This window comes from Mucilaginibacter gynuensis (genome assembly GCF_039541195.1).
Taxonomy (GTDB): domain Bacteria; phylum Bacteroidota; class Bacteroidia; order Sphingobacteriales; family Sphingobacteriaceae; genus Mucilaginibacter; species Mucilaginibacter gynuensis.
Genome location: NZ_BAABFT010000024.1, coordinates 1 through 57,671, shown reverse-complemented (window position 1 = coordinate 57,671; position 57,671 = coordinate 1). Strand labels below are relative to the sequence as shown.

Sequence of the window (57,671 nt, the reverse complement as noted above, 5' to 3'; positions counted from 1 at the left end):
CGCTGTATTTGACAAACTGGTTGACAAGATAAAAACCGATGGCTTCAAAGCCGATGAAGTTGCCGACATGAAAGTTACCTACGTTACCGGTTTCTATTACAAAAATGAAACCAACAGCGCGCAGGCATCATCAATTGCAGCTAACGAAGTATTACACAGCAACTGGAAACGCTCTTTAACCATGGCCAGCGATGTTAAAAAACTAACGCTCGACCAGGTGAACACCGCTTTCCGCAGCTATATCGGCAATATCATCTGGGTATACCAGGGCGATCCTAAAAAGGTTAACCCAACCCTGTTCATCAATGGTACTTTGAATAAGGCAGATAACCCGGTTGGGCATTAAGAATGACGATGGCTCACACCACTCTCCACTGTCATGCTGAGGAACGAAGCATCTATCGCTGATAAGCATAGCGAAGAAGATTCTTCAAACGTTCGCAATGACAATTCTTATAAAACAAAGGCCCGGACAGCAATACGCTATCCGGGCCTTGTTATTTATGCTACCTCAATTACTATTCGGCGGGTTTGGGTTTGGCCCGGTTCCACTTAATGCCTTTATGCTGCATAGGCACGGTATCGCCAAGCAGTTTACCCCATGGTTTCAATCCGTCAATATGATCGAAAATGATCTTTATTACGGCTATAAACGGAATAGACAGGAACATTCCCGACACTCCCCACAAAGCATTTCCCAGTAATACTACCACTATCGACATCAGGGCGTTGATCTGTACTTTTGAGGATACTATCCTCGGCACAAGTATATTATTATCGATAAACTGGATGATGATATACGCAGCAATTACCCCCAACTGTGTACTGTAACCGTCTTTAGTAACGGTAGCCATCAGCACAGGTAAAGCTATAGCGATAATGCCGCCCAGGTAAGGGATCAGGTTTAAAATAGCACCTATCACGCCTATCAGCAAGCCATATTTCACGCCTAAAATAATAAGCGCGGTGGCATTTAAAATGGCTACTAACAGCATCTCTATCAGTAAGCCAACAATATAACTTTGTATGGCGGCTTTGGTCTGTTTTAGTATTTCGCCTACCTGCTTAGAGTTCTCTTCGCTGAACGATTCGTACAGGAAATTTAAGATAAGCGGCTTGTAGAACAGTATCAGGAAAACATACACCGGCAGCAGGAAGATCACGCTCAAGACACCGAGCACGGTGCCTACCGTTTTACCTACCATTGATTGGCTGCTGTTGATGAGATCCTGTATCATTTTGGTTTGCTTTTCAATAGCTACACCAAAGGTGTTTTGCACCCAGTTTTGCAGTTCTACCGATATTTCAGCAAACTTTTTCTTCAGCATGGGCAACGATTCGCCGAACTGGATCATCTGTGTTGACAGGAAATAGAACACCGCCAATACTATAATAATGGCTATCAGCATGGCCAGTATGATAGATAGCAACCGGGGCACTTTAGCGTTTTGCAAACGGGTGCAAAGCGGGTTTAAAAGTACCGCAATAAAGCCGGCAAACGCCAGCGGAACCAGTATATCTGCCAGTTGCGCAAACACGTAAACCAGCAGTATAATACCAAATAATATGACCGTGCTTTTAAGGTAAAAAGGGTAATCTTTAGTGACCATGATGCGTGTGGATGAGTGTATATAATGGCAATTTAAGTTAATTGTTTTGGGCGGCATAGTTTTAATATTACAACCCGCAAAATTTTCACCGCCAAAAAGCACCCGCTTACCGATTTGTTTAAAGCTATTGCCAGTTTAGTGTTGGCATACCTCAAATGTTAATGTAGTTTTATACCATTAATAATTTTGAATATAAAAGTCATGAACAACTATATAGATAAATCAAAAGAGCCGCGCAATGGCAAAACCATTGCAGGGGTAATACTTTTGGTGGTGGGTGCGGTTCTGCTGATAAATCAACTCAACATCGTGTTCTTTCCGGGCTGGCTTATCAGCTGGCCAATGTGGTTAATTATACCGGGTTTATACATAGGCGCTAAAAGCAATTTTAAAAAGAACGCCTGGTTTATACTGGTACTTTTAGGCGTGGTTTTTTTAATTGACGAAGCCACTCCGCATGTAAACACAGGTCGTGTAGTTTGGCCGCTGGCATTCATCGCCTTTGGTATATGGATAATACTTAAACGCAGCCAACGCAGCGATAACGAAAAATGGAAACGTTTTGAGGAAAGCGGCAAACAACCGGTTGATTTTAATACACCTGACCCACTGGTTGATTATACGGTGAACGATAGCAGCAATGCAACTACCGGCAGCAGCAACTTCAGCACCGGCGAACCGCAGCAACCTAAAAACCCCTTTGCCGGTTTTACCGGTACATACAATGATGATCATTTAGATACTGTAGCCGTATTTGCAGGGGTAGATAAGATCATTCTGTCGAAAGATTTTAAGGGCGGCGAGGTGGTTAACATATTTGGCGGTACCGAACTTAACCTTACCAAGGCCGATATTAATGGTCGTGTAGTGATTGAACTTACACAGGTATTTGGCAGCACCAAGCTTATTGTGCCTCCGCACTGGCATGTAATATCAGATATGGCGGCAGTATTTGCCGGGGTTGATGATAAGCGAATGCGTCATGCGGGCGCCATCAGCAGCGAAAAGGTGTTGATACTTAAAGGCATATCCATATTCGCGGGGGTTGATATCCGCAGCTACTAAAACTTAAACAAGAAGATCTATTAACTGCAATATTTTTTAACATGAACTGGTACGTAACAAAACTCATTTTCAGGATCATCAGCGGCGATGGCAACCACCCTGCCCAATTTGATGAGCAACTAAGATTGATAAATGCCGAAAACGACCTTAAAGCTTTTGAAAAAGCCAATAAGATAGGCGCCGAACTGCAAGACAGCTTTACCCAGGCTCAAAAGCAGGCCGTGCAATGGCAATTTGTTGATGTAACCGAAGTAAACCAGCTTAATGGCCTTACCGATGGTACCGAGCTGCACTACCAGATACACGAGGCCAAAGATGCCGACCTGTATATTGCATGGGCGCACCATAAAGCGGCCTTGTTGACTGTTAAAAATTAATTAAAAGAAAAAGGCTTTGGCTATTCCACAAATACACTTAACACGATTATACCTGGCATTCGCGGTTTGCGGGCTGGCATGGGCCATGCTGCAAACGTATATTGTGCATAGCTTCGGCTTTGACCTGTATATGTCGGTTATTGATGGTGTGGCAAGCTCGGCCCTGTTAACCGGCGCCTGTTGGCTTATTAACAACAACCTGCGTTATTACCTGCCGGGCAAAGGCAGTTATATCAACCTGTTTATTTGGTGCGTGGCGCTGGCTGCTATTTGCGCTGCCGGTGGCCGTTACCTGCTGCCGCTGATAAAACCGGGCGAAGTATATATCAACTTCTTACAGCAATCGCTGGTAATACGCTTTTTTACCAACTTTTTAGCTATCGGGTGGATGGCCATGCTTAGCGCCATGTATTTTTCGCAGCTCGATCAGAAAGAGACGGAGAAACGCCGTACCGAAGCCGAAGCACTGGCCCGCGATGCCGAACTTTATAATCTGCGCCAGCAACTGCAACCGCACTTTTTATTTAACAGCCTTAACTCTATCAACGCGCTTATCGGTTTTAAGCCTGATGAAGCCCGTAAGATGATCCACCAACTGTCGGACTTTTTACGTGGCACGCTGCGTAAGGACGACCAGCAACGGGTAAGCCTGAGCGAAGAGCTGCAACACCTCAACCTGTATCTCGAAATTGAGAAAGTACGTTTCGGCCACCGCCTGCAAACCGAGGTAAGCTGTGATAAAACATGCGGCGAAGCCATTATGCCTGCCATGCTGCTGCAGCCACTGGTTGAGAATGCAATAAAATTTGGTTTATACGATACCATTGGCGAAGTAACCGTAAGTATTCGCGGCGAAATGGATGGCGGTTATTTGGTGCTGATGGTGCAAAATCCGTACGATCCTTTAACGTCGCGGCCGAAGCGGGGTACCGGTTTTGGCCTCCGCGGGGTACAAAGAAGGCTGTATTTGTTATTTGCCCGTAATGATTTGATGGAAACTCATGCAAATGATAATATATTTACAACCATAATTAAAGTACCACAGGCATGAAACGCGCACTGATAATAGATGATGAACCATTGGCACGTATGGTTGTAATGGAGTATCTGCAAAATTTTAAAGACCAGATAGAACTGATACAAGAATGCGGCGATGGCTTTGAAGGGCTTAAAGCTATAATGCAATACCAGCCCGATCTGATATTTTTGGATGTGCAGATGCCTAAAATAACCGGCTTTGAAATGCTGGAGCTGGTAGAGCAGCCGCCATCGGTAATATTCACCACCGCGTTCGACGAATACGCCATTAAAGCCTTTGAGGCCCACGCGGTAGACTACCTTTTAAAACCCTTCAGTAAAGACCGCTTTAATAAGGCCATCGACAAATATCTTGCCCTTAGCGCCGTAGATGCCAAGCCCGTTAAACAAACCGAAAAACTGCTTGATGAGGTATCATTATCCCCTGCCCAGCACGAGCGTATTGTGGTAAAAACCGGTACCAAGGTAAAGATCATCCCGGTACGTGATATATTGTATTTGCAAGCCGATGACGATTATGTAAGCATCATCACTCCCGAAGGCTCATTCCTGAAAAATAAGACCATGAGCTTTTTTGAGCAAACGCTGGATACCAATCAATTTGTACGCGTACACCGCTCTTATATACTTAGCGTATCAGAAATTACCCGTATAGATCCTTACGAAAAAGATTCGCACCTGGCCATCCTTAAATCGGGCGCCAAAATACCGGTAAGTAAAACAGGGTATGTTAAGCTGAAGCAGGTATTGGGGATATAGCAGACAAAGTGATCAACTCTGTTTTATAGCAAAACAAAAGGAATACTAGGGAAAAGAAGATTAAACGTATTATTCTTTATTTCCCTTTTCTTTTACCACCACAAAAACATCTTCGTTATCCTTTTTCATCAGGTATTTTTCGCGGGCGAATTTTTCGAGCTTTCGGGGGTTGGAAGTAAGTTCGTCGAGGTCTTTGGTTACCTTGTTGGTTTCCTTTTCGTAGAAATCGCGCTCTTGCTTTAATTTTTCTACCTGTTGATGGTACTCATAGCGCGACAGCAGGTCGTTCTTATCAAAAAATATCATCCATACCACAAATGCTACTGTAACCAAAAAGAACTTGTTACCGAAGAGGGCTATAAGGCGTTTCATTTTAGCTGGATCTATAAATTTCATTTAAAGCTATTTAAAATTTTTGAGGGATGCAAATATGCTTATTAACTTATTAACATCAAATGCAGTTAAACCATTAATAAATAACAAAGGGATTAACTTATTGTAAGTTAATCCCTTAAAATTATTGTGTAAAAACTATTATCAATGAGGTACCAAGCAATCAACTTAGGTTGTGCTTGTGCCGTAATTAACGGTAGTCTGCTCTTGGGCGCAGGCCCCATTACTTTTGAGGGCAAAAGTAACAAAACCCTTGTCCAGCAAAAGGCTTCTTGCCGCACAAGGCCTCTGCCCTGCAAACGTCCAGAACTTAGGGCTGGAACTTTTGCCCCATGCTTCGCCACTCATTTCCTGCCCACATGCAACAAGTTCGCTATGCCCGCCTTTGCGCACCACCCCACCACAGTTCTGCCCGCTTTCGCCCGAAGCTGTTTGCTGACGGGGAACGAGACTTATCTTCTTCTTAAGAAGCGCGTTTGTTACCACCACTGGTACGGGCTTTGCCGCTCATGCCGCTACCTTCGCTGCGGTTGCCGCCGTTGCCCTTGTTGCGGTTACCACCAAAGCGTTTGTTACCACCCGATGATTGACCTGCACCGGCAGGTTTAGCGCCACGATGACCGGCACCGCCACGGTTTCCGCCTTTTTTCTCCTGCTTTTTAAGCTCCTGCAATATGCGCTGCTGGCTGGTAAGCTGTGGCAGCGGATAAGGGTGCTCCTCATTTACAGGGATAGCCTTGGCAATCAGTTTATGAATATCTTTCAGAAATTCCTTTTCCTCTTCATCGCAAAACGATATGGCTATACCATTTGCGCCCGCCCTGCCTGTACGGCCAATACGGTGCACATAGGTTTCGGGAATGTTAGGTAATTCAAAGTTGATTACGTGTGTAAGTTCATCAATATCGATACCACGTGCGGCAATATCGGTAGCTACCAATATGCGTGTGCTGCGGTTTTTGAAGTTGGTTAACGCACGCTGACGTGCGTTTTGTGATTTATTACCGTGTATGGCTTCGGCAGTGATGCCAACCTTGTTAAGGTCTTTAACTACTTTATCGGCTCCGTGTTTGGTACGGGTAAATACCAGCGCGGTAAGTATGGTTTTATCTTTCAGCAGGTGTATCAGTAACGATTTTTTGTCGCCCTTATCTACATAATAAAGTTCCTGCTGTATAGTTTCGGCGGTTGATGATACCGGGGTAACTTCTACCCTTTCCGGCTTGTTCAAGATGCTATCGGCCAGGTGCTGAATTTCTTTTGGCATGGTAGCCGAAAAGAAAAGCGTTTGCCTTTTCACCGGGATTTTAGCGATGATCTTTTTAACATCGTTCACAAAACCCATATCCAGCATACGGTCGGCCTCGTCCAGTATCAGCATTTTAACCTGGTCAAGGTGCACAATGCGCTGGTTCATTAAATCGAGCAATCGGCCCGGAGTTGCCACCAAAATATCCACCCCTCTGCGTAAAGCATCAGCCTGCGGGTTTTGCGACACACCACCAAATATCACCAAATGCTTTAAACCGGTATGCCTGCCATAAGCGGCAAAGCTCTCGTCAATCTGGATAGCCAGTTCGCGGGTTGGGGTTAAAACAAGGGCCTTAATGGTTTTTTGTTCTTTGTGCTGTTGCCTATTGTTATACAGCAACTGTAATGTTGGTATAGCAAAAGCGGCTGTTTTACCTGTACCAGTTTGGGCACAGCCTAAAAGATCTTTTTGTTGTAATATAATAGGTATCGCCTGTGCCTGTATAGGCGTAGGCTGAGTATATCCCTCAGTTTTAAGAGCCTTTAAAATAGGCTCAATCAAATTCAATTTTTCGAATGACATGTATTGTATTTATTGCTAACGCGAAGCATACTTGGATCTGAAGCGTTTGTTATGTGCGGTGATCAAAACCGTAAGCGAGCGGGTAATTATTTTAGCAAAGATACAATTTATTATTGGAACATAGATTTTGAGGTATTTAGGAGTAAAAGGGTAACAAGCATTGACAAATTAAAGCTAAAGCCCAGGGTAGGATTTCATTACATCATTCCATTCAATTAATGCGCTATGCATTTCTGCCTTAACATTGTTCATTTCCTCACTTTTATCCGCTACTCCTTCAACATGCTCGTATTGCAAGTCCTCATAAGTAACCAACAAACCATATAATGTGTTAAAGTAAATACTATCATAAACATAGTTCTTAATTTCTGACCAGAAATCATATCTCCGCAAAACCTTATAATGTATTTCGGCAATACCATCAACTATATCTTTTTCACCATTAATTATTTGACGTACAATTATCAAAGCATATTGTAACGTGGCCAATCTTAAATCGGGAACAGCGATGTTCAGTTCTTTAAGTGCGGCGTAATAATACTTTTCAATATCCGGGGTTAATTCATTTTTACCAAGACCAGCCAATATCCACAATGAGGACGAATCAAAACCATCCTGTAAACCAAGAATAGCAACCGCAGGCAATTGATCAGCAGGCAAATTTCCCGTTACATATTGGGGTACTGACTGTTCAAATTTGGTCATCACTGATTAACAAAATGCTATAAAATCTACCTTTAACGTCTTTTGCATCTCCATATTCAAAATCGTCACTCATCATTTTCCTTTTCTTCCAATATCCAACTTAGGTCGGTTATAGGTTTTATGCTTTCGGGATGCTGTTCAATATTGCGTAACCTAAGATCAAGCAATTCTTGTTGCCAGTTTGGTAATAGCGATTTTTGGTCGGTAGGTTCGTGCATACACCAAATTTACAAACTAAAAAAGCATTGACAAATTTAGAAAGCAGTCAATGCCGACAACAGGTAGATTTGTTATTTATTTGTATATTAAACCATTAAAAAACATCAACCTAAACTAATGAAAAAATTGCTCGCACTTTGCGCTTTGATAATATTAATATTTCAAAGCCAGGCTCAAACACTGAAAACATTTAAGGATATCAAATCCGGAAAAATAGTAAAAACAGCCTCTCTAACTTTAACTCCGCCTACTGAAGCTTTAAAACAAACTATAAAATTTGTATCCAAAGGCAGCGAAAAATCAATTTATATTGAAACGCTAATTAAAGTGTATGATGAAGATTTGAAGAACACTTATCAATATGAAGGGATTACAGTAATGTTCAGTTTCGAGGATAAAAAATCATTCACCCTGCCAATAGAAAAGAACCTTTCTTCATTTAAGGATTTGCCAAATAAAGGTCACTTTGTTAGCATAGGATTAAAAATCACTGATGAACAACTTAATTATTTCCTTAAATATTCGCTTTTACAAATTACGGTACTTGCCACACCTCAAAATGGTGTTGTTTTGCGCCAACCTGAAAATGAGATGGCAAATCAATTAAAAAATTGTGCCGCCTATGTTTTGGTGCCTTAACTCAACCTGGTTACAAACTTTCAAAAAAGCTTTGACAACTTTTTGAAAGTTGTCAAAGCTAAGCCTCCCGCTGTCATCTCGAAACGCAGTGAGAGATCTTCTTCATTATGCAAATCTGCTACTTGTTTGGAGCAGAAGATTTCTCCTCGTACCTCGTTCGAAATGACATTCAGGGTATGTATCCCAACAAAAAAACGCCGACCCACAGGGCCGGCGTTTCAATATCAACGATAAAAACCTTTCAGCTTTTACCTTTAAGCTTTCGCCTTATCGCTCTCCTTATTTTTTAAGGAATTTGAAGTTTTTACCGATGAATTTAGCGTTGCTGCCTAATTCTTCTTCGATACGTAATAACTGGTTGTATTTAGCGATCCTATCTGAACGTGAAGCTGAACCGGTTTTGATTTGACCGCTGTTTAATGCTACAGCTAAATCGGCGATGGTTGCATCTTCAGTTTCGCCCGAACGGTGACTCATTACTGAAGTATAACCGTTAGTTTGCGCTAAAGAAACCGCGTTGATAGTTTCGGTTAATGAACCAATTTGGTTTACTTTTACCAATATAGAGTTAGCAGTATCGGTATCAATACCTTGTTGTAAACGTTTTACGTTAGTTACAAACAAATCGTCACCTACTAATTGTACGCGATCGCCAATTTTTTCGGTTAATAATTTCCAGCCAGCCCAGTCATCTTCAGCCATACCATCTTCGATAGAAACGATAGGGTATTTTTCAGATAATGAAGCCAGGTAATCAGCTTGCTCGGCACTGGTACGGATAGCACCTTTATCGCCTTCAAACTTAGTATAATCGTATTTACCGTCTTTGTAAAATTCAGACGCGGCACAGTCAAACGCCAGGTAAATTTGCTCACCTGCTTTGTAACCGGCTTTCTCGATAGCTTTGATAATGGTTTCAACAGCATCTTCGGTACCTTCAAAAGTTGGCGCGAAACCACCTTCGTCACCTACTGCTGTAGAAAGGCCTCTGTCGTGTAAAATTGCTTTCAGGTTATGGAAAACCTCGGTACCCCAACGCAATGCTTCAGAGAATGAAGAAGCGCCGATAGGCATGATCATGAACTCCTGGAAAGCGATAGGCGCATCAGAGTGCGAACCACCGTTTACAATGTTCATCATAGGGATAGGTAAAGTGTTAGCGTTAACACCACCTACATAACGGTAAAGCGGCTGACGGCTCTCTTGCGCTGCTGCTTTAGCTACTGCCAAAGAAACACCCAAAATAGCGTTAGCACCCAGGTTACCTTTATTTTCAGAACCATCCAGCTCAATCATGATGCTGTCAATAGTATTTTGCTCAAACACATCAACACCTTTCAATGCGTCGGCAATTTTATCGTTTACGTTAGCAACAGCTTTTAAAACACCTTTACCTAAGTAAACAGATTTGTCGCCGTCCCTAAGTTCAACAGCCTCGTGTACGCCGGTTGAAGCACCAGAAGGTACTGCTGCACGGCCTAAAGCACCGTTCTCTGTTAAAACATCAACCTCAATGGTTGGGTTACCACGCGAATCTAAAATTTGGCGGGCATGTACGTCAATTATTATGCTCATACTAAATTGTCAGGTTTTTTGAAATTTTACACTTTTAAACGGCGGCTAAGTTAACAGCTAATTCAATAAAACGCAATCAGAAATTAGCATTTATTATGATTCTTAATCAATTGTGCTCGGCATGTGCTCATTTGGCTTGGCGGCCTTGCGGTTTATGCGGTATATCACCGTTATAGCGAGGTTATTTTTATCGCCCGCCGAGGTAAGCGTATAGTTGTACTGGTTTAACCAGCCCGCCTGCACCGTTACCGCCTTATCAAACTGGTAGCCCAACGCGGCCGAAAAACGGTTACGTTCAAAATGCGGCGCCTTATTATTCAGGAAAATCTCATCAAATACCGAAACAAAAAATGTTTTGGGCTCAAATTTTTTATGATTAAGCGGCACAGCCAAATTAAGGCGGTAACGAAAACGGTTGCGGTATATGCCATTCAGCCATCTTTGCTCGGCACGGTAACGGTGTTCCAATTTGATACGATCAAGAAAAGAGTTGACGGTCAATTGCTCCCACATACGGGCTTCAACCACGGTTGGCGGGGCATCAAGATTATTAAAATCATAAGTAACGTAGCGCCCGCCGCCTATCAGCGCGGTGTAGTTCTTAGCCAAGTCGTAGCTGATACCACCCTTGGTTTCGTAATAAAAGAATTGGTTGAACAACTTATTGGCGCGCGATTGCAGTTCGATGTATCCGCCCCATTTATGCGCACTATCACCGGGTAAAACAACTGTAGCAATGCCCCAGGTACCCGTTTTGCCATTCTGCGCCTTAACATTTAATGAACACACAGTTAATATTAACCATACGAACGCAATCCTTTTTAACATATTTGCTTATTTATGCAGCAAATATATTTCCTGATTGTTACCTGAATGTTAATATAAAACCACCTAATGTTATTTTAATGTTAAGCACTATTCCCATTTAAAGGTCTTAACAGCTATGGTGTAAATCACTATTCCCCATATCAGCAATATCAATAACTGGTGCGTTACATCAAACAAACCAGCCCCTTCAAAGGCCACCTTGCGCATGGCATCATTTAAATAAGTTAACGGCAGTGCCCGGCTAATGGGTTGCAACCACTTAGGAAAAGCGTTGATGGAAAAGAAAGTGCCCGACAGCAGGAACTGCGGCAGCGTAATAATATTGGCGATAGGCGGCACCGTGCTTTCTGTTTTGGCAATGCCCGATACCGTAAACCCGAAGCCCATAAACACGATAATACCGATCACCGAGAGGATGAGCATATTAATTACCGTAACAAAACCATGTATCAGCGTAAAGCCAAAAGCGAAGTGCCCTATCAATATAATAAACAAAGCGCCCATCAAAGAGAAGGTGATACGCGCCAGTGCCTCACCAATAACAATGCTGTATCTTTTAACCGGGGTTGCAAAAAAGCGTTTGATCACCAATGTAATGCGCAGACTTAAGAACACGAAAGCAGTACCGAACACGCCTGTACTCAACAGCGAAAACCCCAGCTGACCGGGCAATATAAAGTCGATAGTTTTGTATTCGCGGCCGCTGATGGAGGTTTCCTTTAGTTCGGCAAACGCAGGAAATTCCTCTTTACCAGACAGCTTTTTCCTGAAACCCGATTCAATATCATTCAATATATTATTGAGCATTGTTTTGAATATACTACTGCCTTTTATAGATGCTTTGGTATACTGTACATTTACAATAAAGGGCGATTTATTAGGCAAAGCGGATAAAGGAGGCTGAAGAATCCAATCATTACCTGTTTTACGAATATCTATTATAACATCTATGCTACCTTTCACAAGCTCGGCGTTCATATCGGCAGTGCTTTGATCCTTGATCAGCTTTAGCAGCTTCACTTTTTCAAGTGCTTTATACACCGGATTAACTGTATCACAGGTTTTAGCCACACCTACATCAACAGTAACTCCGCCGCCACCAATAAAACCAAATACCAGTATAAATATCAGCGGAAACGCCAAACTGAATATCACAGCCGAGGGGCTGCGAAGTATCGATTTTAAGCTTGCCTTTGCAATAGCCAGTGTTGCACCTATGTTACTGTATTTGTTGGTCATATTGTATTTTTGGTCCGGAAGTCGGAAAAGTCCGCAAGTCCGGAGAATTTGTCTCTTTTTAGTATTATTTATGGTGACAGTCAATAAAGCCGTTCCTCTTTCGGACTCCCGGACCTTCCCGACTTTTCGGACTTCATCTACCCCTCCCGCCAGTCTTTACCTGTTAGGTTAATGAATACATCTTCGAGGTTGGCTAGCTTCACCTCTTTTTTACGTTCAAAGCCCGATGCTACCAGTTTATCAATAAAAGCATCAGGGGTATCAATGCCTACAATTCTGCCGCCGTCAACAAAAGCTACGCGGTCGCACAGCACTTCGGCTTCGTCCATATAATGGGTGGTAATTACTACCGTAGTGCCGCTATCACGGATCTGTTTGATGAGTTCCCAAAGGTTACGGCGTGCCTGCGGATCGAGCCCGGTAGTGGGTTCATCAAGGAAAATAATACGCGGATCGTTAATTAAGGTGGTAGCTATGGAAAAGCGTTGTTTTTGCCCGCCCGAAAGCTGCTTGTATTTCGCTTTGGCCTTATCGGTAAGCGCTACTTTCTCCAGCATTTCCATCGGTGTTTTACGAATGCCGTACAAACCAGAGAACAGATCGATCAACTCGGACAGGTTTAAATTGGGATAATAACCTGCCGCCTGTAACTGCACACCAATGCGCTGTTTAATAGCATCAGCGTCGCCATCTACCGAAAAACCGTCCACAATGATCTCGCCGGAGGTTTTATCCCTTAAGGTTTCAATAATTTCGAGTGTGGTGGTTTTACCGGCACCATTGGGACCAAGCAAACCAAATATCTCGCCTTCATACACTTCAAAACTTATATCTTTTACTGCTGCAAAGTCGCCATAGTTTTTAACGAGATTCTTTACAGTGATAATAGGTTTTTTTTCCATCGTGTAAAAATGGCACAGTTTGTTGATATAACCATAAACTTTTTAGCAACTGACGCAATTTTTACGGTTAACTGTCGCGCTACTATTTGCCAAGCGCAAATGGGGAGCTACTTCAAATCATTCACATCCCTTAGCAAATAGCAATGCTCATGGTTGGTCATGCCAATTTTAGGGTAATAACCTACCGCAGCCGGCGCGGCAAGTAATATCAGGGTGGCTTGCGGGGTTAGTCTTTTAGTTTCGGCGATCAGTTTTTTACCGATGCCCCGGTGCTGAAAGGCTTCGTCGACGGCCAGATCGCTTAAATAAGTACAGTATACCCAGTCAGTTACCGAACGGGCCACACCTACCAGTTGCCCATCTGCGCGTGCCGTTACAATCAGGCCTGCATTACGGCACATCTTTTCAATACGTTCAATATCATCAATTGGGCGACGCTCGCCTAATGTGCTTTTTATCAGCAGGGCTTTAAATTCTTCGGCTTGCAGATTTTCTTCTGCCTGGTAGGTAATATCCATAACGGTTTTGAGTGAACGGGATAAATGTAGAAAGTTCTAATCTTTCTTTTTACCTTTTTTAAGCTCGCTCTCCGATTTTACAACCTGCTGACCTTTATCCGTTTTTATTTCAAAGGCCGGTTTATCCTTACTGGCATTGCGTTTTACCTTCGCGCCTTTAATAGTTTTGGTAACCGGCTCGGTATGTGTTTTTGTAATGGTACCCTCGGCCTCGCCATTGCTCCAGTTCCAGTGTACGGTATCTCCCTTTTTCATAATGGTATTTTTGCCGGAGATGTAGCAATACGCCTGCCAATAACTATTGCCCGCTATTATATTTATCTAATTCATTTTTATTATCGAAGTAGAACCCATCTTTATAATCATCTTCTGATAGGTGCATTATAAAGTCGCGTTCAAAATACTTTTCAAATTCGGCAGAAGTTAGTTTCTTTATCGCTTTTATCGTATTCTCGTCTGCATCGGAAGAATTCCTCCTGACCGCAAATTGAGTAACGCTATCCAATTGTATTATCGTATGCTTATCATCAATCTGTCTAATCTTAACTAAAGCTGTCGCTTCTGAATAATATTCATCTACAAAAAAGTAAATATAGAATAAAGAATCCGCCATGTTTTGAATACTATCACCTGCTGCGTATTCAGATTTTAGTTTACCAAGGAGCACAGCCTTACTAAAAGGTAATTCATACTTTTTATCAATTTTTTTATTGAGAACGAACGATTCCCGCGCTTTTGATGTAGCACAAAATGAAAAGACAGCGAGCACTCCTATCATCATAGCCATGCCTAACTGCATACTGTTGCTATGTATGTTGTTATTCTTTTTATAAAAACGATAAGAAAAAGGCAAAATACCAAGAGCAATAAGGTCACCATAATCAACCACCCTGCTTAAATGCAAACCTGTAGTATGACTTACTGCATCAATAAAAGACTGCGAGAAACTACTTTTCCAAAAGATGAAAAACGCTGCAGTTGCATAATACACAAACAAGGGGCGGTTTACAAAAGCTGCAATAAAGAGCGGAAAAATGAACAATCCTGCAAAATCAGATAGCTTACCCGTAACCATCCCGGGATACTGATATTTAAGATAGAAATCGTTTAATAACAATATTAAAAGACCGGCTACAAAAGCTTTAGTTGTCAGCAGGTTCCATCTGAATGCGCTTTTCATGAGAGAGGTTATTAATAAGGTTAAAGTACACATTTATTAATAACACTTTCGCTAAAAAGCAACCCAATAAAAAAGCCTTTCAAGCAAATACTTGAAAGGCTTTTTTATTTCGGATATCGAATTTTCAATTTCGAATTTATCATCTGCACATCTGAAATCCGCACATTCGCACATCATTCACTCGCGCAGCAATGAAATTACTTCATCAGCTCGATAAAGTCATCAAACAAATACCTTGAATCGTGCGGACCAGGAGATGATTCCGGGTGATATTGTACCGAGAAGGCTTTTTTATCTTTCACACGGATACCTTCGATTGATTGGTCGTTAAGGTTAACGTGGGTAATTTCTACTTTATCAGATGCTCTTACTGCTTCGGGCACTACACCAAAACCGTGGTTTTGTGAGGTTACCTCACAATGGTCTTTAATAATGTTTTTTACCGGGTGGTTTAAACCACGGTGACCGTTGAACATTTTCTTGGTCGGGATATCGTTAGCCAAAGCCAGCAACTGGTGACCAAGGCAAATACCGAACATCGGTTTATCAGCAGCCAATATTTCTTTTACAGTTTCAACTGCGTAAGGCATAGCCGATGGATCGCCGGGGCCGTTAGAGATGAAGTAACCGTTCGGCGCAAAATCTTTTTCCATTTCGGCAAAGGTGGTTTTTGCAGGATATACCTTGGCGAAAACTTCGCGGTCGTCGAAATTACGGAGGATGTTTTTCTTAACACCTAAGTCGAGCACCGCTACACGGTACGGCGCGCTTTCGTTACCAAACGTATAAGTTTCGGTAGTTGATACCTGCGATGAAAGCTCTAAACCATCCATTGAAGGCACTTCGGCTAATTTAGCTTTCAGCTCTTCCAGGTCAAGTATCTCCGAAGAAATGATGGCGTTCATGGCACCTTTATCGCGTATGTGGCGAACCAGCTGGCGGGTATCAATGTCAGATATACCTACAATATTCTGCTCCTGAAAGTAATCCTGTATTGATTCATCGGCCTGCTTACGGCTGTAAGCTATGTTGTAGTTTTTGCAAACCAAACCGGCTATCTGTATCTTGTTTGATTCTACTTCCTCGTTGGCAATTCCGTAATTACCTATGTGCGAGTTGGTGGTCACCATTATCTGCCCGAAGTATGATGGGTCAGTAAAAATTTCCTGGTACCCGGTCATGCCTGTATTAAAACATATTTCGCCGGTAGTGGTTCCTATTTTTCCGGCTGCTTTTCCGTAAAAAACAGTTCCATCTGCAAGCAATAATACAGCCGGTAATTTGGTGTAGTTAGTCATTATAAAATAAATTAAATGATATATAAACCCGGTTTGCCTGGAGCGACGCGCCGTTAAAACTATGCGGAAGTTTGAAGTAAAGCACCCCTATTTTCACGGCGCAAAGTTACAAAATTTTAATATTGTGGTTATATAAATTTTCAATATTTTATATAAAGGGAGTTTCTAACTTTGCAAAGGCTTATTTAGCATTAAACCCCGTTACTAATGTCAGTAAATAAAGAAGTAAAAAGAGTAACTACCCACACCATTCAGGAAATGAAGAACAAGGGCGAAAAGATATCGATGCTTACCGCGTACGATTATTCTATTGCTACCATTGTGGATGATGCCGGTGTAGATATTATATTGGTGGGTGATTCGGCCTCGAACGTAATGGCCGGGCACGAAACTACCCTGCCCATTACGCTCGACCAGATGATCTACCATGCATCATCGGTGGTGCGCGCGGCAAAAAGGGCGCTGGTAGTGGTCGATCTTCCTTTCGGTTCGTACCAGGGCAACTCTAAGGAGGCATTAAATTCAGCCATCCGCATTATGAAAGAATCGGGAGCGCACGCGGTAAAAATGGAAGGCGGCATTGAAATTGCCGAATCTGTAAGCCGCATACTTACGGCCGGCATCCCGGTGATGGGCCATTTAGGTTTAACCCCGCAATCGATTTACAAGTTTGGTACTTATACCGTAAGGGCCAAAGAAGAAGCCGAAGCGCAAAAATTAAAAGAAGATGCCCTTAAGCTGCAAGAACTGGGTTGTTTTGGTGTAGTGCTCGAAAAAATACCCGCCAAACTGGGCGAAGAAGTAAGCCAAAGCCTGCAAATACCTACCATAGGTATAGGTGCAGGGCAACATTGCGACGGACAGGTATTAGTGATACACGATATGCTGGGCATTAACAAGGGCTTTAAACCTCGCTTTTTACGCCAGTACGCCAGTTTATATGATGTAATGAACGATGCCATAAAAAACTACGTAAGCGACGTAAAAGCAAACGACTTCCCAAGCGAGAAGGAGCAATATTAGTGGAAGAGTCAATAGTCGATGGTCGATAGTCCATAGACCATAGTGAAAAAACAATTGACTATGGACCATCGACTATGGTCCATGGACCTTAAAAAAGAAACATGAGCAACAACGACATTACCGATAACGATATATTATACGAGGATAATCACCTGATTGCGGTTAACAAACGCGCGGGTGATATTGTGCAGGTGGACGAAACCGGTGATGAACCGCTCGACGAAAAGGTGAAGAAATACATCGCCAAAAAGTACAGTAAACCCAACGGGGCTTTTTTGGGTGTGGTGCACCGTTTGGACAGACCAGTTAGCGGCCTCATCTTGTTCGCCAAAACCAGCAAAGCGCTCGAAAGGATGAACAACCTATTCAAAACGCGGCAGATCAGGAAGACCTATTATGCAGTGGTGCGCAACAAACCCAATCCCGAGTACGGCGACCTGGTGCACTGGCTGGTAAAAAACCCTCAAAAAAACGTTACCAAGGCGCACGACCATGAAGTACCGGGCAGTCAGCGATCTGAATTGCATTACCGTTTGGTAGGCGAAGCAGGCGGTTATTACCTGATAGAAGTTAACCCCGTCACGGGCCGACCGCATCAGATCCGTGTGCAGCTATCAACCCTTAACTGCCCTATAGTTGGCGATAATAAATATGGTTACCCAAGAGGCAGTCTGCGCAGATCTATAAGCTTGCATGCGCGTAAGTTGCAGTTCATCCACCCTATTAAAAAAGAGCCTATTGAGATAAAGGCGCCATTGCCAAAAGATGGTTTTTGGGAGAAGTTTGCGCACCTGATGCAGTAAGTATGGTTTAAAAAAATCGGCTTTATAATAATACGAAACTATTACACCCGTTTAACAAGAAGAATATCGGGGCAAAGGCATATTTTTACCGCTGTCTTTTCCTCACGAAAACCAATGAACAGGAACACATTCGCATTTATATTTTCAGTATTAGCTATCACGCTGTTGTATTACTCGTGCAAAAAAGAGAAGAACGCCACTATCGCGCCCCTGCTTGCCAGCGGTTCGTGGCAACTGGCATCGGCACAGGTTACCAGCTACACCGGCGATACGCAGGATAGTTTGGTAAAGCTGGATTCGGGTTGTGTGTTTAAGCAAATCTTTACCTTTAAAGCCGATAATACCTGCACGTTTACTAATTACCATTGCCAGGAATCAACCACTACGGGCAATTGGTCGTTATCAAACGACAGGCTGTTCCTTATTTCAGATATCGCATTTCAGGATACTACGGTTATCGGCAAGGCCAGGGTATTTGAAAATTCGCGCATTGTAAACCTTGGGCAGTATTCGCTCGTATTAGAGGTAGGCGATATTCAAACCAATTACGGGTCCAGGCAAAAACGCAGGATAGCCAGATATGGGTTTATTCGTCAAAAAACGCAATAAATAGTAATTAAATCAGCAAAATTTTATATTTGAGTCAATTACAACAATAATCTGTCTGCCATTTTGAAAAAACGAATAGCTATTTTCGCCTCCGGTTCAGGTTCAAATGCCCAAAAAATAATGGAGCATTTTAAGCGCCATAACGACGCTGAAGTGGTTATCATATTAACCAATAATCCGCAGGCTTACGTATTGCAACGGGCTGATAATTTTGAGATTCCCTCCCATATTTTTACCCGTGATGAGTTTTACAAAAGCGACGAGGTAATACACTTACTCAAAAACCTGCATGTAGACCTCATTGTACTGGCAGGCTTTTTATGGCTGGTACCACAATCACTGCTGAAGGCATTCCCCAATAAGATCATCAACCTGCACCCTGCCCTGCTGCCTAAATACGGCGGTAAAGGTATGTATGGCGACAATGTACACAAAGCTATTTTGGCAGCCGGCGAAGATGAATCGGGCATTACCATCCACTTTGTTAATGAGCAATTTGATGAAGGTGAGGTGATCCACCAGTCGCGCTTTAAAATTGAACCCGGCGATACGCTTGAAATGGTTAAATTTAAAGGCCAGCAACTGGAGCACCACCATTTTCCGAGGGTGGTTGAAAATTTGTTGAAGAGGATGAAGAGTTAACCATGATTTTCTTGAAAAGGACCATGATTTACCTGATTTTAACAAGTATCCGATAATTGACCATGATTTTCTTGAAAGAAGCATGATTTGCCTGATTTTAACACTTCACCGATAACTGACTATGACTTCTCCTGAAAAGAAACTTGATTCACTTGATTTAGAAACGGGTATCCCGGAGATTCACTCTTCTGAGCAGCGCGATGATGCTTATCCTGGTTGGGTAATTAAGGGTGTAAGAGATTCTTTAGATCAAGCAAAACAGGGTAATCTTATTGCGTATACCGACATTAAAGCGATGCTTGATCTTAAATAAATTGCTGGTAAAACCTTGATAAAATGCTTTTCCGGGGCTTTTTTATACTTAATTGGGCTGCACCAAAATACCCGTTAAATACGCCCGATTTTTCTCCGCAAAAAAACTGATTTTCAATCGCAATTCTCTGAGCAGTAATCACTACCTTTGCGGCTCAAAATTTCGATAGTACATGAGCAATCCAGTTCAAATAAAAAACGCTTTAATTTCTGTTTATTATAAAGACAACCTTGAGCCCATCATTCACGAGCTTAACCGTCTTGGTGTAACCATCTATTCAACCGGCGGTACCGAGACTTTTATCCGTAACCTGGGTGTTGATGTTGTTGCCGTTGAGGATCTTACCTCTTACCCTTCTATATTAGGCGGCCGCGTGAAAACGCTGCATCCAAAAATATTCGGCGGTATACTGGCACGCAGAAGTTTCGACAGCGACGAGCAGCAACTGGCCGAATACCAGATCCCCGAAATTGACCTGGTAATTGTTGATCTTTATCCGTTCGAAGAAACCGTACAATCGGGCGCCGGGCAGGAAGATGTGATCGAAAAGATCGACATCGGTGGTATCTCACTTATCCGCGCAGCAGCCAAAAACTTTAAAGATGTAGTTATTGTTGCCTCTAAAAACGATTACGGCGTACTGGAAGATATCCTGAAAACACAGGACGGCAAAACCACTATCGACCAACGCAAAAAATTCGCGCATAAAGCATTCAATATCTCTTCAAATTATGATACTGCCATTTTCCAGTATTTTAATGAAGAAGATCCGCTGCCGGTTTTCAAACAAAGCATACAAACCAGCCAAACCCTGCGTTACGGCGAAAACCCGCATCAAAAAGGCACTTTTTATGGTAACCTTGATGCTATGTTCACCAAACTGCATGGCAAAGAGCTTTCATACAATAACCTGGTAGATGTTGACGCCGCCGTTGCCCTTATCGATGAATTTACCGAGCCTACCATCGCCATTTTAAAGCACACCAACGCTTGTGGCATTGCCTCACGCAGCTTTATTAAAGAAGCCTGGATAGATGCTTTGGCCTGCGACCCTGTATCGGCCTTTGGCGGTGTGATCATCGCTAACGATGAAATTGATGCCGAAACCGCTACCGAGATCAGCAAGATATTTTACGAAGTACTGATTGCCCCTGCTTATACCGATGAGGCTATACAAATACTGCAAAGCAAAAAGAACCGTATCATACTGATCCGCCAGCGTGTGGAGTTGCCTGCTAGACAATTTAAAACATTGCTTAACGGTGTAATTGAGCAGGATAAAGACAATACCGTAGAAGGCCCGGCACAAATGAACGCCGTTACCAACAGAAAGCCTACCGAAGTCGAATTGAAAGACCTTTACTTTGCCAACAAAGTAGTTAAGCATACCAAATCGAACACTATTGTTTTCGCTAAAAACAACCAGTTAATGTCGAGCGGTGTTGGGCAAACTTCAAGGGTTGATTCATTAAGGCAAGCGGTATTAAAAGCGCACAGCTTCGGGTTCGATCTTAACGGTGCTGTAATGGCGTCTGACGCGTTCTTCCCTTTCCCTGATTGCGTGGAGCTGGCGGCCGAAGCAGGCATTACCGCGGTACTGCAACCGGGCGGTTCAATAAAAGATCAGGATTCAGTTGACATGTGCAACGAAAAAAACATTTCAATGGTAACCACCGGAGTTCGCCATTTTAAACATTAATAATTAAAACACAATAAACATTATAATTTAACGCTTAAAGAACAATTGATTGATTAATAAGCGTAATTTTATAACCGTTGCACCATAATTTGAAGCAAAAAGCCAATGGGTCTGTTTAACTTTTTTACACAAGAAATTGCCATTGATCTGGGTACCGCAAATACTCTGATCATTCATAATGATAAAGTTGTTGTTGATGAACCATCGATAGTAGCATTTGACAGAAAGACCAATAAAGTTATCGCTATTGGGCGCCAGGCCATGCAAATGGAAGGTAAAACACATGATAACATCCGAACGATACGTCCGCTTAAAGACGGTGTAATTGCCGACTTTGACGCTGCCGAATACATGATTCGCGGGATGATCAAAATGATCAACTCGGGTAAAGGCTGGTTCTTCCCGTCGTTACGTATGGTGATCTGCATCCCATCGGGTATTACCGAGGTAGAGAAACGTGCCGTACACCAGTCTGCCGAAAAAGCGGGCGCTAAAGAGGTTTATCTTATCCACGAGCCAATGGCTGCCGCGGTAGGTATCGGTATTGATGTGGAAGAGCCTATGGGTAACATGATCATCGATATTGGTGGTGGTACTACCGAGATCGCTGTTATCGCGCTTTCGGGTATCGTGTGCGACCAATCTATCCGTGTAGCCGGTGATAATTTTGATGCCGACATTGTTCAGTACATCCGTCGCCAGCACAACATCATGATTGGTGACCGTACTGCCGAGAAGATCAAAATTGAAGTAGGTGCCGCGTTGCCTGAACTGAGCGATCCACCGGCTGATTTTGCCGTACAAGGTCGTGATTTGATGACAGGTGTGCCAAAGCAGATCATGGTATCATACACCGAGATCGCGCACTGCCTTGATAAATCGATATCAAAAATTGAAGAAGCTATTTTAAAAGCATTGGAGATTACCCCTCCCGAGCTTTCAGCAGATATTTACCAAACAGGTATTTACCTAACCGGCGGCGGTGCATTACTGCGCGGTTTAGATAAACGTGTTGCTGCCAAAACCAAACTACCGGTACACGTAGCCGAAGATCCGCTGCGCGCGGTAGTACGCGGTACAGGTACAGCACTTAAAAACATCGGTAATTTTAAATTCTTAATGCAATAATATTAGTTGTAAGTTGTGAGTTACGGGTTGTGTGTATGATAACCTGCAACTCACAACCCGCAACTTACAACTCTTTTTAACAGATGCGTAACCTCCTGATATTTATCACTAAGTATAGCGCATTCTTCCTGTTCCTGATTTTTGAGGTTATTTCCCTTGTTATTTTCATTAATTACAACGGGTTTCAAAAGGCATCGTTCATCAATACCTCTAACGAGGTGGTGGGCAACCTGTATAACCGCGTAAATGATTTTTACGATTACCTTTCGCTCAAACAAATAAACGATAACCTTGCACAGGAGAACGCCAAGTTGCGCAGCCAGCTAAGGGCATCGTATTATATTGACAGCGTAAGCAAACACAGCGTTAACGATACCGTATACAAGCAGCAGTACAGCTACATTGATGCCCGGGTGATCAATAACTCCACCAACAAACGGCTTAACTACCTTACCCTTAACAAAGGCGCTAAAGAAGGTATTGCCAAGGGCATGGGTGTAATTTGCGCTACCGGCGTGGTGGGTGTAGTGGTAAAAACATCCGATCATTTTGCCACGGTGCGTTCGTTATTGCATAAAGATTCGCGCATTAGCGCCATGCTGGCCTCCTCACGGGAGGGCGGTACATTTACCTGGAACGACGACCTGAATCCTTTCATGGGGATCCTGTCGGAAGTATCCAACAACGCGCAGCCGCATTTGGGCGACTGGGTGGTTACCTCGCAATACTCGCTGTTCCCGATGGGGATCCACTTGGGCCGAGTAAGTAATTTGCATGCCAAAGCGGGTGGCTTTTTCCTGAATATGGAAGTGCGCATGGCTGTTGACTTTAGCAAGCTGGAATACGTATACGTGGTTGACAATAAATTAGCACAGGAACAAATAGGACTGGAGGCCCAGCAAAAGCAAGAGAAAGATGAATAGAATTATCATTGCCAATTTTGTACGTTTCGTGGTGCTGATATTCATACAGGTTTTCCTGTTGAAGAATGTTACAGTATACGGCCTATCAACGCCCTACCTGTACATTTTATTTGTAATGTTGCTGCCGTTTGAAACCCCTAACATCCTGCTGTTCCTGCTGTCATTTTTAATAGGTATAAGTGTTGATGCTTTTTACGATACGCCTGGCTTGCATGCCGCGGCCACAGTATTGCTGGCTTTTGTGAGGGTATTGTTTATTAGCGTTACCGTACAAAAAGAGAGTTTTGATACCGAGCCGCAGCCAACTATGGGCAGTATGGGTTTCAGGTGGTTTCTTACTTATGCAACGCTGTTAACCCTGTTTCATCATTTTCTGTTGTTCAATCTCGAAGTTTTCCGCTTTTCTGAAATACAATACACACTAAGCCGCTTTTTATTGAGTTCATTATTTACTATATTTTTGCTTTTGGTTTCGGGCTTACTATTTTTCAGAAAGAAGAGAATATAAATGAACAGTTTTTTTGAGCGCAGGTACATTATTGCAGGTATTTTCATCACCATTGTACTGGTGCTGCTCGCCCGTCTTTTTTATATCCAGATAGTTGACGACCGTTACCTGCTATACGCCGAAAAAAACGTTATCCGCAAAACCATCCTCTACCCTGCCCGCGGGCCAATTTTAGACAGGAACGGCAAAGTACTGGTTCAAAACGAACCGGTTTACGATATTATGGTAGTACCCAAACAAGTGCTGCCATTTGATACCGCCGAGTTTTGCTCATTGATAGGCATTGATAAAGAAGGCTTTGATAAACGCTTTACTAAAGCCAAAAAACATTCGCCTTACCTCGCTTCCATATTTGAGAAACAGCTATCGGTAGAGTTTTACCGTACCTTGCAGGAACGCCTGTCTGATTTCCCCGGCTTTTTCGGGCAATTGCGTTCGGTACGTACTTATCCGGATTCATCGGCGGCACAGTTCCTCGGGTTTATCGGCGAGGCTAACGATAAAGATATTAAACGCTCAAACGGCTATTATCGCCTGGGCGATTACGTGGGGATTTCCGGTGTAGAAAAAGCTTACGAAAGCACCCTGCGTGGTCAGCGCGGTGTGCAAAACCAAATGGTTGATTCGCGCAACGTGGCTAAAGGCCGTTATGCCAATGGTGCGTTTGATACCGTGGCCGTGGCTGGTGAGCGCCTTATCTCCTCTTTAGATTCGCGCATACAACGCCTCGGCGAAAAGCTGATGCAAAACAAAGTAGGCAGTATCGTAGCCATTGAACCATCAACCGGCGAAATACTCTGCTTTGTAAGCAGCCCTACTTATGATCCTAACTTATTGGTTGGCAGGCAGCGTGGTAACAATGTGGCCAAATTATATAAAGACCCTTACAAACCATCGTTCATTCGCCCTATAGGGGCTTATTACCCTCCGGGATCATCATTTAAGCCCCTAAGCGCGCTTATCGCCCTGGAGAAAGGAATTATTACGCCACAAACCACATTCTTCTGCAATGGCGGTTACCAGGCGGGCGGGCACTTTGTACGCTGTACCCACCACCATGGCAATACCAACTTAACGCTGGCTATTGCAGGTTCGTGCAATGCCTATTTTGATAATGTTTTCAATAAACTGATCAACAGCAACGGCGCCAAACAAACATCGGCCACATATACCGATTGGAAAGCAAGGGTGAACCAGTTCGGTTTTGGTGTAAAGCTGGATATTGATATGCCCAACGAAGGCCGTGGTTATGTACCACCTGCCCTGCGTTACGATAATACTTATGGTGTAAATCACTGGCGTGCCAATACCATTATTTCTTTGGCTATTGGTCAGGGTGAGTTGCTGGCCACTCCGCTGCAACTGGCCAATATTGAATGTACCATTGCCAATCACGGTTATTACTACAAGCCCCACCTGATAAAGGCTATTGGCGATAAAAACGTTATTAAAGACGAGTTTACCAAAAGGAACTATGTAGGTATCGACGCACAATATTTTGAACCCGTTATCGACGGGATGCAAAGTGTGGTGGAGTACGGTACCGGGCATGGCTCAAAAATACCAGGCATTGTAATGTGTGGTAAAACAGGTACGGCGCAAAATCCGCATGGTAAAAACCACTCGCTATTTGTGGCTTTCGCTCCGCGCGATAATCCTAAAATTGCCATAGCCGTAGTAGTTGAAAACTCGGGCGACGGCGGTACCTGGGCAGCACCAATCGCCAGTTTCATTGTAGAGAAATATTTGCGCGATACCATTACCCGCCGTTCATCGGGCATTTACCCCGAGTATTATATGAATGCCAACCTGCTGCCAAGTTTGGGCAACAAGCCGAAACCAAAACTCGCTAAGCCTGATAGTTTAAAGCAACAGCAAGGACAACCTGCTACCGATACTACTAAAAAGATAGAGCTGAAATCGGCAGGAAGAAAAAAGACGAAGAAAGCAAATAACCCATACATAGCCTACCAATCAAAAAGGAGGGAAAATGAGTAGTCAGCGCAGCCCGTTCTTTAATGTTGATTGGTTAACCATCCTCATTTATCTGGCACTTTGTACCATAGGCTGGTTCAACATACATGCCGCTGTGTACGATGAAGAGCACCGCAGCCTTGTTGATTTGAGTACGCAGTACGGCAAGCAGTTCATCTACATCCTGTCGTCGTTACTGATCGCTTTGATTATCCTGCTGCTTGATGCCCGCTTTTTCAGCGCGCTGGCACCTCCATTTTACGTGGTAACCATGCTGCTGCTGATACTGGTATTGGTGATAGGCCGAAACGTGGGCGGTAACCAGGCATGGATACCGCTTGGAGGCGGCTTCCGCTTGCAACCCTCGGAGTTCGCTAAGTTTACTACCTGTTTGTTATTGGCCCGTTATTTAAGCGGCACTAATATCAGCATATCCGATCCGCAATCGTTTTTTACGGCGGCAGGCATCATCCTGTTCCCCATGATATTGATCATTTTACAGCCCGATGCCGGTTCAACACTGGTGTTTTGCTCCTTGATATTTGTATTGTATAGAGAAGGCCTATCGCCCTACTTCCTCATATTTATAGCGCTATCCATTACGCTGTTCGTGCTGGCGTTGCTAATGAATCAATGGTATTTGGTAGGCGGCGTTACCTTGCTCACGGGCTTACTGGTGTTCTTCAACCTGCGCAACCGTAAGTTCGTTACCAATATGGTGGTAGGGCTGGTATTGTCGCTGGTATTTATATTTGCCATAAAACCCATTTATTACAACGTTTTAAAAACCCACCAAAGGGCACGTATCGATGAAATATTGGGAATCACTACCGACCTTAAAGGGATAGGCTATAACGTAAACCAATCAAAAATAGCCATTGGTTCGGGGCAGCTTTGGGGTAAAGGATACTTACAGGGTACACAAACCAAATACTCTTTCGTACCCGAGCAAAGCACCGACTTTATTTTCTGTACCATTGGCGAAGAATGGGGCTTTGCAGGCTCATTGGTGGTGCTTGGTCTGTACCTTTTTCTGCTGTTAAGGGTGATAAAGATCGCCGAGCGACAGCACATGCCTTTCTCGCGTATTTACGGCTACGGTGTGGCTTCTATCATCTTCTTCCACGTGGTGATCAATATTGCTATGACGATAGGTTTAATGCCGGTAATTGGTATCCCCTTACCCTTTATCAGTTACGGAGGGTCGTCGTTATGGAGTTTTACAATATTGGTATTCATCCTGCTCAAATTAGATTCAAACAGAACGGGATATTCGTATTAACGAATTACAAACTGCATATAACAGAACGGCCCTGATGATATTCATCAGGGCCGTTCTGTTATATACTTCCTATTAATTGGCGTAACGCCTTCTTAACAGGTTAAAGAACTTTTCGGATGTTTGCGGTTTAGCATCCCAGTTATTTTTGGCTACGTAGTTGGAGTTCAGGAAACGCTCGGCTTCCTCAAAATTATTGAAACGGTTAAGTATCTCAACAGCTTCGCTGTAGGCAAGGCTGTAACCGTTAAACAAATCTTTCACAAACAGCAATTTATCATTCAGCGTAATGGCCGATTTCAAATCACTGATCGGTTGCTGCACAGGCGCGCTCTTCTCTGCCATTTGCACCGAGATGCGCTGATTGATAGTAACCGGTTCGGCATCGCCCCTGCTATCAACAGAAGTAATTACCTGCTGTATCACTACCTCGGGTATTGCTACAGGTGCAAGCGGGGCCACATAAACAGGCTCTACCTTAACAACCGGTTCCGGCTCGGGTTCAGTTATCCTTGCTACTGGTGTAACTATAGGAGCTTCTTCTTCAATATCTTCTTCCTGTTCGTATACCTCATCATCCTCTTTTTCCCAAGCTTCCACTTCTGCATCATCTACAATAAGTTCGTGCCTTATCGGTTTTGGCGCTTCGGATTCAATAGCTGGTTCAGCCTCTTCGGGTTTATCTTCAATAACAGGTTTTACTTGCTGTACTACTGGTTCAAAAAAACGCTGCTCGTAAACGTGCTCTGCCTTTTCGGGTGCAGGTGGTGAAATGGGTGCAACCGGTTCCGGCTTAGGCTCTGCAATTGGTGGGGCTTGCTGTACAACTGGTGGAGGTGGCGGCAAAACCGGAGGCACAACTTCAACTGGCGGCGGTGGTGTAAGTATAACCTGTATTACTTTTGCCGGTTCTTCTGGCGCTTGCGCAACTGCAGGAGCTACCGGTTCAACGTGCGCGGGTAAAGCCTTTGCTTGCGCCGCCGACTGTACGGTTAACTTATACAGTATTTCCGAGTGGTCTTTCAGGAAGTTGGAGTTGGCAACAAAAAGTTCGAGTTCTAATTCGTTTAAATCGGTGGGATCGTCTTTTAAATAATCGTATTGTTCATTTAGTTCTTTTAAAATAACGCCTATCTTTTTAAATACGTCCTGTTGCTTCATGGCTTATATATGATAATATGCTACTCAAAAATAACATTAAATTCTGATATTAGTTTCTTTAAAAGTGCGAATGGTGTTTACTGAAGATATATTTAAGAGGAAGAACGAAACCGGTGGAAGTGTGGAAGTTATATGCGGATCAATGTTCTCGGGCAAAACCGAAGAACTGATACGCCGCCTTAACCGTGCCCGCATAGCACGCCTGAGCGTGCAGATATTTAAGCCCAAAACCGATACCCGGTACGATGAAAATGCCATTGTATCGCATAGCGCGCTGTCATTTCCATGCGTGGCTATCGATAATTCGGCATCGATATTATTGTTTTATAACGGCGAACACGTGGTGGCTATTGACGAAGCCCAGTTTTTTGATGCCGATCTGGTTGAAGTATGCAATACGCTTGCCGCTAAAGGCGTGCGTGTAATAGTTGCCGGCCTGGATATGGATTTCAAAGGTCGCCCGTTTGGCCCAATGCCCGCGGTAATGGCCATAGCCGAATCGGTTACCAAACTGCATGCCGTATGTGTGAGGTGCGGTAATCCGGCCTTGTACTCCTACCGTATTGTACCCGGCGAAGACAAGATATTGCTGGGTGAAACCGAAAGTTATGAGCCGCGCTGCCGTAATTGCTATAATATCGTTTAGTTTTCTATCATAAATAGATACAAAAATAGCGCCTGGCTAAAACAAAAGGGGCACCTTTAATTGTTAATAGGTATAAGTAATTTATAAACTAAAATTATAAACCAACGCGCAAGTGGGTTTATAATGGGTAATCCCGCCCATGTTTATCAATTGTAAACGCTCAGCAAAATGGCTAAAAAGGTATTTGTAATTGAAGATGATAAAGACATACGCGAAACTATTGTGTATGTACTGGAAGAAGAGAACTACGAGGTTTTTTCTTCAGAAGACTCTAAACTTCTTAAGCATATTGATACCCATAAGCCCGATATTATTTTGCTGGATAACTGGCTAACCGACTGGAAGAGTGACGCCAACGGCCAGCAGATCAGCAAAGAGCTGAAAAACAACCCGGCTACAAAGCATATACCTGTAATTATTATTTCGGCAGTTAGTAATGTAAAGGAAATTGCCGAGGCGGGGGAAGCCGACGGTTACCTCATGAAACCTTTCGACGTAAAAGAGCTTGTAAACATTGTAAAAAAGTTTGCTTTGTAAGCGCTACACGCACTTACAAAGCAAACTACATAAACCACCCTATCTGTTAACAGTAACGTAGCTTGACGTTTCTACGTTCTGATTAAGAAATATCTCGGCCCTTAAGCCACTTTCCCTCACTGCTTTAGTAAAATCGTAATTTACCTTTTTGTGCACTTGCGGCGATAATAGCTGCTCATGTTTAATGAGGTAGGCCAGTATATAAACTCGTGTTGTTTTATAGTTCAATTGCTCGGCTACCTGCTGTATGTATTTCAGCTCATCAACCGTGGTTTGAATGCGGTTGGTAAATATGGCCGCCTTTATTTTAAGGGTATGGTACATTACCTTCATAAACGGCGTAAAAGCATGTTCGTTTTTGGCATGTACCTGCACCATGGTATTATAGATCTTCAGGCCTTCATCAATTTTACCGGCCAGGAAACACCTATCGGCCGTCATGGCGCTTAATATAAAGCCATAGCCCGAGGTAGAATCGCCTTCATCTTTGTAGCATTTTTTAATGGCATTGATAAAGCGTAAGCCTTTTTGCGCGTTGTTGCAGATAGAAGTACTGAACACCGCCATCAGCAATACCAAATCGTTACCGCTCTTGTGCTCCAGGCTCTCCTCCGCAGGCGGATTGAAGTAGAAAGCGGTAACATCAGAGAAGTATTCTTTTTTAAATATGCCGTATTTTAAGTAGTAGTAAATAGCATCAAGGCAATTCAGCGGGTTAATAACAAACTTGGCTAAATCTTCATTGGCATAATCTTTCAGTTTGGTGAGGCACCAGTCCAGCTTGTTTACATCCAGCTTAACCACCGCGTTAATGGCTATTGCAGTGTAGGCTGTAATTTGCTGCACACGGGTAAGATCAAACTTGAGCAATATGGCCAGTGTTTTTTCATATTCGGGGTGGATAAACTCAAACCCTATAAAATAATCGAAGATGTCTTTTATGCAGTTGTGCTTACCATACGATTTAGCCGATTCGGCATGTACCGACAAACATTCCTTTTCAAACAATTCGGCCAAAAAGATGAGCAGATCAGCTTTTTGATTGGCTGTTAAATTGGTTTCGGTAAGTGCCTTAAAACTCTTTTGCTGATCGCTCTTAACGGCGTAAATAATACACCATTTTAATACCGGCAGCTTAATGGCATCTTTATCAAACAGATCATTTATAGTACGGATCAGCTTGCTGTTAAACACATAATCGTTAGCAAGCAACAGTTTTTTAGCTATGGTATACTCCAGAAAGTCTTTATTGGCAAACTGAATAAGTGTATTGTACTGTATACCCGAACTGGCATTTAATTCGCGCAGGAAGCCTACGCTTAGTAGTTCCTGATAAGCATGGCTGTACTGCTTTAAAACAGCGTTCACCTTCAGCTTATCAATGGCGTAAGTTCTGTTCTTAAAATCAATCTCGTTTATCAGTTCGTTAAGCAGCAATATTTTTTCGGCCGAGTAATGGCCGAGGTATACTTTATTGAGGATGAACGTTGATATGAGGTCATATATACACACATGATCAATATTGTTCAGCGAAAAATTGTCTTTATTGTTTTTATAGTAGAACTGAAAATAAAGCGGGTGATTAAACTTTTCGGCTACTTCAAGGCTAACGTTGCTATCAACCGCCGGGTTTATCTTTTTGCTCAACTCCCCTATTTCCTGTATACTGAACAGAGGCACATTAATGCTGTCGTTGTCATTTTCGGCAAAGCCGGTGAACCAGGCCATACTACTGTTCAATTCGTGGCGGTAATTGATCCACGAGGCCGAGCGCATGGTAAGCACCATTTTAAACCACTTGTGCGATTGGTAAAGCGCGAACACATCCAGCACCTGGTTCAGCAATAGCTGAAACTGGTCTGTTTTGAACATGTGCTCATCAAACCCGTCTATTATAAGGTAAAAGTTGCCGCCCTGTTTTTGCTTTTCGTTCAGCAGCAAAGCCACATTGTCTTCATGCGAAAAACCGAGTAAGGATAGCAGCCAGTCGTTGATATCGCGCCCGCTTAAAAACACGTTCATTAAAGCACTGCTGCTAAAAAACAATATGATATCGTTATTATTGGTTTTGGCATTCAACTCAAAACGTTCCTCAATCCAGTGGCAAAGGGCGATGGTTTTACCATAACCTGCCGGGGCAGATAAAATAGTGGCTGTGTAGTTCTCCTCCAAAAATATCTCAAAGTGCTGGTTCAGGAACCGCCTTTTAATGGTTTGGCTATAGGGTATGCCCGATTTATTTTTTAATGCCTGCAGCGTAAAGCTGGTTATTTTATCGGCATTATGTTTAAGGGTATCCCAGGTGAGGTTACGTGATGATTTGGTAGCCTGTTTGTTTTCTTGTTTGGCGCAAAAATCATCCCATCCTTTATACCCGCAATATTGCGCTAAAACATCAATAGTAAATAAAGATGGCTTAAATTTACAATAAGCAAATCCATACACACGTTTTAAGGTTGTTTCGCTGATCCTTTGTTTGGTTTTATTCAGAATAAGCAACGATATCACCTTGCAATCGCAGGGGGCGATATTTTCATAACCGGAAGTCTCTAAAACACATGTTTTAAGGGCTTCAAAATAATGGGGCAAAAACATACTCATAACAAGATCGGTTTATATGATTATTTGAGCAACGGCTAAAATATGTATTTTCTCTTTAATTAAGTTTTAACTCTAAATATATTACGTTACGAACAAAAGAATTGTATTAGGTTATCAAAATTGCCGTTATGAACAAAATGAATAAGGTTCTGTTCAGTGGCTATTCTGCTGTTCGACTTAAAGTGTGGTTAACATTACTACGAGAGATATCATCAATTGGTTTGTGAATACATACCAATGAACAAAATGAACAAATTTTACTCAGCAATGACCAACCTGATACATTCGCTTACTGTGAGGTCTTCAAAAACAATACCCGGTGTTATAATTCGGCCTGTGTTGTACGTAGCGGCAATATTTTGCAAACTCAGCTCCAACCTGCGGCAAAGTTCCCTGTCTTTTTCATAACCTATAGCACTTAGGGTTAGCTGCCCTCTTAAGTTATACGGTTTACTAATTGGTAAACCACAAACATAAAGTATCTCGGCCTTAATATGGTTGCTAATAAATATTTTATTCATTTTGGGGGGGTCAGCTTTTGCCACAGTTTAATAAATTAAGTTAAGAATTAACCGGGCATTATCCAAAATGTAAATAGCTGTTTTAAAGCACCTAATGTATGGATGATCGCACACTCCCGTAACCCGGACGCGCTACCCGAAAAGATCTAAAAATGTATACTAAAGGGAATTGTTAGTATTCTGAAATACAGAATACCCTTTACCGTTAAAAATACCTTTTACAAGCCACAGAGTGTGCAGGTATTAATACGTGTTTTTTTAATCAGGTAGTAATACCTGCCTGCTAAAACGGGAGTTTGAACAGGTTATGTTTTATAGCGAAAAGTACCAGGCCCGCAGTGTTACGACAGCCCGTTTTTAAGATAAGATTGTTGCGATGCCCCTCTACCGTGCGCACACTCAAATATAGTGCCGTAGCAATTTCGGCATTACTGTATTCTTTGCATATCAGCTCCAGTAATTGCTTTTCCCGCTCGGTTAGTTTGATGGGGATGGTATTGAAATTCTTTTGTATTTGAAACTTGTGGTTCTCGCTGTTTTTGATGGCCTTCAGCACATTTGCGTTAAAGTAAAATCCTGCCGTATGTACTGTATTTATGGCCAGTATCAATTCGTCCTTATTACAGTTTTTGGCCAGGTAGGCTGCCGCCCCCGCCGCCACCATCTGGGTGATGAGCCGCTCGTGCACATGTACTGATAGTATCACCACTTTTAAACCCGGGTATTGTTCGTGCAGGATCCTGTTCAGTTCAATACCGTTCATATCCGGCATATCCATATCTATAATGGCTACATCCACCTGTTCATCAAGCGCGGCAAGCTTATCTAAAAAATCCTGCCCGTGTTCGGCTTCGGCCACCAGCTTAAAATCGGCAACGGTGTTAACCAACAATGCCAGGCTTTGCCTGAAAAGGTTTTGATCATCAACTATTGCAACATTTATCGTAGCCATCTCTCGTACGCCTTAAGCCTTTACTGTATATTTTATTTGTATAGCGAAACCTTTGCCGGCGGCAGTATCAATTGTATATACCGCCCCGATGTTTGATAACCGGCTTTCTATGTTTTGCAAACCCATACCCGGGCTGGTTAAAACCGAACTATCTATACCCTTACCGTTATCTTTGTAAGTAATCAGCAAAATATCATTTTCCTGCGAGAATATCACCGAGGTTTCGGTAGCGCCGGCATGCTTTATGGTATTATTGAGCAACTCCTCTAAAACCCGGTACAGCGCGGTGGCCGCTGGCAGTGCCACTTGTTCTACCAGTTGAGCCGCGTCGTTCACCAGGGTAACGCATAACTTCCCCGACTGGTTAATGTAGTTACAATGTTCTTCCACAGCCGAAACAAGGCCGTAATAGCTGAGCGTGGTTGGCGAAAGATTATGCGAAATATTGCGCACGTCCTTAATTACTTTATCTATGATGTTTTTGGTAGATGAAATAAAATCTTTATGCCCGGTAGCCGTGTCTTCCGGATTGAACATATCGATGATCAGCCGCAGACTTGATAGCGCCGTACCTACATCGTCGTGCAGATCGCGCCCCACACGTTTACGCTCAATCTCCTGCGATTCTATCACCGCGTTAAGCAATTCCTTCTGGTGCTCCAGCTCGGCCTTTTGAAGGCGCTGGCGCTGCTTTAACAGCCGGTTTTGGTTACGGATATTGATTAGGATAAATGATACCACCAAAAGCAGGGTTCCGGCTATGGCAATGATCACTAAAATAAATATACTGTCGTTAGTGCTTTGCATTAATATAATATTACCGCAAAATAAAACATATTATGCACTATGCATGCATTAAATGGCCTAATTTATCTGTAAGGATAGTTTTGCATTTACTAAAACCTATTGCAAATAAAACATATTCGGTAATGAGCAAAGTATCATGAACCACTAAAACAATATCGAACAAATGCCTTTTACCTGTAACCAGGTAGTTAAAAAAGATGAACATAAACAGGTTTGAAGCATAGTAAACAAGTATTCCTGTATTGATCCAGTTAAGGCCATTGCTACTCCATGATATATTTTCATCAACAATATTTTGCCGGTTTATAAAATATGTACCGTACACCATTGTTATTATTACTTCAATCGGCCTGGTGTAAGTATTGAATTCTATTTTATTCTGCACAAACAAAAAGTTACCAATACACAACAGTGCAAAAACAACAATGAGCGGGATGATTATCTTTTCCCATTTTTTACCAAAAACCTGTAAATAAAAAAGCGACAAAAAGAAAAACTCGAAGATGGTATAAATATGAAAGATAAACGTGGTGTAAAACCCCTGTCCGATTAACACCCAATGGATTGTGTTAACCACCCCGGAAAACAATACAAACCAAAGGATTACCTTATACGCCCGTGAAAGCCATTTATAATTAACAAAGGCAATAAATAAAGGAATTAGAACCGAGGACGGAACAATGTATTTAATATAGAAAAGCACCATCTCAATTTACAAAATCACAATATACTTCATTAACTCAGTACAGGTAGATGTGATTATTTAAATTTTCATTCTGATGGCAAAGATACAGCTTTTTCCGATTTGCATTTGTAAAAGCCAATTGCAAACAATACATATTCTGCAATCATAAGTGTATCGTGTAAAGACATAGCTATTTCGAACATATATCTTTCACTATTAACCAAAAAATTAAAAAAGACAAATACGAACAAGTTCGATGCATAATAAATTAGAATTCCGGTATTTATCCAATTAAGGCCATCGCTTCCCCAGGATGCATCCCGCTCAACATTGTTTTGCCTATTAATAAATAACATGCCGTAGAGCATAACTATTATAGCTTCTATAGGCCTGGTATAGGTATTAACCTTATCCCCATTTTGCAAAAACAAATAATTGTAGATACACCATAATGAAAACAAAGCAATAAGCGGAATAATTATTTTACGTGTGTCCTTTCCAAATACCTGCAAATAAAAAAGCGACAAAAATAAAAATTCGAAAACGGTATAAATGTGAAAAATGAATGATGTATGAACTCCCTGATGAGACAATGCTATTACTATGCCATTAACGATAGCTGAAAATAAAACAAACCAAAAAATAATTCTAAAAGCGGGAACAGGAATTCGGTAGTTCCGAAAGCCAATGAATAAGGGAATAAGAACAAAAAAAGGTACAATATATTGAATGTAGAAGCTTAGCATTTTATTGATTATAAGAGCATCGCAAGCATAGCCTTGTGTAATTTCTAAGCTACTGGTAAAGAGCTTTTTGTCTTTACCCTGCATTTACTAAACCCTATTGCAAATAGTACATATTCTGTAATCAGGAGGGTATCGTGAACTGTCCAAACCACATTAAACATATATCGTTCAGTTGTCAGTAAGTAATTATTAAAAATAAACACAAAGAGACAAGAAACGTAATATATCAAAATGCCTGCATTTATCCAGTTAAGGCCATCAGTACTCCAAGAAACAATTTCATCCATGTCATTTTGCCTGTTAATAAACAGCATGCCATAAATCATTACTATTATTACTTCTATTGGTCTTGTATAAGTATTAAATTCTATTTTATTCTGTACAAATAAAAAATTGCAAACACACAGTAATGAGAAAATAACAATTAACGGAATTATTATTTTTCGCCAACTTTTTCCGAATAGTTGCAGGTAAAAAAGTGACAAAAATAAAAATTCGAAAATGGTATAAATATGAAAGATGAAGGTCGTATATACACCCCGCTCAATTAATACCCAATTAATCGCGTTAACCACACTCGAAAACAACACAAACCAAAGAATTATTTTAAAAGACGTGGTGAGTAATCTATAATTGCGGAAACCTATAAATAAGGGAAAAAGAGCAAATGAAGGCACAACATATTCAAAATAAAATTTTAACATTTTAACTTTATGTTTATTTGCCCTAAAGATTGTCAATAAAGCCAAATAAACATAAAGTTAATCGTAAAATTAATCTCCTAATGATGGCCCCGGACCACAATTTGGCGGACAAGCTCCAGAAAGATCATACACATTGCTTTGCCCACCTTCGGCAACATCCTTACCATTACCCTCTATAAAAGGCACATCTTTACCATCTACTGTTGGCACCAACATCAATTTTGCCGACGTTGGATCGGCAGGATCTTCAAGGCCAATATAAGCCCGAACCCCATCCGCTGTAGGGTTGAATTTGATAATGTTCTGAAAATCATAAATAGGCAACAAAAACGACCTCGTTTGAAAAGGTTGTTTTGAAGTCTCCAGAAAAGTACGCCAGTTTTTTGCCCATTGTTCCGCGTCTGGTACGGGGATTGTGCCCTCAGGGCCTGTTAAATTACTCATGATTAATTTTTAGTTTAAGTTAAATAAGTCTGTTAATTATCTCCACAAAAATATATTCAAAAACCTTGTTTACGTGCTTTAAACAAAGCTTTTTGTTGATTCTACAATATACGCCTCGTTTTCAATCGAAAATGAACAAAATGAACAATGAACAAAATGAACAGCATCCGGAAATATTGAACGGCTACCTGTATTATTAATTAAGTGAACAAAGTGTATCTGCCTTATTCACAACACTCATGGTAATTTTAGTCGAGTAACTTACAGTTCATTCTACCTTATAATAAACCACATATGGGAATTTCTACATCTCTGGTCAGGGGCATCGTCGCCATGTTCCTGTTGCTATTTTTGTCAACAAATATTCACGCGCAACGCATTTATGCCGATAAACACGCCGAGGCTGTTGGCGGTATTTGTGTGGGTTGCGGCGTACTTAACCCCGAGCTTGCTACCGACGGAAACCCGCAAACGACATCGGTACTCAGCGTATTTGTGGGCATAGGTTCGCAAACCGCGCAGGAGGTTATTTTTGACGCCAACAAGCCTGTGGCCAATACGCAGGTTCGCCTTAAACTGGGCACGGGCGATAATTTGGTTGACCTTACCGCGCTTGGCAGGGTATCCATACAAGCTTTTAACGGCACATCTCCCGTTGGTCCCGAGTATGCAGCGCCTACTTTGTTAAGCGCCTTAAGCAGTAATAACCAGTTTGAGGTAAGCATTACGCCAACCGCTTCTTTCGACCGCATCAGGGTTACCCTGCATGGCGGCCTGGTAGCATTGCTAAGCTCGTTATATATATATGATGGTTATTATACTGGTAATGCGCCCGCCTTATGTAATACCGCTGTTGATGAACTGCACGGTATATCATCGGCCCTGTTAGGCCTTGGGCTTAATGTAGGTGGTGTAGCCAACCCGGCCCGGGCGATAGATGGCAACCTTAATACGGCATCTACCTTAAATGCAGGGGTAGGCCTGTTAGGTGCTTACGCGCAGCAAACCATCATCTTCAATCAATCATCCGTTATCGGCGACTCGGTACGGTTAACGCTTTCGCTGCCGCAGGCATTGATTGATGCAGGTGTATTTACCCGCATAACCCTCACTTCTTATACAGGTAACGTTAGTAATAATGATGAACAATTACTCAATTCGGCTTTATTAAGCCTGCGCCTGCTCGATCTGAGCAATAACCGCAGGCGTGTTACCGTAACTTATGCCCCCACCAAAACATTCGACCGTGTTGAACTGAAACTGGGCGGCGGCATAGCCAACGTACTTTCCACCCTCGATCTGTACGAAGCGCAGCGATTAATACCACGGCCTGTTATCAGGTTCAACAATGCTACTGTAAGTAATGTACAAACCTGCGCGGGCAGTACGGTAGCGTTATCGGTAACTGCCGTACCTAATACAACCTTTAACTGGTACACTCAGGAAACTGGCGGCACACCCGTAGCTACCGGCAACAACTTTACTACCCCGGCCTTAACAACCACTACCACTTATTATGTAGCGGCCTCACGCACCGGTTGTACCGATGCCTCCGAACGCGCGCCGGTAACCATCACCGTAAACCAGATCCCCGCCGCGCCGGTTATCACCAATAATAACGTAACCGTTTGTCCCGGTCAGCCGGCCATATTTGCGGCTCAAAACGTGCAGGGGGTTACTATCAACTGGTACACTACCCCTACAGGTGGTTCGCCGGTATTTACAGGCAATACTTTTACTACCCCTAATATTACAGCCAATACTAATTACTATGCCGAAGCCGTTGCCGGCGGTACCTGCGTAAGTACTGCGCGTACCCTGGTAACCGCTACTGTAAGCACCTTACCGGCCAACCCAACACTCACCGCTGCCAATGTATCTGTTTGCTCGGGCGATGTAGCTACCCTTTCGGTGGCATCACCTGTTAGCGGCATTATATATAAATGGTATAGCACAGCGACCGGTGGCACTCCTTTATTTACTGGCGTTAATTTTACCACTCCGGCTTTAACCGCTAATGCGAATTATTATGTTGAAGCCGAAAACGCTACGGGATGTGCCAGCGGGCAACGTGCTCACGCCACCGTTACCGTTCAGCCTAAACCTGCCAATCCAATACTGGCGGCCAACAGCCTTACTATTGCAGCAGGGCAAACTACAACCATTATTGTAAACAATGCCCAAACTGGTATTACTTACAACTGGTACACCTCGGCCAATGCGGCAACACCAATACATACAGGGACTACCTTTACCACGCCTGCACTGTTCACCAACACTACTTATTACGTGGGTGCTGCCAATGCTACAGGTTGTACCTCGGTTAACCGTACTCCGGTGACCATCAGCGTGACCATTGATAACAACTCGCCTTGTGTGTTCGCTAAAGAACAATCGAGCAACGTCAACGGCATCTGTATCGGTTGCGGGGTAGATCTTAACAACCTCGCCATTGATGCCGATACCACTACCGCTTCTTCTATCCATGTGCTGGCAGGACTGCTTGGCGGCTTCGCCGAACAGGAGCTCCGCTTTCAGCAATCCGGCGTAAGCGGTGATACCGTACGCATCGTGGTGCAGGCTCCTGTCGCATTAGCCGATGTGGGTGTGCTCGGACATATCGAAGTCGCCCTCTATAATGGCACCAACGAAGTGGTTCGTTATAGTTTGGATAACGCCCTGATCAAACTGCGCCTGTTAGGGGCAGGTAACCGTTATGCCATCTCTGTGCCTGCCACTGGCGCTTACGACCGTGTGACCATCCGCCTCACTTCGGGGGTGGCTACCTTGCTTACTTCTTTGAATGTATTTTACGCCATTCAGCAATATGCCGCGCCGGTGTTTAACCCGCTCGCGCCTGAAATTTGCAAAGGCAGCACCGCGCAGATCAATATTACTTCACCGTCTGCCGGTATCTTTAACTGGTATACTGCACCTACTGGTGGTTCACCTGTGTTTACCGGCGCTAACTTTACTACGCCTGCCCTTACCGCCAACACTACTTATTATGTAGAGAACAGCCGTAACGGTTGCGCGGGCAGTGTACGTTACCCCGTTCAGGTACTCGTGAACGATCCGCCGGTTAAACCGGTCGTGGTGCCGTCTACCGCCGCTATCTTCAGCGGGCAGACCGCCACCTTTACCGCTTCCGCAGGTAACAATGCTACTATTAAGTGGTATACTGTTGCTTCGGGTGGTACGCCGGTGTTTACCGGTAATACCTTTGTTACTCCTGCTTTATCGGCCAATACTACTTATTATGCCGAATCATCTGTAGGCAGCTGTGTTAACCCCGACAGGACCGTGGTAACCGTTACCGTTACACCGATCGTCATCCCGGATGTGGCTGTTAACCCGCCTGTGCAAGCCGTTAACCCGGGTACTTCGGCTACCATTACCGCTTCGTCTACCACGCCGGGTACCGTGTTCAACTGGTATACTGCCCCTACCGGTGGTACCAGCATCTTTACCGGCCCGGTATTTAATACGCCTGCCGTTTTTGCCAATACTACTTATTATGCCGAAGCCGTAGTGACCGCTACAGGCGCCAAGTCGGCTACGCGTGCTGCCGGTGTGGTGAACGTGAACAATATCGCTTCTTCACCGGTACCTTGCGATGCCGCTATCGCTGAAACTTCGGATATCAACGGTCTGCTTTGTTTAGGCTGTTCTATCAGCAACAATGCCGGCGCTATCGATAACGACCGCAATACCTTCTCACGCCTGGATGTGCCTGTCGGTTTGCTCAACGCTTACGCACAGCAAACCCTCCGCTTTGCCGGTACAGGCCGCGCCGGTGACAGCGTGGTGGTGGAACTGGGTTTACCGGGTACACTGGCCAACGTGAATGTATTGTCGCAGATCGGCATCGCTACTTATAACGGTACTACTTTTAATAACGACCGCTTCAGTGTGAACGGCGCTTTGCTTTCTATCCGCTTACTGGACGGGGCAAGCCGTTTCCGCGTCGCCTTTAAGGCTGCCGCCGATTTCGACCGCGTCGAGATCCGTTTGAACTCTTCATTGGCCGGGGTCTTCAACGCCCTGAATATCTATGATGCCTCACAGGCCGTGGCTGCGCCGGTGATCGCCGTGGCCAGCACTGCTGTTTGCCAGGGTTCGCAGGCTACACTTACCGCTACAGCACCTGATTATGTGACCGTGAAATGGTATACTTCGGCTACAGGCGGTTCGCCTGTGTTTACAGGTAAGGTGTTCAACACCCCTGCACTTAACAACAATACGACTTATTATGCCGAGGCTACACGCACCGCTACCGGTTGTGTGCAGGGCGTACGTACCCCGGCTACCGTTACCGTTTCACCGGTGCCGGTGCCGCCTGCCGTGGCTGCTACCGATGTCACCATCTGCGCCGGGCAGACCGCTACCTTTACCGCACAGGCCGTTACAGGGGTTACCTTTACCTGGTTTACTGCGCCTACAGGTGGTACCCCTATATTCACCGGGACCCAGTTTACTACTGCCGCGCTTAACGCTAACGCTTCTTATTATGTTGAAGCTAATTCGGGTAGCTGTGGTAGCGCTTCAAGAACTAAGGTTAATGCCGTGGTAAACCCTACTCCTGCTAACCCGGTTGTTACCGCAGCCAGTTCAAGTATACAGGCAGGGCAAACCGCTACTTTAAACGTTACTAACGCGCAAGCCAATACCACCTACAACTGGTACACCTCGGCCAACGCGGCAACACCAATACATACAGGGACTACCTTTACCACACCTGCGCTGTTCACCAATACTACCTATTATGTGGGTGCTGCCAATGCTACAGGTTGTACCTCGGTTAGCCGTACACCGGTAACCATCAGCGTAACCATTGATAACAATTCGCCCTGCGTGTTCGCTAAAGAACAGTCGAGCAATGTCAACGGCATCTGTATCGGTTGCGGGGTAGACCTTAACAACCTCGCCATTGATGCTGATACCACTACCGCTTCTTCCATCCACGTGCTGGCAGGACTGCTGGGCGGCTTCGCCGAACAGGAGCTCCGCTTTCAGCAACCCGGCGTAAGCGGTGATACCGTACGCATCGTGGTACAGGCTCCTGTCGCCTTAGCCGATGTGGGTGTGCTCGGCCATATCGAAGTAGCCCTCTATAATGGGGCTAACGAAGTGGTTCGTTATAGTTTGGATAACGCCCTGATCAAACTGCGCCTGTTAGGGGCAGGTAACCATTATGCCATCTCTGTGCCTGCCACAGGCGCTTATGACCGCGTGACCATCAGACTCACTTCGGGGGTGGCTACCTTGCTGACTTCTTTGAACGTATTTTACGCCATTCAGCAATACGCCGCGCCGGTGTTTAACCCGCTCGCGCCTGAAATTTGTAAAGGCAGCACCGCGCAGATCAATATTACTTCGCCGTCTGCCGGTATCTTTAACTGGTATACTGCACCTACAGGTGGTTCGCCTGTGTTTACCGGCGCTAACTTTACTACGCCTGCACTTACCGCCAACACTACTTATTATGTGGAGAACAGCCGTAATGGTTGCGCGGGCAGTGTACGTTACCCCGTTCAGGTGCTCGTGAACGATCCGCCGGTTAAACCGGTCGTGGTGCCGTCTACCGCCGCTATCTTCAGCGGGCAGACCGCCACCTTTACCGCTTCCGCAGGTAACAACGCTACTATTAAGTGGTATACCGTTGCTTCGGGTGGTACGCCGGTGTTTACCGGTAATACCTTTGTTACTCCTGCTTTATCGGCCAATACTACTTATTATGCCGAATCATCTGTAGGCAGCTGTGTTAACCCCGACAGGACCGTGGTAACCGTTACCGTTACACCGATCGTCATCCCGGATGTGGCTGTTAACCCGCCTGTGCAAGCCGTTAACCCGGGTACTTCGGCTACCATTACCGCTTCGTCTACCACGCCGGGTACCGTGTTCAACTGGTATACTGCCCCTACCGGTGGTACCAGCATCTTTACCGGCCCGGTATTTAATACGCCTGCCGTTTTTGCCAATACTACTTATTATGCCGAAGCCGTAGTGACCGCTACAGGCGCCAAGTCGGCTACGCGTGCTGCCGGTGTGGTGAACGTGAACAATATCGCTTCTTCACCGGTACCTTGCGATGCCGCTATCGCTGAAACTTCGGATATCAACGGTCTGCTTTGTTTAGGCTGTTCTATCAGCAACAATGCCGGCGCTATCGATAACGACCGCAATACCTTCTCACGCCTGGATGTGCCTGTCGGTTTGCTCAACGCTTACGCACAGCAAACCCTCCGCTTTGCCGGTACAGGCCGCGCCGGTGACAGCGTGGTGGTGGAACTGGGTTTACCGGGTACACTGGCCAACGTGAATGTATTGTCGCAGATCGGCATCGCTACTTATAACGGTACTACTTTTAATAACGACCGCTTCAGTGTGAACGGCGCTTTGCTTTCTATCCGCTTACTGGACGGGGCAAGCCGTTTCCGCGTCGCCTTTAAGGCTGCCGCCGATTTCGACCGCGTCGAGATCCGTTTGAACTCTTCATTGGCCGGGGTCTTCAACGCCCTGAATATCTATGATGCCTCACAGGCCGTGGCTGCGCCGGTGATCGCCGTGGCCAGCACTGCTGTTTGCCAGGGTTCGCAGGCTACACTTACCGCTACAGCACCTGATTATGTGACCGTGAAATGGTATACTTCGGCTACAGGCGGTTCGCCTGTGTTTACAGGTAAGGTGTTCAACACCCCTGCACTTAACAACAATACGACTTATTATGCCGAGGCTACACGCACCGCTACCGGTTGTGTGCAGGGCGTACGTACCCCGGCTACCGTTACCGTTTCACCGGTGCCGGTGCCGCCTGCCGTGGCTGCTACCGATGTCACCATCTGCGCCGGGCAGACCGCTACCTTTACCGCACAGGCCGTTACAGGGGTTACCTTTACCTGGTTTACTGCGCCTACAGGTGGTACCCCTATATTCACCGGGACCCAGTTTACTACTGCTGCACTTAATGCTAACGCTTCTTATTATGTTGAAGCTAATTCGGGTAGCTGTGGTAGTTCTTCAAGAACGAAGGTTAATGCCGTGGTAACACAAACACCGCTGACACCAACAGTTTCACAAACTCCTGTTGAAACCTGTTCAGGTTCATCAGCTGTTCTGGCAGCTACCTCAACCCAACCGGGTGTAACCTTTAACTGGTACACTGCCGCAACAGGTGGTACGCCAATATTCACCGGCCCGCAATTCACTACGCCTGCACTTACCGCATCTACCTCTTACTATGTAGAAGCAGCATCAGGCAGTTGTGTAAGCAGCACCCGTGCCAAAGCCGACGTACAGGTTAACCCTACTCCGGCCAACGCTACGGTAACTGTTAATCCTATAAACAAACAGGTAACATCGGGCCAAACAGCTACGCTTACCGCGTCATCAACCACAGCAGGTGCAACCTTTAAATGGTATACTACCGCTACAGGCGGCACCGCCATATTTACCGGCGCTGCATTTACTACACCGGCGCTTACTTCAACAACCACTTATTATGCAGAAGCCAGCATCGCGTCGAGCGGTTGTATCAGTGTACAGCGTACAGCGGTTACCATTACGGTTAATCCTATATTCGCTACCGATTGCGATTTCGCATCGACCCAAACTAACGAGGTAGTAAGTTTATTACCTTGTGTAGGATGCGTTGTTACCACACCTGACGACGCGGTTGATCAAAACATCACCAACTTCAGTCAGCTGAATTTGCCTGTAAGCGTGCTTGGTTCTTATGCCGCTCAAAAACTGATATTCGATTCGCCGGGTATTGTGGGCGATACCGTGACTGTTCGTTTAAGCGTACCTGCTTCGTTAGCGAATGTAGGTGTACTGAACAGGATCTCGATAGGATCGTTCAACGGCGCTAACGACAACAACGACCGCATTAACCTGAGCAACAATCTCATCAGCATACAATTACTGGCCGGTGAACAAACCGCCCTGGTTAAGTTTGCCCCGGGTGCCGCGTTCGACAGGGTTGAAGTACGCCTGAACAGCGTTGTTGCAGCCGTGTTTAATACCCTTAACATTTACTACGCCAGCAAACGTGTTGAGCAACCGGTACTGGCAGCCAATACCGTAAACATTTGCTCTGGCGGCGATGCCACCTTTACCGTGAGCAATGCCCGCGCGGGTGTTACCTACAGATGGTATACCGCGGCAACAGGCGGCTCACCTGTATTTACAGGTACCAGCTTTACCGCTACCAATGTACAGGCTACCACTACTTATTATGTAGAAAGCAGCCGTGGTACCTGCCCTAACCCTAACCGCGTTGCGGCTACGGTTAACGTAACACCATCACCGGTTACGCCAACACTGGCACAAAACAATTTAGAGATATGCGCGGGTGAAACCGTTACACTTACCGTAACCAACGCCAACGGCGCGACTGTAAGATGGTATAACGCGGCTACCAACGGCACGCTGTTATTTACAGGTGCAAGCTATACCGTATCGCCAATTGCTAACGTAAGCTACTATGCCGAAACCAGCAACGGTACCTGTACCAGCCCTGCACGTGCACAAGCCACTATTAAGGTTAACGCGCGTCCGGCTCAACCGGGTGTACAACTGGCCAATGTAGAAGTTTGCGCGGGTAGCCCGGCTACTTTAGCGGTTGCTACTCCGGAAGCAGGCGTTACCTACAAATGGTACACCAGCTTAACAGGCGGCACGGCTGTATTCACCGGTCCTACTTATACTACAGGCAACATCACTGCCAGCACCAGTTTCTTTGTTGAAGCATCGAATACCTTGAGCGGTTGCGTTAACAACGGCGGACGCACACAGGTTGATGTGGATGTAACCACACTGCCGCTTGCCCCTACCCTTAGCGCTACAACAAGCGAGATCTGTAATGGCGGCACTATAAGTATCAGCGTAAATAACCCGGTTGCAGGCACTACCTACAATTGGTACACCGCGGCTACAGGCGGTACACCGGTATTCACCGGGACTGTGTTCACCGCAAGTAATATTACAGCAGATGCTACCTACTATGTAGAAGCCGTGAGCAGCACCAGCTGCATCAGCACTACCAGGACCGCTACCGCTATAACCGTATTGCCAATACCTACACCACCGCAAGTACAAGTGGCAGGCGGTAACGCGGGTATATGTGCCGGCACTACCGCTACATTGAGCATTACTAATCCGCAAGCCAATTTGGTTTACAGGTGGTACAGCGCGGCTACTAATGGTACTTTACTGTTCACCGGTACGGTTTACAACACCGCGGTGCTTACAGCCAATACTACTTATTATGTAGAAGCTGCCAATGCAGGCAATTGTACATCATCGGCACGCACATCGATAACTGTTACCGTGAACGCGCTACCTGCCGATCCAACACTGGCATCAAACACCGCGTCAGTTTGCGTGGGCACTACGGCTTCATTAGCTATCAGTTCGCCGGTGGCGGGTATCATTTACAAATGGTACGATTCACCTGCCTTAACTAACCTGGTACATACCGGCAGCACTTTCGTAACCGATCCGATCAATGTAAATACTACATTCTATGTATCGGCTACCAATGCTTCGGGTTGTGTGAGCGATAACGTAGCTACCGCGCAGGTAACTGTTTTACCTGCACCAAATATACCGGTTATAGCAGGCGGCAATACCGCGCAAACCTGTACCGGCAACACGGTTACACTGGCAATCCAAAATCCGGATGCTAACCAAACCTATAACTGGTATACTACCGCGACAGGCGGCACACCGGTATTCACAGGGCCAAGCTTTACAACCGCAGCCTTAACCGGTAACGTTACCTATTATGCAGAAGCTGTAAATACCAACGGCGGATGTGCTTCGTCAAGTCGAGCAGCGGTTACAGTAACTGTTAATCCGTTACCGGTAGCTCCGGTGGTAACCGCGCAGGGCGGCTCAACTACACCGTCGGTATGCGGCGGCAGCGGCGCAACGCTTACTGCTACCAGCACCACACCTAACGTAACCTTTAACTGGTACACAGCGGCTAATGGCGGCACACCTGTGTTCAGCGGAGCTACTTACACCACTCCTGCCCTTAACGCTACTACTACTTATTATGTAGAGGCAACAACAGCGACAGGTTGCGCGTCAAGCACCCGCACCGCTATTACCGTAACCGTTACGCAACCGCCATCAACACCGGTACCTACCAATGCTACAGCATCGGTATGCGCAGGCAGCGGCACTACGCTTTCGGTAAGTTCGCCTTTACAGGATGTTACCTATAAATGGTATGGCGATGCCAACAGGACCAACCTGCTGGCTACCGGCACCACCTTCAACACCGGGGCAATTAACGCCACTACCACCTTCTACCTGGAAGCATCGAGAGGTACCTGTACCAGCGCTGCACTGGCAACCGTAGTGGTAACCGTTACCGCCGCGCCAACAGCACCGGCAGTAGCTAACAACGGCAACCAAAACACCTGCAACAATACAGCGATAACGCTGGATGTGGTTAATCCGCAGGCGGGTGTAACTTATAACTGGTACACTGCCGCTACAGGCGGAACAGCCATATTCACCGGGGCAAGTTTTGTAACACCGGTGCTTACCGCTAATACTACTTATTATGTAGAGGCAGCTACCGCAGGTGGTTGTACATCGGCTACACGTACAGCAGTACCGGTAACTGTAACACCGGCTCCACCTGCACCACAGGCTAACGCGCAAAGTACAGCTGTTTGTCCGGGTGAAACTACTACCATTAACGCGGTGGCCAACACTGGCATCACCATTAACTGGTACGATGTTGCCACCGGCGGCACCCCTATACATACCGGTGATACCTTTACCACCGGAGCCATTACATCGGCAACAACTTACTATGTTGAAGCCGTGAGCAATACCGGCGGATGCGCGTCAACTACCCGCACCGCGGTTACCGTTGATGTGGTACAGGCACTGCAAGCGCCAATTGTTACAGCGGGCGCGGTTACAAAAACCACCGTCACCTTTAACTGGAACAGCGTACCGGGCGCTACCGAGTATGAGATAAGTACCGATAACGGGCAAACATTTACCAGTGTAGGTAACGCGCTTGTATACACGCCAACAGGGCTGCAGCCTAATACAGCGGTAACGCTGATCGTGCGCGCTCTGGGTAACAGTGCCTGCGAAATAAGCGCTAACTCAAACGCGGTAACCCTTACTACCGATAAGCCTAACGGCGAAATATTTGTACCGAACGCCTTTACTCCTAACGGCGACGGTAACAACGATATATTGCTGGTTTATGGCAGTAATATCCAAACTGTGAACTTCTATGTGTACGATCAATGGGGCGAGCTGGTCTTTAAATCGAACAACCAGGGTAATGGTTGGGACGGAACCTTCAAGGGCAGCAGACTACCGGTAGGCGTGTATGTATACTACATGGATGCCACCACTACTGACGGACAAAAAGTTAACAAAAAAGGAACAATCACTCTACTACGATGAAAAAAATAATAATCACATTGGCTGTGCTGCTCCAGTTAGGGGCAGCAAGCCAGCTAAAAGCGCAAATAGATCCGCACTTTTCGCAATATTACGCTTATCCGCTATGGCTAAACCCGGCGCTAACCGGGGTGTTTAACGGCGATACCCGTATCAATGCCAACTTTAAAAGCCAGTGGGCAAGTATCGGCAACGCCTATAAAACAGGCGCCATATCTGCCGACTTTCGCCCTACCGAAAGGGTTGGCGTGGGCATTAATATTGTTAACCAGGCGGCAGGTTCGGCGGGCTACAACTATTTCGCGGCTTATGGTTCGTTCGGTTATAACATCGCGGTATCTGAAGATGGTAATAAGAAGGTGAACTTCGGCGTACAGGCCGGTATCATTAACCGCAGCTTTGATATGAACAAGCTGCAACTGGGCAGTCAGTACGATCCGTCAACTGGTTACAACCCTAATATGCCCAACTTTGAAAACTTTGCCAGCAGCAGCGCTACCGTATTTGATGCCAGCGCGGGTGTATTTTATTACGATGGCGATCCATCAAGCACCGCCAACTTCTTTGGTGGCGTGAGCGTGGCCCACCTCACACGCAGTAAAGATCCCTTCGCGGTTGAAGGCATTAACAGCAAGTTGCCCTTGCGCTACAACGTGCACGCGGGGATACGCATTAAAGCAGGCGAATCTTTCGACCTGATACCCCATGCCATTTACGTGCGCCAGAACAAGAGTGAGATAAAGGCCTTTGGCGGTTATACCGAAATAAAGATGCAGAACGATAACGGCCTTATACTGGGTGCCATGTACCGGGTGAACGATGCCGCGGTAGCCAATGTGGGTTATCACGTAAACAGCCTCATTATAGGGGCCAGTTATGATTTTAACACATCGGCACTAAACACGGCTACCAACAGCCGCGGCGGTATTGAGCTGTCATTAAGTTATGTATTCCGTAAACGCATACAAGGCCCCGAGCCTGTTTGCCCAAGGCTATAAACCATCACCTATATGAAAAAGTTATTACTTACTATATGTATTTCCAGCATGCTATCCGCCGCCTTTGCGCAGTATGGCGGTGATGATACTAAAACACTTGGCGACCGGGCTTTTCGTAATAAGGATTACTTTGAGGCAGCTTTTTACTACAAAAAGGCGGCAACCGGTATGAACATGCTTACCCAGGCGGCCATCCCCTACCATGCTACCCAAAAGAACGAGAAGAAAGGCAAGGTGGAAGACCGCGCCTACATCAGCTTTCAACTGGCCGAATCGTACCGTTTATACGAGAACTACCTGGAGGCCGAAGGCTGGTACAATAAGGTATTGACCGAGGGTGCCGAGGCTAAGTATCCGCTGGCCAAACTGTGGTATGGCGTGTGTTTAAGGGCTAATCAGCATTTTGACGACGCTATAAAACAATTGCAGCAATTCAGCTCATCATACAAAGGCGAAGCTAAATATATTGACATCGCCAAAAAAGAAATAGCCAATTGCGAGTTTGCCAAAGAGCAATACCAATACCCTATACTGGTAGATGCCGTTAAGAAAAAAGGAGACTGGAATTCTGACGGTTCTGATTATTCGGTAATTAAAAAAGACGATAACTATTGGTTCACTTCGTCGCGCTTCGCAAAGGATGATAAAAAGCACATTAACCGTTTGTACCAGGCAAAAGGTATTTCGGGGAAACCGGAGATCATCATACTGAAAGACGAAAGCAATATTAAGGAGCTGGAATACGGCACCCCTGCCCTTACCCCTACCGGTGACCGCATGTATTTTACCCGCTGGTACAAAGAGGGCAGCCGCATTATCCACGCCATTTACATGACCGATTGGGTTAAGGATGAATGGACCGCCCCGAAAAAGCTAAATACTTTTGTAAACGCGGATGGTTCTAACTCGATACAGCCATTTGTAACTACCGATGGCAAGCAGCTTTACTTTGTATCGAACAAACCGGGCGGCCAGGGCGGCGATGATATTTGGGTGAGCGACCTTGGTAACGATGGCAGCCCTACCAGTGCCACCAACCTCGGCACCGTGATCAATACCGCTTTTGATGAGCAGGCGCCTTACTATGACGTAACCGCTAAAAAATTGATATACAGCTCGAAGGGTTTTACCGGTCTCGGCGGGTTTGATTTTTATGTAAGCTTTAAGGATGCCGATCGCTGGAGTAAGCCTAAGAACATGGGCTATCCTATCAATTCGGCAAAGGATGATCTGTATTTCTTTCCGGAAGGCAGCGATAAAAATAAGTTCTACATCAGTTCTGACAGGGAATCGGATTGCTGCCTTAGCATATTTGAGGCATTTGATAAGCGGCATGTTGTTGCAGGTTTAGTGATTGACTGTGACAAGCATACGCCGCTGGCCGGTGTAAAGGTGAGCTTTATTGATTCCCTGTCGAAACAAGTGATTAAAGAAGTGGTGACCGATGCCAGCGCCAAATACGCTTTTGAGGTAACCACCAAACGCCCGTACAACCTGCGTTTTGAAAAGGATAAATACTTTAGTAAAGTGGTGCCGGTGCCCGAATCGGGGCGTATGAGTAATGATACGCTGAATAGTCCGGATGTGTGCTTGCAGGCTTTTGAGGTTGATTCACCAATAGTGATCAAAAACGTACTGTACGACTATGATAAAGCCACCCTTCGCCCGGCATCGAAAACTGTGTTGGATGGTTTGGTTAAGGTTTTGGAAGATAACCCGAAGATCAGCGTAGAGCTATCGGCCCATACCGATTCAAAAGGCAGCGATGCTTATAACCTGAAACTATCAAAAGCACGTGCAAAGGCCTGCGTAGATTATATCATTTCTAAAGGCATCAGCGCGAGCCGTATCACCTCGCAGGGTTATGGCGAAAGCAAACCGATAGCGCCTAATACGCTGCCAAACGGTAAGGATAATCCGGCCGGTCGTCAGCTTAACCGTCGTACGGAGTTTAAAGTAACCAAAGTGGAATAAATTAAAATCAATCAACAATAAAAAATAGTATCCCCTATTACTATGGCAGCAACATTTAACCTCAACCAATTGCCTTTGGAGTACATTATGGCAATGTGTATTATCGCTATCGGCCTGGGCATTTACGGCTTTATAACAATACGTAATTTAAAAGTGCCCCGCACCGGCAGTTATACCCATAACGAGTATAATGACAAAATGCTGATAGGCCTTTTTAATATAGCGTTGAGTGTTGTTTTTATAGGCGGCATGTTTGTAGCTATTAACTGATCATCATAATTAATTTACCATGCGGGCTGTAGCAGCAAAGCACACTGTTGCGGTCCGCTTTTTACCTACTTACAGGTATAAAAAATTATGCATTAATGAGTTATCATTGCGTTTAGTTAACCTTCTCTTTCCCATAAAACTATGCGTACAAAAACAATTTCATTAGTAATGCTGATTGCGCTTTGCACCACAACAAGCACCCTTTTAGCGCAATACCAAAGAAAGATCAACACCTTTGCCGACACCAATTTTACCAACACCAAAAACCTCGTTAAGCTGAATGTAACAGCCCTGCTGCTGAAAAACATTTCGGTACAGTACGAGCGCGCGGTGGGTAAAAAAATATCGGTAGCGCTGGGCGTGCGGTACATGCCTAAATCGGGTTTGCCGTTCAAGTCATCATTTGATAAACTGATTGATGATGATGAAACTTCGCGCCAGCTCGATGGCTTTAAAACCGGCAATATCTCCTTTACCCCCGAGGTAAGGTTTTATACCGGCAGCAAGGGCGTGTTCAGGGGATTTTATATAGCGCCGTTCGCCAAGATCTCCAACTACACGGCCGAACTCCCCTACTATTATACCGTTTATGATGCCGTAACCAATGTGGGTACCGAAAAATCTATTTTTATGAGCGGTAATTTAAAAACCTTTACCGGCGGTGTAATGATAGGCGCGCAATGGAAACTACCCAAACAGTTTTATCTGGACTGGTGGATCTTCGGCCCGAGCTATGGTACATCAAGCGGAAAGCTCACCGGTACAGCCGCTTTATCGCAGCAGGAACAGGACGAATTAAGATCGAGCCTTGAAAGTTTGGATATACCGCTTACAAAAAGTACCGCCACCGTTAATAACGAAGGCGCACGGTTGGATATTAAAGGGCCATGGGCAGGCATACGTGCAGGCCTTGCCATAGGTTACCGATTTTAAGTAATATATAAATTTTGTTACATAGTGTATTATAAACACTTAAATGTATTAGTTTTGCCCCCGGTAAGTTTAAACCACTTACCATGTGATAAGGTTTAGGTTGAAGCCTCCAAGCAGCGAGTGCAAGGAGGCTTTATTTATTTATAACTATTTCACAATTAAGCATATAAGCCATTCCCGCATTCTATAATAACACTTTATCCAAATTGGGTAAAGGCCATAATAAAAGAGTAGAATTTCCCCATTATAGCATCAAAAACACCGATTACAGGCTGTAGAGGCATTTTTGCCATTTCTTTCGCCCAAAGAAACATCTGTTCTGTTTAATTCATGTATTTAATGCAGGCACCCGTCGTTGTAAACACTAAAATCGCCCCTCTTTTGCAATACCTGAAAATATTGATACATTAGGCAAATATTCCTCCTCCGTTTTTAAACCAAAATTGAACCTAAATAATAAAATGCTGAATTTTAACCGACTGGCGCTATACGCTATTTTCCCGGTGCTGTTGCTGGCATCATGCTCAAAAAAAACAACAGAGGTTGATCCTGACCCCGTAGTGCCGGAGCCCCCTAAAGAAAACATTGTTAAAACGCTTGATTCCTTTGTTTTTAAGACCACAAAAAACTTCCTGATACAACAGGCTATCACCGGCAACATAGTGGGCGACACCGTATTTGTAAACACCTTTGCAGGAACTGATCTATCGGTGTTGATACCCGAATTTACTTTTAAGGGCGGTGTAATTACGGTTAATAACAAGGTACAGGTAAGCGGTGTTACCGCTAATGACTACAGCAAAAAGGTACAATACACCATCACCGCTAAAGACAGCACCAAGAAAACCTACACCATTAAGTTTACCGATACAGGGCTGCCTGCCATTTACATATCAACCAATGGTGTGCCTATTGATAGTAAGGAAGTTTACGTTGCCGGTAATATTAAAATTGCGGGCGATATAGCGGGTACTATCCTGTACGAGGGTAAAACCACCATTAAAGGCCGTGGCAACTCAACCTGGAACATGCCTAAAAAACCTTACCGCATTAAGCTGGATAAAAAAGCCGGGCTGCTCGGCATGGCCGAAAGCAAGAACTGGGTACTGCTGGCCAACTATGCCGATAAAACCCTGATGCGTAACGAACTGGCTTTTGAATTGAGCAGGCATTCGGGATTGGCATTTACGCCGAATTCGAGGTATGTTGAGGTATTTGTGAATGGGTTATACGCCGGTAATTATCAGCTTACCGAACAAATTAAGGAAGGAAAAACACTGGTAAACATTGAGGAACAGGCAGATGGCACCACTTCAATGCCTGACATTTCGGGCGGTTATTTAGTAGAGCTGGATGGCTTTGCCGATGGCGAACCGGTACATTTTTATACAGGCCGGTCGATGCCGATAACGGTTAAGTACCCTGACGAAGATGTTATCAACCAGCAACAGAAGTACTATATCAGCAACCATTTTCAAAAATTTGAGGATGCCTTGTTTGCCGATAACTTTACCGATCCGGTTAATGGGTACCGCAAGTATTTTGATGTGGACTCGTATGTGAATTATTACCTGGTGAACGAAGTAATGGGCAATTCGGATATATTTTGGAGTACGTACATGTACAAGAAACGTAACGACGATAAAATATACACCGGTCCGGTTTGGGATTTTGACATAGCCGCCAATAACGACGACCGCCTGGGCGATGCCGTAAACAAACTGATGTTCAACGCCGGGCACGATACCCATACCTGGATAGACAGACTGATGCAGGACCCGGCTTTCAGGCAAAAGATCCGCAGCCGTTGGAACGAGTTAAAAATGCAGACCAATACCCTGCCCAATACCGTTGATGCGCTGGCCAAAAAACTGGCGGTATCGCAAAGCCGCAATTTTATTAAGTGGGATATATTATCGCTTAAAGTATACCGCGAATTTCAGGTGGCGGGTACTTATGATAAAGAAGTTCAGTATTTGAAAACTTATTTAACTAACCGCATTAACTGGCTGGATACAAAGTTTAATAGTAGTGAGTATCAATAGGTAAGATCAACAGCTCGTTCATAACCTAAAAGATTCGTAACGAAGCTGTTGTCATCTCGAAACGCAGTGAGAGATCTTCTTCGCCATGCATGTCTGTTACTTGTTTGATGAAGAAGATTTCTCCTCGTTCCTCGTTCGAAATGACATTGTTTTTGTTTTCCCAACATCACTGCTCCATAACCGCACATTTCATTGTAACACAACCGAACACAGCGCACCTACAAAATCAATATAAAACACTGGCATACAACACTATAAATAAACGGCATTTAATTTGACACTTGTATAACGTATTTCCATCATTACGAAACCGTTATGTTCAAAAATTACCTTGTTACTGCCATCCGCAGCCTTAAAAGGCACAAGCTGTTTACTGTGCTTAATATTTTTGGCCTGGCAACGGGCTTAACTTGTAGTATCCTTATTTTTTTATGGGTACAGGATGAGCGCAGCTATGATAATTTTAACGATAACGCGGCACAGATCTATCGCCTCACCGCCAAGGTATCAGATGTAGAAGTGGCCGTTGTGCCGCCGCCTGTTGCCCCTACGTTAAAACAGCAGGTGCCCGCCGTTAAAAGCTACACCACGGTAGTACCCCTACAAACTTTCATAACCATAGGCAACAGAAAGTTTGATGAGAAAAACCTGCTGTATGCGGCTCCCAACTTTTTGCAGATGTTTAATTATCCCCTACTACAGGGTGATAAAGCCACTGTATTAACCCGACCCGATGGTGTAGTGCTTACCGCCTCAACCGCCAAAAAGTATTTTGGCAGCGTAAATGCCATCGGCAAGGTGATACATGCCGATAACGACATTAACGGTACCAATTATGTAGTAACAGGCATTTTGAAGGACGTGCCGCGCAATTCGCACTTACAGTTTGATATGCTTCTGCCTATCGAATTATACAACCGATCGAACGGGGACGTGTGGGATAACTTTGATGTTTACTCCTATGTAGAACTCGACAAACGCTTTAATGCCACACCGTCGGCCATAGCTGCCCTGCAAAAGCAAACAACCGAAATACATACCCTTAACGATAAAACCCACACCAAAAGCACCTTTACTTTACAACCCCTTAGCGATATTCACCTGAAATCGCGCTTGATGCTTGATGTAGCCGGGCAGGGCAATAATCAGCATGTAAACATATTTACGCTCGTAGCCATTTTTATATTACTCATCGCCTGCATCAACTTCATGAACCTGGCCACAGCCCTTGCCGGACAAAGGGCCAAAGAGGTGGGGCTGCGTAAAACAATTGGTGCCATGCGTTTCCGGTTGATCATCCAGTTCTTGGGCGAATCGTTATTGCTGGCTTTTCTGGCTTTAATTATCGCGCTTGGTGCCGCCCTGTTACTGCTGCCGTTTTTTAATGATCTGGCTAATAAATCCATATCCATTAATCTACTTAACCTCAAATTTATAGGTAGTCTGCTGGGTATAGCTACTTTGGTTGGCTTAATATCGGGCAGTTACCCGGCATTCTTTCTTTCGTCGTTTAAACCAATAAAGGTGCTGAAAGGCGTAAAAGTATTGAGCGGGAACAAGAACTATTTCCGCAATGGTTTAGTGATTGCGCAGTTTGCCGTTTCGGTAGTTTTAATGGTGAGTACGCTGGTGGTAAGCAGTCAGCTCAATTTTATCCGCAACCGCGATATTGGCTTTAACAAGCAAAACCTGCTTTACCTGCAAATGCCCAAAACCGGCGATACACGTAATAATTACCAAACCCTCAAAGCCACCCTCGGCAACAATACCGGCACCGGCGATTATACCATTATTGAGCACCTGCCCACTTACCTTACCACGGGCACTACCAACGTAATATGGCCGGGTAAAGATCCGCGGCAGCAAACCGTTTTTCCGCACATAGGCATTGATGAAAACTTTATAAAAACCTTCGGCATGCACATTATTGCCGGCAGAAACTTTATTGATAACTCCAAAGCCGACGAGCCAAATTACATTTTAAACGAGACCGCCGTAAAAGTAATGGGCATGACGGCCGCTAACGCCATCGGTCAAAAAATAAGCAGCAATAACCAGCCGGGCGAAGTGGTGGGCGTAGTAAAAGATTTTAATTTTAAGCCGATACAGCAGGGTATTGAGCCACTCATATTAAAGCACACCAATCGCGGTGGTTATGTGGTAATGCGTACCAGTCCGGTAGAGATACAACAGGTGATCACCAAACTAAAGGCGAACTTTCAGGATGTGTATCCCAATTTTCCGTTCTCGTACGGCTTTGTTGATCAGGATCTTTCAAAGCTTTACACAGCCGAACAGCAAATGGGCCAATTGTTCAATGTATTTTCTGTGGTATCCATCATCATATCGTGTCTCGGTCTTTTCGGGTTGGCAACATTCGCTACCCAAAAACGCCTGAAAGAGATTGGTGTACGCCGTGTGTTTGGCGCCAGCGCTACAGGTATTGTGGCCATGCTGGCTAAAGATTTTGTTAAACTGGTAGCAGCCGCTTTAGTAGTAGCCTTCCCGGTAGCGTGGTGGGCCATGAACAAATGGCTGGACAATTACGCCTACCGCACCCAGATGAGCTGGTGGATGTTCGCGCTTGCAGGTTTTATGGCTATAGTGATCGCGTTTTTAACTATCAGCTATCAATCAATAAAAGCGGCATTGGCTAATCCTATTGATAGTTTGAGGACTGAATAGTTGTATGGCAATCTTCCCGTCAGCAAAACAGCTTCGGATGAAAACGTGCAGAACGTGGTAGCCATGAGCGCAAAGGCGGGCATAGGAACTTGTTGCATGTGGGAAGGAATAGCGGCGGGGCAAAAGTTCCAGCCCTAAGTTCTGCACGTTTTGCAGCGCAGAGGCCTCGTGCGGCAGAGAAGCCTTTTTGCTGGACAAGGGTTTTGTTACTTTTGCCCTCAAAAGTAATGGGGCACTGCGCCCAAGAGCAGACTGACATTGATTGCAGTACAAGCAAAACCTACGTAGAGATTGCTTCGTACCTCGCAATTGTAAGGGTTATGTAATTCGGTAACAGAATTAGCTTTTATTTTTTGTTGTTTAGGGAGGCCATATCGATAGGTTTTTTACCATTAATACCTTGATGAGGTCTTTCCCAATTATAATAAACAAGATAC

The 57,671-nt window shown here is 44.6% G+C and carries 47 protein-coding genes (1 of these 47 running past the window's edge); 26 read left to right on the top strand and 21 right to left on the bottom strand.

Annotated elements, in window-relative coordinates; all coding sequences use genetic code 11:
- Positions 1 to 346, top strand: partial view of a M16 family metallopeptidase gene (locus ABD894_RS26235; RefSeq protein ID WP_345214071.1) — the 3' portion only. 989 nt of this gene lie to the left of the window's left edge; 346 of the gene's 1,335 nt are visible here — the last part of the coding sequence; its start codon lies beyond the left edge, outside the window; its stop codon occupies positions 344 to 346.
- Positions 347 to 518: 172 nt separating this feature from the next.
- Here the strand turns inward: ABD894_RS26235 and ABD894_RS26230 are convergent, their stop codons facing one another.
- Positions 519 to 1,610 carry an AI-2E family transporter gene (locus tag ABD894_RS26230; protein ID WP_345214070.1) on the bottom strand — a complete coding sequence of 364 codons (1,092 nt, stop codon included), beginning with the start codon at positions 1,608 to 1,610 and terminating at the stop codon, positions 519 to 521.
- A 201-nt stretch (positions 1,611 to 1,811) separates the two neighbouring features.
- On the opposite strand from ABD894_RS26230, the gene ABD894_RS26225 reads away from it, so the two are divergent.
- The 4 genes from ABD894_RS26225 to ABD894_RS26210 are packed head-to-tail and all read left to right on the top strand — an operon-like array spanning position 1,812 to position 4,849.
- Positions 1,812 to 2,675 (top strand): LiaF transmembrane domain-containing protein, encoded by an 864-nt coding sequence (locus tag ABD894_RS26225; protein ID WP_345214069.1) that lies wholly within the window; start codon positions 1,812 to 1,814, stop codon positions 2,673 to 2,675.
- Between the two features lie 41 nt (positions 2,676 to 2,716).
- Positions 2,717 to 3,052 carry a DUF4288 domain-containing protein gene (locus tag ABD894_RS26220; protein WP_345214068.1) on the top strand — a complete coding sequence of 112 codons (336 nt, stop codon included), beginning with the start codon at positions 2,717 to 2,719 and terminating at the stop codon, positions 3,050 to 3,052.
- Between the two features lie 16 nt (positions 3,053 to 3,068).
- Positions 3,069 to 4,103: a sensor histidine kinase gene (locus tag ABD894_RS26215; RefSeq protein WP_345214067.1), complete on the top strand. Its 1,035-nt coding sequence runs from the start codon at positions 3,069 to 3,071 to the stop codon at positions 4,101 to 4,103.
- Positions 4,100 to 4,849: a LytR/AlgR family response regulator transcription factor gene (locus ABD894_RS26210; protein WP_345214066.1), complete on the top strand. Its 750-nt coding sequence runs from the start codon at positions 4,100 to 4,102 to the stop codon at positions 4,847 to 4,849. Before ABD894_RS26215 ends, ABD894_RS26210 begins: the two co-directional genes overlap by 4 nt.
- 69 nt (positions 4,850 to 4,918) lie before the next feature.
- Here ABD894_RS26210 and ABD894_RS26205 read toward each other — a convergent pair whose 3' ends face one another.
- From ABD894_RS26205 to ABD894_RS26190, 4 genes are all read right to left on the bottom strand, one after another.
- On the bottom strand, positions 4,919 to 5,245 hold the full coding sequence (locus ABD894_RS26205) for an FtsB family cell division protein (RefSeq protein ID WP_345214065.1): 327 nt from the start codon (positions 5,243 to 5,245) through the stop codon (positions 4,919 to 4,921).
- Positions 5,246 to 5,705: 460 nt separating this feature from the next.
- Positions 5,706 to 7,076: a DEAD/DEAH box helicase gene (locus ABD894_RS26200; protein ID WP_345214064.1), complete on the bottom strand. Its 1,371-nt coding sequence runs from the start codon at positions 7,074 to 7,076 to the stop codon at positions 5,706 to 5,708.
- A 174-nt stretch (positions 7,077 to 7,250) separates the two neighbouring features.
- Complete coding sequence (locus ABD894_RS26195; RefSeq protein ID WP_345214063.1) at positions 7,251 to 7,781, bottom strand: hypothetical protein; 531 nt, start codon at positions 7,779 to 7,781, stop codon at positions 7,251 to 7,253.
- Between the two features lie 65 nt (positions 7,782 to 7,846).
- Entirely contained in the window at positions 7,847 to 7,999 is a 153-nt protein-coding gene (locus ABD894_RS26190) for a hypothetical protein (protein WP_345214062.1), read from the bottom strand.
- A gap of 118 nt (positions 8,000 to 8,117) precedes the next feature.
- Here ABD894_RS26190 and ABD894_RS26185 point away from each other — a divergent pair, with 118 nt between their 5' ends.
- Complete coding sequence (locus ABD894_RS26185; RefSeq protein WP_345214061.1) at positions 8,118 to 8,639, top strand: hypothetical protein; 522 nt, start codon at positions 8,118 to 8,120, stop codon at positions 8,637 to 8,639.
- Between the two features lie 279 nt (positions 8,640 to 8,918).
- Here ABD894_RS26185 and eno read toward each other — a convergent pair whose 3' ends face one another.
- From eno to carA, 8 genes are all read right to left on the bottom strand, one after another.
- Positions 8,919 to 10,214 carry a phosphopyruvate hydratase gene (gene eno, locus ABD894_RS26180; RefSeq protein WP_345214060.1) on the bottom strand — a complete coding sequence of 432 codons (1,296 nt, stop codon included), beginning with the start codon at positions 10,212 to 10,214 and terminating at the stop codon, positions 8,919 to 8,921.
- A 102-nt stretch (positions 10,215 to 10,316) separates the two neighbouring features.
- Positions 10,317 to 11,042, bottom strand: a complete 726-nt coding sequence (locus tag ABD894_RS26175) for a DUF2490 domain-containing protein (protein WP_345214059.1) — start codon at positions 11,040 to 11,042, stop codon at positions 10,317 to 10,319.
- Between the two features lie 87 nt (positions 11,043 to 11,129).
- On the bottom strand, positions 11,130 to 12,281 hold the full coding sequence (locus ABD894_RS26170) for an ABC transporter permease (protein WP_345214058.1): 1,152 nt from the start codon (positions 12,279 to 12,281) through the stop codon (positions 11,130 to 11,132).
- A 137-nt stretch (positions 12,282 to 12,418) separates the two neighbouring features.
- Complete coding sequence (locus ABD894_RS26165; RefSeq protein WP_345214057.1) at positions 12,419 to 13,183, bottom strand: ABC transporter ATP-binding protein; 765 nt, start codon at positions 13,181 to 13,183, stop codon at positions 12,419 to 12,421.
- Positions 13,184 to 13,290: 107 nt separating this feature from the next.
- Positions 13,291 to 13,701 (bottom strand): GNAT family N-acetyltransferase, encoded by a 411-nt coding sequence (locus ABD894_RS26160; protein WP_345214056.1) that lies wholly within the window; start codon positions 13,699 to 13,701, stop codon positions 13,291 to 13,293.
- Positions 13,702 to 13,737: 36 nt separating this feature from the next.
- Positions 13,738 to 13,956, bottom strand: coding sequence for a hypervirulence associated TUDOR domain-containing protein (locus ABD894_RS26155; RefSeq protein ID WP_345214055.1), 219 nt, complete (start codon positions 13,954 to 13,956; stop codon positions 13,738 to 13,740).
- Between the two features lie 43 nt (positions 13,957 to 13,999).
- On the bottom strand, positions 14,000 to 14,881 hold the full coding sequence (locus tag ABD894_RS26150) for a hypothetical protein (protein WP_345214054.1): 882 nt from the start codon (positions 14,879 to 14,881) through the stop codon (positions 14,000 to 14,002).
- 197 nt (positions 14,882 to 15,078) lie between these two features.
- Complete coding sequence (gene carA, locus ABD894_RS26145; RefSeq protein WP_345214053.1) at positions 15,079 to 16,179, bottom strand: glutamine-hydrolyzing carbamoyl-phosphate synthase small subunit; 1,101 nt, start codon at positions 16,177 to 16,179, stop codon at positions 15,079 to 15,081.
- 207 nt (positions 16,180 to 16,386) lie between these two features.
- On the opposite strand from carA, the gene panB reads away from it, so the two are divergent.
- The 11 genes from panB to rodA all read left to right on the top strand — a co-directional run bounded on the left by panB (position 16,387) and on the right by rodA (position 27,083).
- A complete protein-coding gene (gene panB, locus ABD894_RS26140; protein ID WP_345214052.1) occupies positions 16,387 to 17,202 on the top strand; it encodes a 3-methyl-2-oxobutanoate hydroxymethyltransferase in 816 nt (271 codons plus the stop codon).
- A gap of 101 nt (positions 17,203 to 17,303) precedes the next feature.
- Positions 17,304 to 18,005, top strand: a complete 702-nt coding sequence (locus ABD894_RS26135) for an RluA family pseudouridine synthase (RefSeq protein ID WP_345214051.1) — start codon at positions 17,304 to 17,306, stop codon at positions 18,003 to 18,005.
- Between the two features lie 114 nt (positions 18,006 to 18,119).
- Positions 18,120 to 18,614: a lipocalin family protein gene (locus tag ABD894_RS26130; RefSeq protein ID WP_345214050.1), complete on the top strand. Its 495-nt coding sequence runs from the start codon at positions 18,120 to 18,122 to the stop codon at positions 18,612 to 18,614.
- A 63-nt stretch (positions 18,615 to 18,677) separates the two neighbouring features.
- Positions 18,678 to 19,256 (top strand): phosphoribosylglycinamide formyltransferase, encoded by a 579-nt coding sequence (gene purN / locus ABD894_RS26125; protein WP_345214049.1) that lies wholly within the window; start codon positions 18,678 to 18,680, stop codon positions 19,254 to 19,256.
- 121 nt (positions 19,257 to 19,377) lie between these two features.
- Positions 19,378 to 19,569, top strand: coding sequence for a hypothetical protein (locus ABD894_RS26120; protein WP_345214048.1), 192 nt, complete (start codon positions 19,378 to 19,380; stop codon positions 19,567 to 19,569).
- Positions 19,570 to 19,741: 172 nt separating this feature from the next.
- Positions 19,742 to 21,268: a bifunctional phosphoribosylaminoimidazolecarboxamide formyltransferase/IMP cyclohydrolase gene (gene purH / locus ABD894_RS26115; RefSeq protein WP_345214047.1), complete on the top strand. Its 1,527-nt coding sequence runs from the start codon at positions 19,742 to 19,744 to the stop codon at positions 21,266 to 21,268.
- Between the two features lie 105 nt (positions 21,269 to 21,373).
- Positions 21,374 to 22,396 carry a rod shape-determining protein gene (locus ABD894_RS26110; RefSeq protein ID WP_345214046.1) on the top strand — a complete coding sequence of 341 codons (1,023 nt, stop codon included), beginning with the start codon at positions 21,374 to 21,376 and terminating at the stop codon, positions 22,394 to 22,396.
- Between the two features lie 83 nt (positions 22,397 to 22,479).
- Entirely contained in the window at positions 22,480 to 23,319 is an 840-nt protein-coding gene (mreC, locus tag ABD894_RS26105) for a rod shape-determining protein MreC (protein WP_345214045.1), read from the top strand.
- A complete protein-coding gene (locus tag ABD894_RS26100) occupies positions 23,312 to 23,827 on the top strand; it encodes a rod shape-determining protein MreD (RefSeq protein ID WP_345214044.1) in 516 nt (171 codons plus the stop codon). Before mreC ends, ABD894_RS26100 begins: the two co-directional genes overlap by 8 nt.
- Complete coding sequence (gene mrdA, locus ABD894_RS26095) at positions 23,828 to 25,825, top strand: penicillin-binding protein 2 (protein WP_345214043.1); 1,998 nt, start codon at positions 23,828 to 23,830, stop codon at positions 25,823 to 25,825.
- The gene (gene rodA / locus ABD894_RS26090; protein ID WP_345214042.1) at positions 25,818 to 27,083 is read left to right on the top strand and encodes a rod shape-determining protein RodA; all 1,266 of its coding nucleotides are present in this window, start codon (positions 25,818 to 25,820) and stop codon (positions 27,081 to 27,083) included. Before mrdA ends, rodA begins: the two co-directional genes overlap by 8 nt.
- 72 nt (positions 27,084 to 27,155) lie before the next feature.
- Here the strand turns inward: rodA and ABD894_RS26085 are convergent, their stop codons facing one another.
- Positions 27,156 to 28,241: a hypothetical protein gene (locus ABD894_RS26085; protein ID WP_345214041.1), complete on the bottom strand. Its 1,086-nt coding sequence runs from the start codon at positions 28,239 to 28,241 to the stop codon at positions 27,156 to 27,158.
- A 70-nt stretch (positions 28,242 to 28,311) separates the two neighbouring features.
- Between ABD894_RS26085 and ABD894_RS26080 the strand changes: the two genes are divergently transcribed.
- Together ABD894_RS26080 and ABD894_RS26075 are read left to right on the top strand one after the other, a co-directional pair.
- Positions 28,312 to 28,887 carry a thymidine kinase gene (locus ABD894_RS26080; RefSeq protein WP_345214040.1) on the top strand — a complete coding sequence of 192 codons (576 nt, stop codon included), beginning with the start codon at positions 28,312 to 28,314 and terminating at the stop codon, positions 28,885 to 28,887.
- A 168-nt stretch (positions 28,888 to 29,055) separates the two neighbouring features.
- A complete protein-coding gene (locus tag ABD894_RS26075; protein ID WP_345214039.1) occupies positions 29,056 to 29,424 on the top strand; it encodes a response regulator in 369 nt (122 codons plus the stop codon).
- Between the two features lie 39 nt (positions 29,425 to 29,463).
- Here ABD894_RS26075 and ABD894_RS26070 read toward each other — a convergent pair whose 3' ends face one another.
- The 7 genes from ABD894_RS26070 to ABD894_RS26040 form a co-directional block, all read right to left on the bottom strand.
- Positions 29,464 to 32,025, bottom strand: a complete 2,562-nt coding sequence (locus tag ABD894_RS26070) for an NACHT domain-containing protein (protein ID WP_345214038.1) — start codon at positions 32,023 to 32,025, stop codon at positions 29,464 to 29,466.
- 257 nt (positions 32,026 to 32,282) lie between these two features.
- Positions 32,283 to 32,546, bottom strand: a complete 264-nt coding sequence (locus ABD894_RS26065) for a hypothetical protein (RefSeq protein ID WP_345214037.1) — start codon at positions 32,544 to 32,546, stop codon at positions 32,283 to 32,285.
- Between the two features lie 283 nt (positions 32,547 to 32,829).
- Complete coding sequence (locus tag ABD894_RS26060; protein WP_345214036.1) at positions 32,830 to 33,498, bottom strand: response regulator transcription factor; 669 nt, start codon at positions 33,496 to 33,498, stop codon at positions 32,830 to 32,832.
- A 12-nt stretch (positions 33,499 to 33,510) separates the two neighbouring features.
- Positions 33,511 to 34,305 carry a sensor histidine kinase gene (locus ABD894_RS26055; protein WP_345214035.1) on the bottom strand — a complete coding sequence of 265 codons (795 nt, stop codon included), beginning with the start codon at positions 34,303 to 34,305 and terminating at the stop codon, positions 33,511 to 33,513.
- A gap of 37 nt (positions 34,306 to 34,342) precedes the next feature.
- On the bottom strand, positions 34,343 to 34,861 hold the full coding sequence (locus tag ABD894_RS26050; protein WP_345214034.1) for a hypothetical protein: 519 nt from the start codon (positions 34,859 to 34,861) through the stop codon (positions 34,343 to 34,345).
- Positions 34,862 to 35,076: 215 nt separating this feature from the next.
- The gene (locus ABD894_RS26045; RefSeq protein ID WP_345214033.1) at positions 35,077 to 35,820 is read right to left on the bottom strand and encodes a hypothetical protein; all 744 of its coding nucleotides are present in this window, start codon (positions 35,818 to 35,820) and stop codon (positions 35,077 to 35,079) included.
- Positions 35,821 to 36,509: 689 nt separating this feature from the next.
- Positions 36,510 to 36,884, bottom strand: coding sequence for a hypothetical protein (locus ABD894_RS26040; protein WP_345214032.1), 375 nt, complete (start codon positions 36,882 to 36,884; stop codon positions 36,510 to 36,512).
- Positions 36,885 to 37,178: 294 nt separating this feature from the next.
- On the opposite strand from ABD894_RS26040, the gene ABD894_RS26035 reads away from it, so the two are divergent.
- The 7 genes from ABD894_RS26035 (at position 37,179) to ABD894_RS26005 (ending at position 57,234) form a co-directional block, all read left to right on the top strand.
- On the top strand, positions 37,179 to 48,332 hold the full coding sequence (locus ABD894_RS26035; RefSeq protein WP_345214031.1) for an Ig-like domain-containing protein: 11,154 nt from the start codon (positions 37,179 to 37,181) through the stop codon (positions 48,330 to 48,332).
- A complete protein-coding gene (locus ABD894_RS26030; protein WP_345214030.1) occupies positions 48,329 to 49,327 on the top strand; it encodes a PorP/SprF family type IX secretion system membrane protein in 999 nt (332 codons plus the stop codon). Before ABD894_RS26035 ends, ABD894_RS26030 begins: the two co-directional genes overlap by 4 nt.
- 12 nt (positions 49,328 to 49,339) lie before the next feature.
- The gene (locus ABD894_RS26025; protein ID WP_345214029.1) at positions 49,340 to 51,301 is read left to right on the top strand and encodes an OmpA family protein; all 1,962 of its coding nucleotides are present in this window, start codon (positions 49,340 to 49,342) and stop codon (positions 51,299 to 51,301) included.
- A gap of 42 nt (positions 51,302 to 51,343) precedes the next feature.
- Complete coding sequence (locus ABD894_RS26020; protein WP_345214028.1) at positions 51,344 to 51,571, top strand: hypothetical protein; 228 nt, start codon at positions 51,344 to 51,346, stop codon at positions 51,569 to 51,571.
- Positions 51,572 to 51,712: 141 nt separating this feature from the next.
- Complete coding sequence (locus tag ABD894_RS26015) at positions 51,713 to 52,504, top strand: DUF3575 domain-containing protein (RefSeq protein WP_345214027.1); 792 nt, start codon at positions 51,713 to 51,715, stop codon at positions 52,502 to 52,504.
- 461 nt (positions 52,505 to 52,965) lie between these two features.
- Positions 52,966 to 54,549: a CotH kinase family protein gene (locus ABD894_RS26010; RefSeq protein WP_345214026.1), complete on the top strand. Its 1,584-nt coding sequence runs from the start codon at positions 52,966 to 52,968 to the stop codon at positions 54,547 to 54,549.
- Between the two features lie 315 nt (positions 54,550 to 54,864).
- The gene (locus tag ABD894_RS26005) at positions 54,865 to 57,234 is read left to right on the top strand and encodes an ABC transporter permease (protein ID WP_345214025.1); all 2,370 of its coding nucleotides are present in this window, start codon (positions 54,865 to 54,867) and stop codon (positions 57,232 to 57,234) included.
- The last annotated feature ends 437 nt before the right edge of the window (positions 57,235 to 57,671 follow it).

Bases quoted from the DNA above. Each gene is read 5' to 3' on its own strand.
- ABD894_RS26130 (WP_345214050.1), top strand. From the start codon at position 18,120: ATGAACAGGAACACATTCGCATTTATATTTTCAGTATTAGCTATCACG.
- ABD894_RS26160 (WP_345214056.1), bottom strand. From the start codon at position 13,701: ATGGATATTACCTACCAGGCAGAAGAAAATCTGCAAGCCGAAGAATTT.
- ABD894_RS26075 (WP_345214039.1), top strand. From the start codon at position 29,056: ATGGCTAAAAAGGTATTTGTAATTGAAGATGATAAAGACATACGCGAA.
- ABD894_RS26220 (WP_345214068.1), top strand. From the start codon at position 2,717: ATGAACTGGTACGTAACAAAACTCATTTTCAGGATCATCAGCGGCGAT.
- ABD894_RS26225 (WP_345214069.1), top strand. From the start codon at position 1,812: ATGAACAACTATATAGATAAATCAAAAGAGCCGCGCAATGGCAAAACC.
- ABD894_RS26185 (WP_345214061.1), top strand. From the start codon at position 8,118: ATGAAAAAATTGCTCGCACTTTGCGCTTTGATAATATTAATATTTCAA.
- ABD894_RS26080 (WP_345214040.1), top strand. From the start codon at position 28,312: ATGGTGTTTACTGAAGATATATTTAAGAGGAAGAACGAAACCGGTGGA.
- ABD894_RS26195 (WP_345214063.1), bottom strand. From the start codon at position 7,781: ATGACCAAATTTGAACAGTCAGTACCCCAATATGTAACGGGAAATTTG.
- panB (WP_345214052.1), top strand. From the start codon at position 16,387: ATGTCAGTAAATAAAGAAGTAAAAAGAGTAACTACCCACACCATTCAG.
- eno (WP_345214060.1), bottom strand. From the start codon at position 10,214: ATGAGCATAATAATTGACGTACATGCCCGCCAAATTTTAGATTCGCGT.
- ABD894_RS26190 (WP_345214062.1), bottom strand. From the start codon at position 7,999: ATGCACGAACCTACCGACCAAAAATCGCTATTACCAAACTGGCAACAA.
- ABD894_RS26155 (WP_345214055.1), bottom strand. From the start codon at position 13,956: ATGAAAAAGGGAGATACCGTACACTGGAACTGGAGCAATGGCGAGGCC.
- ABD894_RS26015 (WP_345214027.1), top strand. From the start codon at position 51,713: ATGCGTACAAAAACAATTTCATTAGTAATGCTGATTGCGCTTTGCACC.
- ABD894_RS26165 (WP_345214057.1), bottom strand. From the start codon at position 13,183: ATGGAAAAAAAACCTATTATCACTGTAAAGAATCTCGTTAAAAACTAT.
- ABD894_RS26135 (WP_345214051.1), top strand. From the start codon at position 17,304: ATGAGCAACAACGACATTACCGATAACGATATATTATACGAGGATAAT.
- ABD894_RS26210 (WP_345214066.1), top strand. From the start codon at position 4,100: ATGAAACGCGCACTGATAATAGATGATGAACCATTGGCACGTATGGTT.
- ABD894_RS26045 (WP_345214033.1), bottom strand. From the start codon at position 35,820: ATGCAGGGTAAAGACAAAAAGCTCTTTACCAGTAGCTTAGAAATTACA.
- ABD894_RS26150 (WP_345214054.1), bottom strand. From the start codon at position 14,881: ATGAAAAGCGCATTCAGATGGAACCTGCTGACAACTAAAGCTTTTGTA.
- purH (WP_345214047.1), top strand. From the start codon at position 19,742: ATGAGCAATCCAGTTCAAATAAAAAACGCTTTAATTTCTGTTTATTAT.
- carA (WP_345214053.1), bottom strand. From the start codon at position 16,179: ATGACTAACTACACCAAATTACCGGCTGTATTATTGCTTGCAGATGGA.
- ABD894_RS26025 (WP_345214029.1), top strand. From the start codon at position 49,340: ATGAAAAAGTTATTACTTACTATATGTATTTCCAGCATGCTATCCGCC.
- ABD894_RS26060 (WP_345214036.1), bottom strand. From the start codon at position 33,498: ATGGCTACGATAAATGTTGCAATAGTTGATGATCAAAACCTTTTCAGG.
- ABD894_RS26020 (WP_345214028.1), top strand. From the start codon at position 51,344: ATGGCAGCAACATTTAACCTCAACCAATTGCCTTTGGAGTACATTATG.
- ABD894_RS26065 (WP_345214037.1), bottom strand. From the start codon at position 32,546: ATGAATAAAATATTTATTAGCAACCATATTAAGGCCGAGATACTTTAT.
- ABD894_RS26085 (WP_345214041.1), bottom strand. From the start codon at position 28,241: ATGAAGCAACAGGACGTATTTAAAAAGATAGGCGTTATTTTAAAAGAA.
- ABD894_RS26230 (WP_345214070.1), bottom strand. From the start codon at position 1,610: ATGGTCACTAAAGATTACCCTTTTTACCTTAAAAGCACGGTCATATTA.
- ABD894_RS26120 (WP_345214048.1), top strand. From the start codon at position 19,378: ATGACTTCTCCTGAAAAGAAACTTGATTCACTTGATTTAGAAACGGGT.
- ABD894_RS26170 (WP_345214058.1), bottom strand. From the start codon at position 12,281: ATGACCAACAAATACAGTAACATAGGTGCAACACTGGCTATTGCAAAG.
- ABD894_RS26055 (WP_345214035.1), bottom strand. From the start codon at position 34,305: ATGCAAAGCACTAACGACAGTATATTTATTTTAGTGATCATTGCCATA.
- ABD894_RS26040 (WP_345214032.1), bottom strand. From the start codon at position 36,884: ATGAGTAATTTAACAGGCCCTGAGGGCACAATCCCCGTACCAGACGCG.
- ABD894_RS26030 (WP_345214030.1), top strand. From the start codon at position 48,329: ATGAAAAAAATAATAATCACATTGGCTGTGCTGCTCCAGTTAGGGGCA.
- ABD894_RS26010 (WP_345214026.1), top strand. From the start codon at position 52,966: ATGCTGAATTTTAACCGACTGGCGCTATACGCTATTTTCCCGGTGCTG.
- ABD894_RS26070 (WP_345214038.1), bottom strand. From the start codon at position 32,025: ATGAGTATGTTTTTGCCCCATTATTTTGAAGCCCTTAAAACATGTGTT.
- ABD894_RS26005 (WP_345214025.1), top strand. From the start codon at position 54,865: ATGTTCAAAAATTACCTTGTTACTGCCATCCGCAGCCTTAAAAGGCAC.
- ABD894_RS26200 (WP_345214064.1), bottom strand. From the start codon at position 7,076: ATGTCATTCGAAAAATTGAATTTGATTGAGCCTATTTTAAAGGCTCTT.
- ABD894_RS26175 (WP_345214059.1), bottom strand. From the start codon at position 11,042: ATGTTAAAAAGGATTGCGTTCGTATGGTTAATATTAACTGTGTGTTCA.
- ABD894_RS26100 (WP_345214044.1), top strand. From the start codon at position 23,312: ATGAATAGAATTATCATTGCCAATTTTGTACGTTTCGTGGTGCTGATA.
- mreC (WP_345214045.1), top strand. From the start codon at position 22,480: ATGCGTAACCTCCTGATATTTATCACTAAGTATAGCGCATTCTTCCTG.
- ABD894_RS26035 (WP_345214031.1), top strand. From the start codon at position 37,179: ATGGGAATTTCTACATCTCTGGTCAGGGGCATCGTCGCCATGTTCCTG.
- ABD894_RS26205 (WP_345214065.1), bottom strand. From the start codon at position 5,245: ATGAAATTTATAGATCCAGCTAAAATGAAACGCCTTATAGCCCTCTTC.
- mrdA (WP_345214043.1), top strand. From the start codon at position 23,828: ATGAACAGTTTTTTTGAGCGCAGGTACATTATTGCAGGTATTTTCATC.
- ABD894_RS26110 (WP_345214046.1), top strand. From the start codon at position 21,374: ATGGGTCTGTTTAACTTTTTTACACAAGAAATTGCCATTGATCTGGGT.
- rodA (WP_345214042.1), top strand. From the start codon at position 25,818: ATGAGTAGTCAGCGCAGCCCGTTCTTTAATGTTGATTGGTTAACCATC.